General features: G+C 58.2%; 46 protein-coding genes and 1 tRNA gene (1 of these 47 running past the window's edge). 16 read left to right on the top strand and 31 right to left on the bottom strand.

Annotated elements, in window-relative coordinates; all coding sequences use genetic code 11:
• On the bottom strand, positions 1–970 hold the 5' end (the start) of the coding sequence (malQ, locus tag DD236_RS09490) for a 4-alpha-glucanotransferase (protein WP_109094162.1). The gene continues 1,178 nt to the left of window position 1, outside the view; the window shows 970 of its 2,148 coding nt (coding positions 1–970); the start codon lies at positions 968–970; the stop codon falls past the left edge of the window.
• Between the two features lie 252 nt (positions 971–1,222).
• Here malQ and DD236_RS09485 point away from each other — a divergent pair, with 252 nt between their 5' ends.
• Complete coding sequence (locus DD236_RS09485; RefSeq protein ID WP_109094161.1) at positions 1,223–2,131, top strand: acyl-CoA thioesterase; 909 nt, start codon at positions 1,223–1,225, stop codon at positions 2,129–2,131.
• Position 2,132: 1 nt separating this feature from the next.
• On the opposite strand, the gene ettA is transcribed toward DD236_RS09485, so the two are convergent.
• The 4 genes from ettA to DD236_RS09465 all read right to left on the bottom strand — a co-directional run bounded on the left by ettA (position 2,133) and on the right by DD236_RS09465 (position 7,607).
• The gene (gene ettA / locus DD236_RS09480; RefSeq protein ID WP_109094160.1) at positions 2,133–3,815 is read right to left on the bottom strand and encodes an energy-dependent translational throttle protein EttA; all 1,683 of its coding nucleotides are present in this window, start codon (positions 3,813–3,815) and stop codon (positions 2,133–2,135) included.
• A gap of 94 nt (positions 3,816–3,909) precedes the next feature.
• On the bottom strand, positions 3,910–4,416 hold the full coding sequence (locus tag DD236_RS09475) for a single-stranded DNA-binding protein (protein ID WP_109094159.1): 507 nt from the start codon (positions 4,414–4,416) through the stop codon (positions 3,910–3,912).
• 130 nt (positions 4,417–4,546) lie between these two features.
• Positions 4,547–5,992 carry a GTPase gene (locus tag DD236_RS09470; RefSeq protein WP_109094158.1) on the bottom strand — a complete coding sequence of 482 codons (1,446 nt, stop codon included), beginning with the start codon at positions 5,990–5,992 and terminating at the stop codon, positions 4,547–4,549.
• Between the two features lie 61 nt (positions 5,993–6,053).
• Positions 6,054–7,607, bottom strand: coding sequence for a GTPase (locus tag DD236_RS09465; protein ID WP_133246091.1), 1,554 nt, complete (start codon positions 7,605–7,607; stop codon positions 6,054–6,056).
• 126 nt (positions 7,608–7,733) lie between these two features.
• Between DD236_RS09465 and DD236_RS09460 the strand changes: the two genes are divergently transcribed.
• Positions 7,734–7,806 (top strand) — tRNA-Arg (locus DD236_RS09460).
• 65 nt (positions 7,807–7,871) lie between these two features.
• Here the strand turns inward: DD236_RS09460 and DD236_RS12230 are convergent.
• From DD236_RS12230 to DD236_RS09445, 4 genes are all read right to left on the bottom strand, one after another.
• Entirely contained in the window at positions 7,872–9,131 is a 1,260-nt protein-coding gene (locus DD236_RS12230; RefSeq protein ID WP_207785787.1) for a GH32 C-terminal domain-containing protein, read from the bottom strand.
• Between the two features lie 54 nt (positions 9,132–9,185).
• Entirely contained in the window at positions 9,186–10,745 is a 1,560-nt protein-coding gene (locus DD236_RS12225) for a glycoside hydrolase family 32 protein (RefSeq protein WP_207785786.1), read from the bottom strand.
• A 95-nt stretch (positions 10,746–10,840) separates the two neighbouring features.
• Positions 10,841–14,434 carry a PT domain-containing protein gene (locus DD236_RS09450; RefSeq protein WP_133246090.1) on the bottom strand — a complete coding sequence of 1,198 codons (3,594 nt, stop codon included), beginning with the start codon at positions 14,432–14,434 and terminating at the stop codon, positions 10,841–10,843.
• A gap of 364 nt (positions 14,435–14,798) precedes the next feature.
• Positions 14,799–17,603 carry an FAD-binding and (Fe-S)-binding domain-containing protein gene (locus DD236_RS09445; RefSeq protein WP_109094155.1) on the bottom strand — a complete coding sequence of 935 codons (2,805 nt, stop codon included), beginning with the start codon at positions 17,601–17,603 and terminating at the stop codon, positions 14,799–14,801.
• Between the two features lie 132 nt (positions 17,604–17,735).
• Here DD236_RS09445 and orn point away from each other — a divergent pair, with 132 nt between their 5' ends.
• From orn to DD236_RS09425, 4 genes are all read left to right on the top strand, one after another.
• Positions 17,736–18,389: an oligoribonuclease gene (gene orn, locus DD236_RS09440; protein WP_109094343.1), complete on the top strand. Its 654-nt coding sequence runs from the start codon at positions 17,736–17,738 to the stop codon at positions 18,387–18,389.
• A 43-nt stretch (positions 18,390–18,432) separates the two neighbouring features.
• Positions 18,433–19,395, top strand: a complete 963-nt coding sequence (locus tag DD236_RS09435) for a PfkB family carbohydrate kinase (RefSeq protein ID WP_109094154.1) — start codon at positions 18,433–18,435, stop codon at positions 19,393–19,395.
• A gap of 113 nt (positions 19,396–19,508) precedes the next feature.
• Positions 19,509–19,877 carry a hypothetical protein gene (locus tag DD236_RS09430; RefSeq protein ID WP_133246089.1) on the top strand — a complete coding sequence of 123 codons (369 nt, stop codon included), beginning with the start codon at positions 19,509–19,511 and terminating at the stop codon, positions 19,875–19,877.
• A 136-nt stretch (positions 19,878–20,013) separates the two neighbouring features.
• Positions 20,014–20,871: an aldo/keto reductase gene (locus DD236_RS09425; protein ID WP_109094152.1), complete on the top strand. Its 858-nt coding sequence runs from the start codon at positions 20,014–20,016 to the stop codon at positions 20,869–20,871.
• On the opposite strand, the gene DD236_RS09420 is transcribed toward DD236_RS09425, so the two are convergent.
• From DD236_RS09420 to DD236_RS09390, 7 genes are all read right to left on the bottom strand, one after another.
• Positions 20,872–23,667 carry a hypothetical protein gene (locus tag DD236_RS09420; RefSeq protein ID WP_133246088.1) on the bottom strand — a complete coding sequence of 932 codons (2,796 nt, stop codon included), beginning with the start codon at positions 23,665–23,667 and terminating at the stop codon, positions 20,872–20,874.
• Between the two features lie 143 nt (positions 23,668–23,810).
• Complete coding sequence (locus DD236_RS09415) at positions 23,811–24,587, bottom strand: HAD family hydrolase (RefSeq protein WP_243410230.1); 777 nt, start codon at positions 24,585–24,587, stop codon at positions 23,811–23,813.
• A gap of 26 nt (positions 24,588–24,613) precedes the next feature.
• Positions 24,614–25,624 carry a LacI family DNA-binding transcriptional regulator gene (locus tag DD236_RS09410; RefSeq protein WP_109094150.1) on the bottom strand — a complete coding sequence of 337 codons (1,011 nt, stop codon included), beginning with the start codon at positions 25,622–25,624 and terminating at the stop codon, positions 24,614–24,616.
• 66 nt (positions 25,625–25,690) lie between these two features.
• On the bottom strand, positions 25,691–26,530 hold the full coding sequence (locus DD236_RS09405; RefSeq protein ID WP_109094149.1) for a carbohydrate ABC transporter permease: 840 nt from the start codon (positions 26,528–26,530) through the stop codon (positions 25,691–25,693).
• A complete protein-coding gene (locus DD236_RS09400; RefSeq protein WP_109094148.1) occupies positions 26,530–27,450 on the bottom strand; it encodes a carbohydrate ABC transporter permease in 921 nt (306 codons plus the stop codon). The genes DD236_RS09405 and DD236_RS09400 overlap by 1 nt, the downstream gene beginning before the upstream one ends.
• A complete protein-coding gene (locus DD236_RS09395) occupies positions 27,447–29,615 on the bottom strand; it encodes a glycoside hydrolase family 65 protein (RefSeq protein WP_109094147.1) in 2,169 nt (722 codons plus the stop codon). The genes DD236_RS09400 and DD236_RS09395 overlap by 4 nt, the downstream gene beginning before the upstream one ends.
• A gap of 49 nt (positions 29,616–29,664) precedes the next feature.
• Entirely contained in the window at positions 29,665–30,921 is a 1,257-nt protein-coding gene (locus DD236_RS09390) for an ABC transporter substrate-binding protein (protein WP_165819886.1), read from the bottom strand.
• Positions 30,922–31,393: 472 nt separating this feature from the next.
• Between DD236_RS09390 and DD236_RS09385 the strand changes: the two genes are divergently transcribed.
• From DD236_RS09385 to mgtE, 4 genes are all read left to right on the top strand, one after another.
• Positions 31,394–31,603, top strand: coding sequence for a heavy-metal-associated domain-containing protein (locus DD236_RS09385; protein WP_109094145.1), 210 nt, complete (start codon positions 31,394–31,396; stop codon positions 31,601–31,603).
• A gap of 35 nt (positions 31,604–31,638) precedes the next feature.
• On the top strand, positions 31,639–33,894 hold the full coding sequence (locus DD236_RS09380; RefSeq protein WP_207785785.1) for a heavy metal translocating P-type ATPase: 2,256 nt from the start codon (positions 31,639–31,641) through the stop codon (positions 33,892–33,894).
• Positions 33,891–34,190, top strand: coding sequence for a metal-sensitive transcriptional regulator (locus tag DD236_RS09375; RefSeq protein ID WP_109094143.1), 300 nt, complete (start codon positions 33,891–33,893; stop codon positions 34,188–34,190). The genes DD236_RS09380 and DD236_RS09375 overlap by 4 nt, the downstream gene beginning before the upstream one ends.
• A gap of 221 nt (positions 34,191–34,411) precedes the next feature.
• A complete protein-coding gene (gene mgtE / locus DD236_RS09370) occupies positions 34,412–35,767 on the top strand; it encodes a magnesium transporter (RefSeq protein ID WP_109094142.1) in 1,356 nt (451 codons plus the stop codon).
• Positions 35,768–35,770: 3 nt separating this feature from the next.
• On the opposite strand, the gene DD236_RS09365 is transcribed toward mgtE, so the two are convergent.
• The 4 genes from DD236_RS09365 to DD236_RS09350 are packed head-to-tail and all read right to left on the bottom strand — an operon-like array spanning position 35,771 to position 39,379.
• The gene (locus DD236_RS09365; RefSeq protein ID WP_109094141.1) at positions 35,771–36,373 is read right to left on the bottom strand and encodes a CbiQ family ECF transporter T component; all 603 of its coding nucleotides are present in this window, start codon (positions 36,371–36,373) and stop codon (positions 35,771–35,773) included.
• A complete protein-coding gene (locus tag DD236_RS09360) occupies positions 36,370–37,077 on the bottom strand; it encodes an energy-coupling factor ABC transporter ATP-binding protein (RefSeq protein WP_109094140.1) in 708 nt (235 codons plus the stop codon). The genes DD236_RS09365 and DD236_RS09360 overlap by 4 nt, the downstream gene beginning before the upstream one ends.
• Positions 37,074–37,655 carry a biotin transporter BioY gene (locus DD236_RS09355; RefSeq protein ID WP_109094139.1) on the bottom strand — a complete coding sequence of 194 codons (582 nt, stop codon included), beginning with the start codon at positions 37,653–37,655 and terminating at the stop codon, positions 37,074–37,076. Before DD236_RS09355 ends, DD236_RS09360 begins: the two co-directional genes overlap by 4 nt.
• Before the next feature lie 44 nt (positions 37,656–37,699).
• A complete protein-coding gene (locus DD236_RS09350; RefSeq protein WP_207785784.1) occupies positions 37,700–39,379 on the bottom strand; it encodes an MFS transporter in 1,680 nt (559 codons plus the stop codon).
• Positions 39,380–39,574: 195 nt separating this feature from the next.
• Here DD236_RS09350 and DD236_RS09345 point away from each other — a divergent pair, with 195 nt between their 5' ends.
• Positions 39,575–40,705 (top strand): 6-phosphofructokinase, encoded by a 1,131-nt coding sequence (locus tag DD236_RS09345; RefSeq protein ID WP_109094137.1) that lies wholly within the window; start codon positions 39,575–39,577, stop codon positions 40,703–40,705.
• On the opposite strand, the gene DD236_RS09340 is transcribed toward DD236_RS09345, so the two are convergent.
• The 3 genes from DD236_RS09340 to DD236_RS09330 all read right to left on the bottom strand — a co-directional run bounded on the left by DD236_RS09340 (position 40,702) and on the right by DD236_RS09330 (position 43,681).
• Complete coding sequence (locus DD236_RS09340) at positions 40,702–40,932, bottom strand: type II toxin-antitoxin system antitoxin (RefSeq protein WP_109094136.1); 231 nt, start codon at positions 40,930–40,932, stop codon at positions 40,702–40,704. The genes DD236_RS09345 and DD236_RS09340 overlap by 4 nt on opposite strands.
• A 12-nt stretch (positions 40,933–40,944) precedes the next feature.
• Positions 40,945–41,910: an SPFH domain-containing protein gene (locus DD236_RS09335; RefSeq protein ID WP_109094135.1), complete on the bottom strand. Its 966-nt coding sequence runs from the start codon at positions 41,908–41,910 to the stop codon at positions 40,945–40,947.
• A gap of 133 nt (positions 41,911–42,043) precedes the next feature.
• Positions 42,044–43,681: an FAD-binding protein gene (locus DD236_RS09330; protein ID WP_109094134.1), complete on the bottom strand. Its 1,638-nt coding sequence runs from the start codon at positions 43,679–43,681 to the stop codon at positions 42,044–42,046.
• Between the two features lie 69 nt (positions 43,682–43,750).
• Between DD236_RS09330 and DD236_RS09325 the strand changes: the two genes are divergently transcribed.
• Positions 43,751–44,332 carry a TetR/AcrR family transcriptional regulator gene (locus DD236_RS09325; protein WP_109094133.1) on the top strand — a complete coding sequence of 194 codons (582 nt, stop codon included), beginning with the start codon at positions 43,751–43,753 and terminating at the stop codon, positions 44,330–44,332.
• A 159-nt stretch (positions 44,333–44,491) separates the two neighbouring features.
• Here the strand turns inward: DD236_RS09325 and DD236_RS09320 are convergent, their stop codons facing one another.
• Complete coding sequence (locus DD236_RS09320) at positions 44,492–45,436, bottom strand: NADP-dependent oxidoreductase (RefSeq protein ID WP_109094132.1); 945 nt, start codon at positions 45,434–45,436, stop codon at positions 44,492–44,494.
• Between the two features lie 123 nt (positions 45,437–45,559).
• A complete protein-coding gene (locus tag DD236_RS09315) occupies positions 45,560–46,528 on the bottom strand; it encodes an asparaginase (RefSeq protein ID WP_109094131.1) in 969 nt (322 codons plus the stop codon).
• Positions 46,529–46,822: 294 nt separating this feature from the next.
• Between DD236_RS09315 and DD236_RS09310 the strand changes: the two genes are divergently transcribed.
• Together DD236_RS09310 and DD236_RS09305 are read left to right on the top strand one after the other, a co-directional pair.
• Complete coding sequence (locus DD236_RS09310) at positions 46,823–47,419, top strand: short chain dehydrogenase (protein WP_109094130.1); 597 nt, start codon at positions 46,823–46,825, stop codon at positions 47,417–47,419.
• 32 nt (positions 47,420–47,451) lie between these two features.
• A complete protein-coding gene (locus tag DD236_RS09305) occupies positions 47,452–47,874 on the top strand; it encodes a DUF1801 domain-containing protein (protein ID WP_109094129.1) in 423 nt (140 codons plus the stop codon).
• Between the two features lie 38 nt (positions 47,875–47,912).
• On the opposite strand, the gene DD236_RS09300 is transcribed toward DD236_RS09305, so the two are convergent.
• From DD236_RS09300 to DD236_RS09285, 4 genes are all read right to left on the bottom strand, one after another.
• On the bottom strand, positions 47,913–49,175 hold the full coding sequence (locus tag DD236_RS09300) for an AI-2E family transporter (protein ID WP_207785783.1): 1,263 nt from the start codon (positions 49,173–49,175) through the stop codon (positions 47,913–47,915).
• A 323-nt stretch (positions 49,176–49,498) separates the two neighbouring features.
• Positions 49,499–50,011: a lipocalin family protein gene (locus DD236_RS09295; RefSeq protein WP_109094128.1), complete on the bottom strand. Its 513-nt coding sequence runs from the start codon at positions 50,009–50,011 to the stop codon at positions 49,499–49,501.
• Positions 50,012–50,247: 236 nt separating this feature from the next.
• On the bottom strand, positions 50,248–50,946 hold the full coding sequence (locus tag DD236_RS09290) for a YqeB family protein (RefSeq protein ID WP_109094127.1): 699 nt from the start codon (positions 50,944–50,946) through the stop codon (positions 50,248–50,250).
• A gap of 10 nt (positions 50,947–50,956) precedes the next feature.
• Positions 50,957–51,550 (bottom strand): TetR/AcrR family transcriptional regulator, encoded by a 594-nt coding sequence (locus DD236_RS09285; RefSeq protein ID WP_109094126.1) that lies wholly within the window; start codon positions 51,548–51,550, stop codon positions 50,957–50,959.
• 142 nt (positions 51,551–51,692) lie between these two features.
• Between DD236_RS09285 and DD236_RS09280 the strand changes: the two genes are divergently transcribed.
• Both DD236_RS09280 and DD236_RS09275 read left to right on the top strand, forming a co-directional pair.
• Positions 51,693–52,817: an FUSC family protein gene (locus DD236_RS09280; RefSeq protein WP_109094125.1), complete on the top strand. Its 1,125-nt coding sequence runs from the start codon at positions 51,693–51,695 to the stop codon at positions 52,815–52,817.
• Positions 52,818–53,006: 189 nt separating this feature from the next.
• Positions 53,007–55,229 carry an MMPL family transporter gene (locus tag DD236_RS09275; RefSeq protein WP_109094124.1) on the top strand — a complete coding sequence of 741 codons (2,223 nt, stop codon included), beginning with the start codon at positions 53,007–53,009 and terminating at the stop codon, positions 55,227–55,229.
• A gap of 13 nt (positions 55,230–55,242) precedes the next feature.
• Here the strand turns inward: DD236_RS09275 and DD236_RS09270 are convergent, their stop codons facing one another.
• Positions 55,243–55,800, bottom strand: a complete 558-nt coding sequence (locus tag DD236_RS09270; RefSeq protein WP_109094123.1) for a MarR family winged helix-turn-helix transcriptional regulator — start codon at positions 55,798–55,800, stop codon at positions 55,243–55,245.
• Between the two features lie 145 nt (positions 55,801–55,945).
• Complete coding sequence (locus DD236_RS09265; protein ID WP_109094122.1) at positions 55,946–56,812, bottom strand: SDR family NAD(P)-dependent oxidoreductase; 867 nt, start codon at positions 56,810–56,812, stop codon at positions 55,946–55,948.
• Positions 56,813–57,671: the final 859 nt, after the last annotated feature.

Here is a 57,671-nt window from a genome sequence, read left to right as displayed (position 1 = left end):
CGGCGACACGGAATCTCTCAAAATCACGCTGGCGGGCGGCCGAACGGGGCTCGTTGAAGATCAGTTCGAGCGCCTGACGCTTCGCCTCCCACGCAGAATCGCGCTCAATCGTTCCTGGGGTTACCGCGGCCTTCTTTGGTTCCTCCCCTGCCCACTCCACTAGGGCTCGCTGGGAGCTGGGCATGTATGCCACCTCGCGGATATCCTCGGGGCGGATATAGATCGGATTGAAGAAGCGGCGAGTTACTGGCAGGTAGGGCGAGGGCGTCATATGGCCGACGGGCTCGGCGGCATGGAGCGGATTGATGAGGAGGAAATCTCCGCCTTCCGCGCCCACTAGGGAGCACAGTTCCTTGAGGTCCGACGTATCGCCAATGCCCCATGAGTTCTTCGAACAAACTGAGTAGAGCTGCGCCATGACGCCCCAACCGTCTCCACCTTTTTCACCCGGAGACGGCAGGCGATTCGGCACCACGATCAGCGGCGCATCCGTGACCTCAGGAGCAAGATCGATCGGGAGTTCAACACTGCAGGTGAGTCTGTGGTAGCCCAGTGGCAGATCGTTCGGAATTTTGAAAGAGGCTTGACCCGTGAGCTGGCCGTCCACATCCCGCGGAGGCGTGAAGTCCTCCACCTGCGAGAGAGTGGTGGTTCTGCCATCTTCATAAGTCAGTTCAACCCTCACCTTCGCGCCATGCGAAAGATGAACGGGAATGGCTACTTCGCTCCCCTGTGGTACTACGGTGCATTCGGGCAGCACCTCGCGCCACGGCCTCAGTTCGGCATCGCGCAGTGCCTCGCGGGCAGAAAGCTCCGTCTTGGCATCCACCCCCATCCCGCCCAATACCTTGATAATGGTCGAGTCCGCGACCTGAGTAAGATCCCCGTTGAACGCCCAATAGTCAGTAGCTATGCCATAGGATTCGGCAAGTTGCGTTAGAAGGTCTCTGCCTGGCGCCAGCTCTGTCATCACCACTCCTTTAGGGGACGGGAAGTAATCGCCCTCGATCATCACCATTTTGCCAGATCATGCAACAGTTTGCAGAACTGGCACGAAGTGTGACATGAACACCGTTACTGAAGTTCCGTAATAGTTGGTTTCGCGTGTGATGTAGTGGGCAAGGTGACCTGAAACGCCGTTACATCGAACGAGTGAGCGCTTATCACGCATTCAGGATTGATAGCATGATGTGGTCTGATTCGAGTGCAGAAGGACAATTACATGACGGAATATATCGGGCTTCCCGAGTGCACAAACGAGCCTCTGGCGAGCATCCTCAACACTCTGAGGCTGGAGCGGCTAGGAGACAACGCATATCGGGGCTCAAATATGCGCCAATTGGGCGGGCGCGTGTACGGTGGCCAGATCCTCGCTCAGGCCACCGTGGCCGCAGCCGATACCGTGAACCTCGGGACGGATCCAGATGAGCGGCTTGCTCACTCCATCACCGCGGCTTTCTTGCGGCCCGGGGGTACCGATACCCCCACTGAGTTTGAGGTGTTTGAACTCAACGACGCCCGGTCATTTTCTACCCGTAGCGTGCGCGCTCGCCAAAACGGGACGATCATCTTTACTGCCCGGATCTCTTTCCAGCTGCTCCAGCCGGGGCCGTCTTTCGGTACCCCAATGCCCGAGGCTCCGGATCCAGAATCAGTGCCCTCCTCCGTGGACTTCTTTGCTCAGGTGGATAACCACTGGGGCCACCTCATGTCTACAACTAATGCGATCGACATGCGACACGTTGATGGGAACATCTTCGTCCGCCCTGCTGATCCGCCAACAAACCACACGCAGATCTGGTTTCGTACACGCAGCAAGATGCCCGAGGGGTCCTCAAAGCTCCTTCAACGGGCGATGCTGGGCTATTCGTGCGATCAGCTCATGCTAGAGCCAGTGATGCGAAACACCGGCATATTCTGGGGGCATCCGGCGGCGTCAGTGGCTACTCTGGACCACTCGATCTGGTGGCATCGAAACTTCGACGTCTCCGATTGGATCCTCGCGGATCTGGAGAGCCCGTCCGCCCAGAACGGGCGCGGGCTCTCCATCGCGAAGTTCTTCCAAGATGGCAAGCACATCGCCACCATGTCTCAAGAGGGCATGGTGCGATTGCGCTCCATCAAGGAGTAGCTCAGCCTCGAGTGAGCTTCCGGTAGGTGACCGACTTCGGCCGGGCCGCCTCCGGTCCGAGCCGCTCGACCTTGTTCTTCTCGTAGGATTCGAAGTTGCCCTCGAACCAGTACCAGTTCGCAGGGTTCTCTTCAGTTCCTTCATAGGCCAAGATATGCGTGGCCACCCGATCTAGGAACCAGCGATCGTGGGTAATCACCACGGCGCAGCCCGGGAACTGAAGGAGCGCATTCTCTAGCGAGCCGAGTGTCTCCACGTCCAAATCGTTGGTCGGCTCGTCCAGCAGGAGCAGGTTGCCACCCTGTTTGAGAGTGAGCGCCAGATTGAGACGATTACGCTCTCCGCCAGAGAGTACGCCAGCCTTCTTCTGCTGATCTGGGCCCTTGAAGCCAAAGGCAGAGACATAGGCGCGGGACGGCATTTCAACGTTCCCTACCTGAATGTAATCGAGGCCGTCCGAAACCACTTCCCATAGGCTCTGGTTCGGATCAATGCCTGCACGATTCTGATCCACATAGGAGATCTTGACGGTATCACCAATCTTCAAGTCACCGGAGTCTAGGGGTTCGAGGCCCACGATCGTCTTAAACAGGGTTGTTTTTCCAACGCCGTTTGGCCCGATGATTCCCACGATGCCGTTACGCGGAAGCGTGAAGGATAGATCATCGATCAACACGCGATCTCCGAAGCCCTTCGTCAGATCAGATGCTTCAAGCACGATGTTGCCCAGCCTTGGCCCGGGCGGAATCTGAATCTCATCGAAATCAAGCTTGCGTGTGCGCTCGGCTTCGGCCGCCATTTCCTCATAGCGTTCCAAACGGGCCTTGGACTTGGCCTGACGCCCCTTGGCGGAGGACCTCACCCATTCGAGCTCATCCTTCAAACGCTTGGCAAGCTTGGCATCCTTCTTGCCCTGAACCGCCATACGGGTTTCCTTGGTCTCCAGGTATGCGGAGTAGTTGCCTTCGTATGCGTAGAGCCGGCCACGGTCAACCTCTGCGATCCACTGAGCCACATGATCAAGGAAGTAACGATCGTGGGTCACAGCGATAACGGCGCCGGGGTAGTTCTGAAGATGCTGCTCTAGCCACAGGACTGATTCTGCGTCCAAATGGTTGGTGGGCTCGTCGAGGAGCAGGAGGTCCGGAGCCTCCAGAAGCAGGCGGCACAGCGCCACGCGGCGGCGTTCGCCGCCCGACAGTACGGTCACGGGCACATCGCCCGGAGGGCAGCGAAGGGCATCCATCGCCTGCTGGAGCTGGGCGTCCAAATCCCACGCATCAGCGGCGTCAATCTCTCCCTGAAGCTTGCCCATCTCTTCCATCAGTGCGTCAAAATCCGCATCGGGATCGGCCATTTCTTCGCCGATCTCGTTGAAGCGGCGGAGCTTGCCGATAATCTCTGCGCGGCCCTGCTCCACGTTTTCTAGAACTGTCTTGTCCTCATCGAGCGGCGGCTCCTGCATGAGGATGCCGACGCTATAACCCGGGGTAAGCCGAGCCTCCCCGTTGGACGCCTCATCCAAACCGGCCATGATCTTGAGGATCGTGGACTTACCCGCACCATTCGGACCCACCATGCCGATCTTGGCACCCGGGTAGAAGGCCATTGTCACGTTATCAAGAATTGTCTTGTCACCCACGCGCTTATCCGCGCGAATCATCTGGTAGATGTACTCTGCCACGAGGCTCCATCCCAATTGTTGCTTGCTATCGGCCGCAGGAAAACGGCCCCGTACAAGGATACAGGGCCGATTCCATAAAGTCGCCTGAGCCCTCCTAGCTCACACCCGCAAGATTCCCGGCAGGATCGGTGCTGTATTCCAGCGGATCATCGGCCGAATATGGCGGCTCCTCGTCTGCCACAGGCACCTCACTTGCCGAGCCCGCGGGCTCACCGTGAACGGCGTCTAGACGCTGGTTCTTCACAGATGTGAACCGAGCTTGACCCGTGTTCAAATCAATACCCACCGAGTCCGCGACAACGGTGATCTCGTACCTGTTCACACCTTCCTTATCAACCGATTCGCGATGGCTAAGCTTCCCGCGCACGACCACAGGTGTTCCGCGGAAAACTGAATTGATTACATTATCCGCGAGCGGCCCATAGCACCGGATCGAATACCATGTGGTCGCGCCATCCTCGAATTTCTCCGACTTGCGGTTGAAGGACCGAGGAGTCACCCCAACTCGAAAGAGGACGGTTGTACCACCATCCTCATTGCGAAAAAGACGAGGATCCGCTCCAGTGAAACCCCTGACGGTCACATACGTTTCGTTTGCCATAAGAACTCCTTCTGCTAATCAGCCAGTCTGATTAGTTTCCAGAGTGTCTCAACCTCACGTCAGGTACGACGTGAGGCCTCGGGTCTGTGGAGAAAAACCCCACGAACCGTTGTTGTGGGAACCACGAGACTCAGGCTTGCAGGGCCTGCCGTGCAGTCCTGTGACGGTCAAGGACTGTTCGGGAGGGGCTGACAAGCTGCTCCGTCGTCGCCGAAAAAACTGCCGAACGGGCAGCCTTCCCAAACTCTTGGGCACAACGCTCTCCCGATTTGCGCTGGCTATGGCGCCCACCGATGAAGCAAGTAAAACCCACAATCAAGCCAGCACCCGCAACCGCGAGCCGCACGGACGTGGTATCGGAGGGTATGCCGAGCACGGCCAAAGCAACGCACGCCGCAAACACAACCAAGCCGGCGAGAAGTCCCCACATCTTGGCGCGTGAAACCTTGGGGATCGCGACGCCGCGTATCTTGCTGCCAAGGTTGCGCCGAATCACCTCGGATTCGGGCACAGCGGAGTCCAACGCGTTCTTCCATGGCGTGGGAAGGCCTGATTTGACGTGGGCAAGCCACGCGTCGCGAGCCGCAACGATCGTGGCTGCGGAAGGCTGTTCGGGCTTGGTAATCACCGTACTGGAGGTGTTAGTGCCTGCCTGGCGCAGTGATGCCTCGACGGCGGGGATACCACTAGCCACGACAAGCTGATCGTTGAGATCGTTGAAGAACTCTCCCTGAACGTCCGCTTCTTCGCTACCGACGCCGGCGGCCACGCGTTCGCGGATGCTCTCGAGCTCGGCCGAGGCCGTGTATAGGGCAGCCTCCGTATGTTGAACAGCGTGATGGAGGTGATCCTTGAGCGGGGCCAACCCCTCATTGGTTTTCGCGGAAGTTGCGAACACCGGCACGCCCGCCAAGCCATCGCGTTCTAACAGAAGCTCAACATCATTGACGAGATCATCAACCGAATGGGATGGAACAGCGTCTGTTTGGTTCAGCACCACAATCATCTGTTCCTTACGCTGGCGCATTGCCGCGAGGTAACTCTCGTGGATGAGGTGGTCAGCGTACTTTTGCGGGTCCAACACCCAGATGAGGACGTCCACCTTAGGAAGAATGCGGCCAACAGCGGCGGAATGAGCCATATCCACCGAATCATGATCGGGTAGATCAACAAGAACCAAAGAATCCAGATCGTGATCGCCGGCAGTCAAGATCGATTCGTAAGCGATCCGACGGTCGCGGGGAACGCCGATCATATCGAGCAGACTGCCTGCATCGGCATTCCACACACAGGCGCTTGGATCGTGGGTAGTTGGGCGGATATCGCCTGTCTGGGCAAAGTCTAGGCCCGTGAGAGCGTTGAACAGTGTGGACTTTCCCGAACCAGTTCCGCCAGCCAGCGCAGCAACTGTCAGCCCCATTCCAGCATTAAGACGTTCCCGAGCCACATGGAGTTCCTTCTGTGCGCGGGCGGCGACATAAGGATCAAGGTAATCGCCACCAACGCTGATGGCCTCGTCAAGCTCCGAAATTCGCTCAAGGATGCTCGAAACATTGACGTCTTGGTTGTCCGGCACGCCTACCCCTTTCACAGTGAACTCTCACCATTATCCCACCGGTCAGATGCAAATCCACAAGTTAGACGCGATCCAAATATTCGCTTGCTCGAAGCCTCAGCTGCCTGCCGTTACCCACCGGAACCTGATCCAGAACGCCATTGTAAGCGCTGACAACCTCGCCAACCGCCTCATCGAGGTGAGTGGCAAGCGATTCACGTGCCTTCCTGATGCTGGATGCCACCTTCAGGTGACTACACGCCTGTTCCGCACCCGACACGCCGCCGGCAGCTGCTCCCAGCAGCGCTGCCACCCCACCGTGACCGAGCCACGGATTATCGCCAACACCAGCCGACATTGTGAGGACATCGCTCTTCCATCGCGAGAGGGCCGTATCTATGATCTCGCGCTTGTTGAGCACGGTTGCAGCTTCAAACTGGAACTCGGCCGTTTCCACCATTCCCTGATCCCACGCCTGACGGATCGCCTCGTCTGTAGTTGTGACAGCCTGATCAAGGCCGGCTCGGATTGCCGACATCACGCCGTCGAACACTGTAGTCACTGCCGCATCGCGCGACCCTTGATACCTCCGCACCAACAGCCCGGGCTTTTCACCAACCGCGAGGGAAGCTAGCGCACCGCCCGACGAGGCAAAGGAAAGCCACGCGGTGGTTGGGGCGCCCTGCCCGAATCGTCCCATCTTCGCATTGGAGACGAGCTTTTCGCGCGGCTTCTTCGGCGCTTCTTCCGCTTGGGCACGGAGATGCTCTACGGCGCTGGCCTGCATCTCAACGGCATCCGAGAGCTCAAGAAGTTGCCGCCGCAGTTCGGGAAGCATTGCCTGTGTAGTTCGATCCACGAGCGCCGCACCAATACGGGCCGAAGCGATCGCTTCGAGCCACGTACGCACTTCCGCAACTTGTCCCGGTTCTAGCAGGCCCTCATGAGGACCCGCGTCCGGAACCAACATCAGCGGATCATTGCCGATACCCACATCGTTCATCCGCCGCGTCAGGTCCTTTCGGACCGTGTAGCGCGCCCTGTCCGCCACACGGTTAAGGACCACTGCGGTTGTCATCCCCCGCCTGTGCGCGTCGCTCAGCGTTTGCCACGCCTGAGCGTCACCATAGCGGGCGGCGGTGGTGACAAAAACCCACAGGTCTGCCGCATCGAGGAGGCGGCGAGAAAGCTCGCGGTTTGCGGCGTCCACCGAATCGAGGTCCGGTGCGTCCACCAATACAACTCCGGGGATCGCTCCTTCTACTGCCACGAGCTTGCCCATATCAAGCAGGCCGTGACCATCGAGGGCCACAACATCCGAAGGATGTACCGCGATCAGCGGCATCCGTGTGGTGGGGCGAATCACCGAGGCCGGAGAGACCTCCTCGCCCAATAGCGAGTTAAACAGCGTGGACTTTCCCGCTCCGGAGGACCCCCCAAACACCACTACTGCCGGCAGCTCAGCTGTGCGCAGGTGGGGCAGGATTCGGGTACGCAGCTGAGTCATCAACTGGGCGCGGCTCTCAGACAGTTGCTCTGATCCGGGCATCTGTAAGGGCAAGCGGGCATTTTCCAACGCAGAAATGGTCCGCTCGACAAGGCTGGCGAGTTCGCGGGACGTTGTTCTGGGTTTCACCCTTCTATTGTCCTTCACCCACGCCAAAATGTGGCGAATTCAGCACGGCATGTGTGCATTTGCATTGAACAGCGCCGCTAGCTGATTAGATGGGGGCGGGCCACACCGCATATAGTGTGAATGCCCGCCCCCATAGCTCAATGGATAGAGCAACGGCCTTCTAATCCGTAGGTTGCGCGTTCGAGTCGCGCTGGGGGCACTGAAGCAAACAATGTGGCCCCGGCATCCTACTTGCCGGGGCCACTCACTTGGTATTGAGCCTTTCTATCCGCGGTTAGCTGCCGACCGCCTTACTGCCAGCACACCGCCGCCAAGCAATGCGAGCGCGAGGACGGCTAGAGCGCCACCTCCAAATCCGGTATTTGGCAAGAAACCGTTGTGGTCAGCCGAACCGGTTGCGCCATCCGTCGGTTCACCGGTTGCGCCATCGGTTGGCCCATCAGTTGCACCTTCGGTTGGCTGCTGAGTCGGATTACCGGTCGCATCATCCGTGGGCTCACCGGTTGGCTCCTCAGTTGGCTCTTCCGAGGGCTCTTCCGTCGGATCCGTACCGGGATCGGCACCAAGGAACATGGTCTGATTCAACGGTGTGACGGTGAGGTTCACGATTTCAGCGTCACCGCTCTCGGCCCATGCGGAAATGCCATCGGCGCCCTCCTCTGGGAACACCTGATCCGTGATGGTGCGCAGGCCGTCATTCGCGAACAACTCCACTGATGCGCGATCGAGGTAGATCTCCAGCGTCAGATTGCCGTCTTCATCCAGCACAACTGCAGCATCATCGACGGAAGGAAAGAGCGGGCTGAAATCCGAATTACCGGAGTTCGTCCGATCTACGTACACGCGCCCAGCCTCCGAATCGTAGCCGATCTTGGTGCCCGTCCCGTCTTCGGATTGGAATACCGTGATACCCGCACGCTTAGCCGCGCCTGGGTCAAGCGTCAGGTCAAGCTTCACGACGTCGCCGGACACCTCCTGCGTCTGCGATCCCGAACTCAGCGCTAGCTCCGTCACGCTGGCAGCGTTGGCCGTGTCAAGGATTCCATCAGCCTGATCAACGACCTTCTGCTGGAGCTGGGGTCCGGCCGACGTCTGCACCAAAGTGACCTCACGCGGAAGCGACATGGAGCCGGTCCACGCCTCCGTAGGAAGAATTTCTGGGTCAGCATACTGCCAGTTGCTCATCCAGCCTTGCATGATCACGGAGTCTTCCACGGGAGCGTCGGAGTAGGTCACGGCGGCATAGTAGTCACGGCCCCAGTCGAGCCAGTTGTACTGCTCCGCGACCGGCAAGGCCGGCTCATCGGCGAACATGAAGTGGTCCGCCATGATGTGGCCCCAGTCGTCTTCTGTATTGTTGTCCACGATCTTGATTGTTGCTTCTTTACCCTCAAGGTCATCCACGTTCCACGAAATCCAGTCAAGGTTCTGACTGTTGTTACCGGTCGCGGTCCGCACCACTTCCCCATCGACGATCAGGTTCACGGTGGTCTCCTCAGAAGACGTGGCTCCGGAATCACTCATTGTCACCTGATCAACGGCCAAGTACGTGTCAGGAGAGTTGTCGATAATCTGGAACTAAACCCATTCACCTACCAGATCGGAGACGTCCCAGTTCTCCCACGTGAGCTCGGGTGCGCCCGATCCGCGCGCAGTCTTTACAGTCTCACCGCCATGCAGGAGCCTGACTTCAGCGTTTTCGTTAGCGGGATCTCCTCCACCCAAGAGGAAGGAGATGTTCTCTCCGGTGACCTCAAATGTTGGCGAAGCGATCCAACCTTGGTTGCCGTTACCATCAGGTCCGGATACCGCAGTGTTGTACCAACCATCCCCGATCGCACCGAGATCCTCAGGTGCTGTCTCAGGCGTGGCAACCGTTCGGCCCAAGTCCCCGGGCCAGGAATCGTCCAGATCGGACTCGAAGTCATACACCACTTTCGCTTCCGCTGGCTCCGCGTCAACGTGTGGGTTGTTACCGCCGGCAATCTTGAAGTTGATGTACGGATCTTCGATGGTGAAACTTGGTGAGGTCAGCGAACCCGTTCGCTGGTTCCATCCACGCGTCAGGCTTTCAGCTAGATGATCGTCAACATAACCATTGATGAAATCGGACTCGGACCCGAGCTTTGGCTCCGTACCAAACGGATCGGTAATGCCAGCCTCATTTGTGGGATCGTTCGCCACCGTCCAGCCGCCGTAGCCATTCTCGAAGTCCTCGAAGACCACTCCTTCCGGCGCCGTGCTGGGATCCACAATGTCTTCAGCAACGAACTTGGTGCCGTTGAAGTCACCCACAAAGTACTGCATACCACTGCCACCAGCGATTGAGTTCCCGTGGCTAATGACCATGACCCACTTGGTCTCGCCCGGCTCGCCACCCTCGACGGGCAGCTCGAAGAGATCCGGGCACTCCCAACCCGCATGGACCTCAGAGGGGTTCTCAAACTCCGAGAGCTCGCTCCAATCCTTCAGGTCCGTGCTCTTGTAGAGCACAACCTTCTCGTCTTCGGACTCGACTGCCACCATCACCCAGTAGCCGCTGGCCCCGTCGTCGTACCAAAACACCTTAGGATCGCGGAAGTTCGCCGATTTGCGGTTAATGACTGGGTTCTGCTCGAACTTCGTCCAGGTGTAGCCATCGTCCAGGCTGTAGGCCAGAGACTGCGCTTGCAGGTTCGGGTACTGCGGATGATCGTCCGTGTAGGCAGACGTGTAGATCGCCACGAGTGGTGGGTTATCTTCCGTACCGAAACCGGACGAGTTGTTTTTGTCGACGACGACGGAGCCAGAGAAAATCTGCTCAATCATCTTATTGTCCGAGTCATAACCCGGCGAAATTGCCACGGGCTGCTCGGTCCAAGTGAGCAAATCTTCTGAGGTCGCGTGCCCCCAGCTCAGATTTCCCCAAGCGGGGCTTTCCGGATTGTGCTGGAAGAACAGGTGGTACACGCCGTCTACATAGACCATGCCGTTTGGATCGTTCATCCAGTTCATTTCGGGAGTGAAATGAACTAGTGGACGGTACGGTTGATCGGCGGGATCCGGCTCATCGGCGGTGGCCACCGAGGCTGTTCCCATCACGAGTAGCACGCTGGCTACGGCTCCAGCGACACGGCGCCGATGTGAAAGTTTTGACACAGAGATACCCTTCATTGGTGTTAGTGGACGTGCCCGGCTCCAGCACTTCTGGTACCAAAGCCGGGCACGTTCTTATGGGGAAGCCAGCTATCGCGCTAGCTACGGAGGTGTGCAGACCTCCTCACGAAGAGCACTCCACCTGCAAGCAGCAGTGCCGCCAGCAGAGCGAGCAACAAACCGCTGAACCCCGTGAAGGGAAGGGAACCGTTGTTGTTATCCGATCCGTTGGTTGATCCATCTGTTGGGCCGTCGCTGGATCCGCCAGTAGGGCCGTCGGTCGGACCATTAGTTGGTCCATCAGTGGGCTCATCTGTTGGCGGGTCCGTGGGATCGGTTGGGTTCTCACAATCGGCGCCCATGGTGATGACGACCTTCTGGGTCGCGCTCGGAACGGTCACGGTGCCGGCCTCAAAGTCGTACTCGGCGCCCTTGCCCTCAACCGCGCAGATGTTGTTCCGCAACGCCATGAGCTCGATAGAGAACTGATCAACCTTGTCCGTGTCACCAGAGAAGTCAACGGTGACCTTATTGCCATTCGTTGCCATCTTGTAGCCGATTCGGCCGTCGATATTCACGGGGTAATCCGCGATGTCGATGACCTCGCCGTCGGCAATCCAATCCGTCGGAACACCACGGCCAATAATCGCAGTGCCATCAGTCTTCAGGGCGAAGAGCGAGTCCAAAAGCACCTTGGTATTCGTGGACTGGCCCCACATGTGCTGGTTCGAACCACCATCACCGCCACCGGCGGCATGGTTGATGGACCAGGGCGAATCCTCGTCCGGGTAGTCAATGCCTTCCCACCAACCGAATGGCGCACTCTGCGATTCGTTGATCATGAACTCGTAGCCACGAATTCCCGCGTCGCGGTACTGTTCGCCGCGCAGCGCGGTGCTGCCGTATCCGGCGTTGTATGCGCTGGAGAACCAGCCGTGCGGGTAACCACCGAAGTTGTAGATCGTATCGGTAATGTCCTCACGGTTCTCGAAGCCGTGGGTGTACGTCTGATCGATCCAATCGAACATCGGACCGGACTGCTCGGCACCGAAGAGGTAGCCATCCCAGCCCCAGCGGCCGAACAGGAACATGGATGCCCAGTTGGCATCACGCGGGTCATCACGGCCATCGCCCAACTGATCATTGGGAGCAGTCATGGACATCGGGATGTAGTCCAGATCGTATTCGTCGATCAGCTTATCGAGCTGCGTGTTCGAAGCATCGAGGAGCGAATCGTACTGATCCGTTGCCCACTCGACCTCTTCGTCTTCACCGATCTGTTCGGCGATCCAGGCGTACGTTGTCAGGCCCGCGAGCGCGGACCAGTTATCGATTGTCCAGTATCCGGTGGAATCGATCGCCTCGGTCTCTTTCATGATGCCGTCATGATTATCGCCGATACGGTCGGTCTCAACGTTGTGGGTGTTCTTCTTGATTGTCTCGAACTTCTCCTTGATGAACTCAGTATCGCCCGTCCGCTGCAGGTAGAGGGCGTAAGGCCAGGAGTACTTCCACTTGGCGTCGTCATACTGCAGCTGTGCCGGTAGCGTTGCGAGGTACTCCTGCGCGTACTTGAAATCACCGGAGGTGAGGAGAGTGGCCACGATACCGATCGTGTCGTGATCGAACATCAAGTCATAGCTGTTCTCACCCACGTGTAGACGCTTCTCACCGTCGATGTCATCACGGATGATCATCGTGTAGATGAAGCCCGCCTTGTAGGCGTTGATCAGATCCTCGTTTGGCAGCTCGCTGATCTGGACCAGCGGCTCAAGGCGATCGTTCCAGTAGTTCTTCATGTGATCGTATGCATCGTCGTAGCTGCCAAGGTTCTTCACCTCGTCAGCTGCCGGCCAATCGTACGTGCCGTTGAATCGGTCCGCTGCAATCGCATAGTCCATCGTGACGGTCTCACCGGCCGCGACCGTCTGCTGTTTTGCACCCTCATTCAGCGGAACTAACTCATCCGAAACCGACGGGAGCGTCATTTCGGAATCGTTGTTGTTCGTGACCGTCATACGGGAGTAAACGATTTCATAATCGTTCTTGTTGATCGTTGCCTTGTCCGCGAAGTTTGTAATCGAAACATCTGCACCGGCCTTCTCGAACTCCGAAACGAACGCGGGGAGGTAGCCTTCCGCGTTGTACCAATCAATCTTGCCGGGGATATCCGGGATCCCGAACCTCACCATAAGATTGTCACGATCGCGTAGCTTGTAGGAACCATCGATATATGCGAATGGAGCGTGACGGTCACCTTCCCACCCGATTGAGGCCTGAAGCCGTGGATCCGTGGTGTCTGTGTATGCGCCGGCATTAGCGGCCATCTGGTAGGCCACTTCAAGAATCCGAAGCTGAACAGCAATTTCGGCGTCACTCGGGTCACCCGCGAGCAGCTCCTCGGTGGAAGCAATCGCGGACTGGAGCTGATTCAGGTTGAACTCCGAGGTACTAAAGATGTTGGCCTTGTTCGCCGCGGCCAGTAGTTCCTGCAGTTTTGTTAGATCGTCCCGGGAATCGCCCTCGGAAACCGCTGCGCCGGCGAACACGACGTTTGCCTCCTCGTGGCGCGCGGTCACGATCTGGCCCTCAAGCTTCGCTGAGACGTCAGCCGGAACATCAAACGACACCTGGGTGACACCGTAAGGTGCAGGGTTATCGTGCAGGTTCGTGCTGGTCGCTACGGCATCTTCCTCGCCGTTGACGTAGAGGCTCATCTCCACATCCGCGTTCCACGTGTTGGCGTAGAACGTCACGGTTCTGGCCTTGTCCGAGTCTGCGAGATCGATATCGAACCCGCGCGGATCGGTGGTCTCAGCGTACTCGGCATCAGCCTTGAAAACGCTCGCCTTACCGTAGGCATCTTGGGTAGCCGTCGGCTTTCCGTCGGACCAGCTAAATGTGCGGGACCAGTCACCGCCAAGAGTCGGTATCGGCTTTCTCGACCGGTTCGAAACCGTGATGGTCTCATCAACGTCAGCCTTGCGGTTGACCTCGTCTCCGTAAACGTGAATCCAATCCAGATCGCCCTTCTCAGTCAAATTCACGGCAACGGGAGCCTCGCCAGTTTCGATCGAGTAGGCAAAGGATCCCTCCGCCACATCTGAGAGAGTGGCTGCTGCCAGTGATACATTGCCTTCCTCGCCAGCGCTCTCCGTCTCAACGGTGAATGTCACGCCCTCGTTTGGTGCAATGAGAACGGTGTATTCGTTTACCTCTGAGGCTTCACCCGCGGAGACGGCTTCCACATATGACGGCTCGCTCTCCGAGGAAGCCTGAACCGAAAGCTCGGCCTCGGCCTGCCAGGCACCCCCAATGAGGATCAACTCGCGCCACGAATCACCCGCCGGAACGGTTACCTCATAGCCTCCGTTATTACCGGTATGGAAGAACACACCACCGGTGGTCACGCCGGCAGTATTGGACTCCGTTGGGGTGCCGTTGGACCACACATACCGGTAAGGACTATCGCCAAGCTCACCCATAGCCCGATCGGTGTTGAGGTTTTCAACCTCAATAAGGTCACCATCCACCTTGCGGTTGGTCTCAGCACCCGCGAGGTGGACCCAATCAAGGCCACCAGTCGCTTCCAGATCGAGCGTTCCTGCCGAGCCGTTTTGACCGCTCAACTCCTCGGCAGAAAAAACAAATGGCAGCTCTCCTTCGTCTGACGCCGCGGAGGCTGCTGGCACGAGTGCCGTCACCCCCGCCGGTCGCGCTTGCCAATGCCGCGAGCGCGCTCACTCGCGACTTAATTCGATTTTTCAACGTCTCTCCCATCGTTGGGCATGGGACCCAGAACCTTCTTCCCCGCCTTCGGGTATAGATCCCCTCAATTTTGTCCGGTCAAAAATCGACCTCTTTTGATCCAATCAGGTACTGTGATCCACGTCAAGGCCAATTTGGCGGCGCCCGTAAGCGCTATTCGCCGCTCGATTTAGCATGCACGGACGCCACGATGTCCTTTGACAGTCAAGTTCTTACCGCATCAGCGTGACGAAGAATGAAAAGCCCAACGGATGCCTGATACGCGACAACATGTGAGCCTCGACACACTCACCGCCCGGCCACCGAATCAGCCACTACTTCGATGATGCTCTTGTACGGCTTGCCGGTAGCCCGCGTCATGCCCATCTCACATGCGCGGTTGGACGAGGCGTGGATCGTGGAGTTGAGCTTGCGGACGTCTCCTGCTTCTGGCCCCGTGGCCGATGCCGTCAGCTCTGGATGCAGCATGCCGCGATCCCCCGCAAATGCACAGCATCCCCAATTGTCCGGCACGTTCACTTTGTCTGCGACCGCTCCGGCCAGCTCCACGAGCGCGTCCGTGGACCCCAGATGAGTGGTAGCGCATGTGGGATGCAGCGTAATGCTAGGCGCATGGCGTAGAACCCCCAGCCTGGGCAGTACCTGATCCCGGATGAATACGATGCCGTCCATCACCTCGACCGGGTACGCCTTGAGCAGCCCAACGAAACCCTCCGTGCACGAGGAGGCATCGCACACCACGGGAAGATTCCCATCGCGGCTGGCCGTCACTACCCGATCCACAACCTTCTGGCGCATTTCCTCCTTGCCACCGAGGTATCCCTTGGATGACCACGGCGTGCCGCAGCACAGGTTGTCAATCCCCTCGGGGATATGCAGCTTGAGCCCCGCCTGGGCACACAGCTCCTGGAAGCTCCGCTGCAGCCCGGACCCGCCATCAACCGGTCCAAACATCGCGCTCTGGCACGAAGGGATGTACACCGCATCGGCCTGCTCAACCGGATACGAATCGGCCAATCCGCCACGGCGCTTGCCACCACGCGGCAGGTCGCTGGTCCACTCGGGCATCGTGTCCTCGCCAATAACGTTGCGCGCCACCTTCGTCACGCCGTTCACCAGCCCCGGGGCAGGAACCGCCTTGGCAACGGACAGCGCCGCACTAGCCGCAGTGGTCACAACGCCCCACCTCTTCGCCGTCACATTCCAGCCGGTCGAAAGCGGCGGATTTGCCTGCTCCGAGCGCAGCCTACGCACCAAATCGGCGGTGTTGATCTTCATGGGACACGTGGTTTGGCACATCCCGTCCACGGCGCACGTATCGATCCCGGCGTAGCTGTAGGCCTTCTCGAGTGCCTCCGCCAGCTCGCTGTCCCCCGCATCCTTCGCCTTGGCCAGATCCCGCCGCAACACGATCCTTTGGCGCGGAGTCAGGGTGAGATTACGGCTGGGGCACACTGGCTCGCAGTACCCGCACTCCACACACCGATCCACTTCTTCCTCGACCGTCACGGTGGTCTTGATGCCTTGGAGGTGAGCATCACTTTGAGCGGTAAGGAGCACGCCCGGGTTCAGAATCTCGTTGGGATCACAGGCCCGCTTGATTGCCCACATAACCGAATAGAGTTCTTCGCCGTACTGGCGCTCCACGAATGGAGCCATCGCGCGGCCAGTTCCATGCTCCGCCTTGAGCACGCCTCCCTGGCTCAGCACCAGTTCCACCATGTCCTCGGTGAAGTCCGCGAGCCGGGCCTGACCGTCCGGCGTATCAAACCGATCGGTGATCATGAAGTGGATATTGCCGTCCTTGGCGTGCCCGAAGATCACCGATCCCTCATACCCGTGGTTTGCGAAGAGCTCGGTGAGCAGCTCACAGGTATTTGCGAGGCGCTCCACCGGCACCGCGATATCCTCCAACAATGCTGTGGTTCCAGAAGCGCGAGCTCCGGCCACAATCGCGTATAGGCCGTTACGGATGGCCCAGAGGCTGGCACGGACCTCGGGATCGGCGGTGAATACCGCGGGCGAGGCAAGCCGAAGCGAAACCGCGGCCGCTTCCGCCTGCTTGAGGTGCTTCTGGATACCCTCCTTATTGGGCTGTTGATACTCAACAAGGAGAGCTGCGTGATCCACTACCTCGATATCCCTGATTGCAGCCGCCGGGCTACCGGTGCCCTGAGCAACGCGCAGGCTAGCGGCATCCATCAGTTCGATGGCGGCTGGCTCGGTGGCAACAAGCGCTGGCAGTGCGGAAGTGGCATCGTAGAGGTTCTCAAAAACCAGCAGGCCCGTTGCCACTTCGGTGTAGGCGGGAACGGTGACGAACACGGCCTCCGCCACGAATCCGAGCGTCCCCTCGCTGCCGATGAGCAGGTGAGCCAAGATATCGACTGGACGGTCATAATCCACCAGCGAATTGATCCCGTAACCCATGGTGTTCTTCATCTTGTACAGGCGATCGATGGTTCCCATCGAATCGGGATTCTCGCGGACGCGATCCCGAATGCCCTCAAGTCCCGCGTATAGCGTGGGGCACTGAGTTGACAGCTGCTGATCGGCATCATCATCGGCCGTATCAATGATGGTCCCGTCTGCCAGCACAATCGTCATGGATTCGATCGTTTTATACGTATTGTGAACGGTTCCGCAAGACATTCCGCTGGAGTTATTGGCAACAACACCACCTATCGTGCATGCGACCGAGCTCGCCGGATCCGGACCTAGTTTGCGGCCGTAACGCGCAAGGCGGGCATTCACCTGCCTGATCGTAGCACCAGGCTGAACGCGCACTCGCTCGCCATTGTCCTCAATCGTGATGAGCCGGAACGCTGCGCGGGTGTCAATCTGGAGCGCTTCCGTGCTGGCCTGGCCACACAGGCTGGTGCCGCCCGAGCGGAAGGTAACGGACTGGGCCTGAGAATTCGCGATGTTGAGAATATCGGACACCTGTTGGGTGTTTTCCGCTCGTACCACCGCCCGCGGCATCAGGAGGTAGTGGGAGGCATCGTGCGCTGCCGCATGGATATCGATTGGCTGATCACGTACAGCATCTTCGCCGAGTGAATCGCGTAATTCATCAATGAAAAGGTCGCTCATATTAGCCACCATGCCACCACGCGATCAGTTCATCCAGCCATGGCAATTAGACGCAACAACTCTTACGAAAAGAAGGTGAGAATGGGGACGGACGGGAGCATCCGTCGTCGTTATTCAAATCAAACGGGTAGAATGGCGTGCGTGAGTAACGGACTAAAGAACCCCATCGTATGGATTGACTGCGAGATGACAGGGCTGGACTTGACGGTTGATGAACTGGTCGAGGTTTCAGTAGTCATCACTGATTATGACCTCACTCCCGTGGACGCAGGTATTGACTTACTGATCAAGCCCACGCCAGCGGCAGTGGAGAATATGGGCGAATTCGTGCTCGAAATGCATACCCATTCAGGACTCATCAACGAGTGGGATAACGGGCTAGAGCTGGCCGAAGCCGAGGCACAGGTTCTCGGCTATATCAAGAAGTACATCCCTGAAGCTCGCAAGGCGCCACTAGGCGGGAATTCCGTGGGCACCGACAAGACGTTCCTCGACAAGTACATGCCGAGCGTGATCGAGCACTTGCACTATCGCATCGTGGATGTTTCCTCCATCAAGGAACTAGCCAAGCGTTGGTACGCCCGCAGCTATTTCAACGCCCCCGAAAAGACCGGAAATCATCGCGCGCTGGGCGATATCTACGATTCCATTGACGAACTGCGTTATTACCGCCGCGTCCTCATGCCCGAAGGCGAAGGCCCATCCACCGCTGAATGCGAGGCTGCCGCAAAAGCAGTCACTGGAAAGACTGTTCAGCTCGCTAGCAGCGAGGATAGAATCCGGTAGTCTAAGAGAGTTCTATTCTACGTTTGAACCTTTAGGAGATCCCGTGGCAACGACGCCCGATGCCCCAGTCCTTTGCCTCGGTGAAGCACTCATTGATGTTGTTCACCGCGATGGTAAGTCCACCGAGCACGTGGGTGGTAGCCCGCTGAACGTTGCCTGTGGCTTGGCCGCGCTTGGCCATCCCACCCAGCTTGCCGCTTGGTGGGCTAACGATCCGCGTGGCCATGCAATCGAAGAGCTGCTGGCCAATCACTCCGTGAGGCCTGTTGCCGGTTCCGATCAGGCCAACAAGACGGCTGTGGCTAACGCTTTCCTAGATGAGCAGGGGCGCGCCACCTACGAGTTTGATCTGGAATGGAAGGTACCTGAGCTTCCGGCCCCAGCTGAGATTACCCACCTGCACACGGGCAGCTTCGCCGCCACCCTCGCTCCCGGCGGCAACGATGTGCTGCGCGCCGTCAAGGCGCAGTCCATCGTTGGGACCGTCTCCTATGATCCCAATGCCCGCCCCAACCTCATGGGCAGCGCCTCTGACGTGATCGGGCGTATCGAGGAAATCATCAGCGTGTCAGACGTTGTGAAAGCCTCGGACGAGGACATCGAGTGGCTGTACGGCAAGGACACTCCTGTTGAGAACATCATGCGCAAGTGGTTGGCCATGGGGCCGGCCATGGTTGTGGTGACTCGCGGGCCTTGGGGCGCGTATGCGCGTTTGGCCAGTGAGCGCGACATGCTGGTGATCGATCCCCTTAATGTGGAGCTTGCGGACACCGTGGGTGCCGGCGATTCGTTCATGAGCGGAATGCTCTCCGCCTTGCTGGACGCTGGATTGTTGGGCAGCGCGGAGGCCAAGACTCGGTTGCGCGCCGCAAGGTGGGAGCAGGTTGTGCCAGCACTTCACCGGGCTACGATGACCTCGGGCCTGACGGTCAGCCAAAACGGCGCCTACTCCCCCAATCGCGACGAGATAGCGCAAGTTTTGGCTGCTAATCCGCTGCTTGGCTAGGCTTCGATTGGAACTCCTTCTCACTTTCTGGGACGATTGTCCCGATATGCACAGCCTTCTTTAAGGTGAACGTGCCCCCTTGAACTGGGCGGCACCAACGAGAGGATACCTACGTGAAAATGAAGAAGCTTTCCGCCCTATTCATGATTCCGGCACTCGCTGTCTCGCTCGCTGCCTGCGGTGGCGAGGACAAGCCCACCAAGGAAGAAGTGACCTCTGGCCTTTCTCAGGCGATGGATGAATACATTGACGCCGAAGTCGTGGATCAGCTTGGCCAGGAAGCCCTAGACAATTACTACAGCTGCATCGTTGATGAATCATACGATGACCTTTCCGATGACACCCTGAAGTCCCTCGCCGATGGTGAGGAGCCCACAGCATCTGAGGACTCTGATGATTACCAAACCTTCAATTCCGCTACTGAGACCTGCACTCAGTCCCTGATGGAAGAGGCCATGTCTGGCCTCGAAGGCGAAGAATAGATTGTTTTGGAAAAGGGGAGTTGGCCCGCGTGGGCTAACTCCCCTTTTTCATATCTCCCGTCTCCGACAAAGGTCCATGATTTCGCAGCTGTAGGGCTATTAGGCTGGAGCTATCTCCCACAGCGAAGGATGCACCATGCAGGATGTGACTCTGAATAACGGCATCTCAATGCCAATTCTCGGATTTGGCGTTTTCAGGATTCCTGATGACGAAACCGAGGCTGCGGTACTTTCCGCACTCGAAGCCGGCTACCGCTCCATTGACACCGCCGCCATCTATCACAACGAAGAGGGTGTGGGCCGCGCTATTGCTAAGTCCGGCATCCCGCGCGAGGAACTCTTCGTGACCACCAAGCTTTGGGTCCAGCCCAGCGCCGAAAACACAAAGCGCGCCTTCGATGCATCTCTCAAGCGGCTCGGCTTGGACTACGTTGACCTGTACCTGATCCACCAGCCATTCGGCGATGTGTTTGGTGAGTGGCGCGAGATGGAGAAAATCCATCAGGAGGGCCGCGCCCGCGCCATTGGAGTCTCCAACTTCTACTCAGGCCGCCTCGTCGATTTCTTGCTGCACACCGATGTGCCGCCCGCCGTGAACCAGATCGAGGCGCACCCGTTCTTCCAGCGCACCAAGAATCAGCGCGTTATGGAGCGCCGCGGCGTCCAGATGGAATCCTGGGGCACGCTCGGGCAGGGCAAGATGGGCGTACTAGACAACCCCACACTGATCGGAATCGCGGACGCCCACGGCAAGACCGTTGCTCAGGTGGTGCTCCGCTGGATGATTCAGCGCAACATCGTTTCCATCCCCAAGTCCGTCCGTCCCGAGCGGATTGCCGAGAACATCAACGTGTTCGATTTCGAACTCAACGACGATCAGATGGAGTCAATCGCCACACTCGATAAGGGCGAATCTCCGTTCCAAGATCACTACTCCGTAGAGGCTGCAGAGCGGCTGGGCAAGCCGGACGATATTTCCTCCGGTCTCGCATAACTAGCGGCGGCGCGACCTCAATACGATAGCCACGCCTAGTCCCAAGAGAAGTGCCGCTCCAAGGATCAGTGGGAGCGCATTGGCCCCGGTGTTCGGCATACGGTCCGGTGATGGAGCGGCCGCACCTCCAGTCGGCTCCCCCGGTCCGGCCGTGGCAGGGTCAGTGGTGCCAGCCGTCGGATCGCTCGAGCTGTCCGTCGGGTCACTCGGGTTGCCAGTCGGATCCGTTGTTGGATCAGTCGGTTCGGCGGTGGGATCGGTTGGATCCGTCGCGGGGTCAGTGGGGGTTGGCGTCTCGGCTACGATATCGATTTCAAGGCTGCTCGAAACTCCGAAAGGTGTCACTACCTTCATGGTCGCAGGGGTACCCGGGGTCACCTCGTAGCCCTTGGAGGGCTCCGGTACCTTATACACGATCTTGGTATCGCTCCACGATACAACCTCGAAATCGGCCTCATCGCCGGGATCTCCCCAGTTGATGCCGTTGTTGGTGAAGCGTACGTGGCTGGCATCTTGCGTCTCACCAAAGTTGGCACCAGTGAGCGTGACCTCGTCACCCGCAGCCGCAGCTTCCGGACTCACAGTTTCAAGAATCGGTGCCAGTGTGGATGGCTCAGCGGGAGGCGCTTCAATCGCATCGGGACGTGGCCGTTCGGTCGAGGGCGTGTTCTGGAAGGTGATCACCACAGAGGACGTGCCGGACGGCAGCGTGACAGTACCAGCCTCTGAATCGAAGGAACCCGCGGACGTGCTTGCGATGTTGCCGATTGCGGCCGGAAGATGCACCTGAATCGGAGCGTTAACTGCGCCGCTTACGTTCACCGTTACGCTCGTACCGGCCGGCACGATGTCAACATTCATTCGGTTACCGTAAGAGATCGGGTAGTTAGTGACTCCGAATGCTTCATCGCCCACAACCCAAGCGTTAGGCACGCCGCGCCCAACGATGATCGTGCCGTCCACACGTTGGGTCACAACCGAATCGATGAGTGCTTGGTTGCCCAGCTCAATTCCCCAGGAGTGAGGGCTTGAGCCGCCACCGGACTTTGGGTGGTTGCCAATCCAAGGGGTGCTCTGGCTCGGCCAATCGGCGCCCTCCCACCAAGAGTATGGGCCAGCCTGACTGTTTTCGATCATGAACAGGTAGGACTGGATTGCTTGATCGCGATACTTCGTGCCTGCTAGGCCCCAGCTGCCATACGCGGCGTTGTAAGCCGTCGAATAAAAGCCCTGACCTCCATACCCGCCAAAAGTGTCCTGAGGCAGCACGTTCCTGGTGAGTGCGAAGCCCCAGTCAAACGTCTTGTCCGCCCAGTCACCAGCAGCAATTCCGTCCGGGGCGCCCAGATCCGCGCCAAGGAGGTACCCATTCCACGCATAGTTGTAATAAACACCGGGACCGGCCCACCCAGCCATGGCGGGATCCGCGCAGCTATTTGTGGTGTTCGGCTGCAGGATCGAGCACGGAATGTAATCGAGATCGTAGGTCTCAATCGTCTCCGCCAGCGTTGCATCTACCGCTTCGAGAAGCTCGTTGAACTCCGCGTCTGCCCACTCTGCCTCGGCACTGTCCCCAACGGCTTCGGCCAGATACCGGTATGACGCGAGGCCAAGCAGCGCCACATAATTGTCAGTGGTGAAGTAGCCCAAAGCATCGGCGTTGCCGCTAGCGCCCATGATGCCGTTGGGCCCAGTGCGATCGTCCGCGATCCGGTGCGCTGTTGACTTGATGCTCGGGTTCACGTCCTCCCCCTGCGGCCCGGGGGTCGCAAAGCGCGCCTTTAGGAAGTCCAGATCGCCCGTCTTGCGGTAGTAAACCGACCATAGCCACGGATAGGTCCAGTAGCCATCGGAGTATTGCGCCGGGGTGCTGAGGGAGGCGCTTGCCTGATCCAGCAGCGCATGGGCGTCCTTGAAGTATCCGCGGTTGAACAATCCCGCGAGAATCCCTGTGACGTCGTGGTTGAACTCTTGGTGGTATCCGTTCGTCCCGGTGTTCAGCGCGTATCCGCTACGAGAAATCTGGGTGTAGATGAAGCCCGAGAGGTAGGCCTCGACGAGGCGCTCATCCGGAAGATTCGGCATGGCGAGTTCGCTGATCTGAGAGTCCCAGAAGTCTTTCATGTGTGCGTAGTGATCGTCATAACCACCAACTTCAGCAAGCTGCCCGGCGTCTGGCCACGCATACCCGTTAGCAAAGCGATCTGCGGCCACCACATAGTCGTGGCTGACCGTCTCCGAAGGCGCCACCTCGTTGCCGGCAGAAGAAAGCTCCACCATGCCCGCGGCAGGCTGAGGGTCAAGGGCAATCTCCGCGTCCGTTGGATTCGTAATGCTCACGCGGCTGAAGATCAGCACATAATCGTTACCGCCCATGGTCACTTTATCGCCAAAGTTGGTGATCGAAACCTGCGCGCCGTCAGCCTCAAAACCAGTCACTAGAGCTGGGAGGTAGCCTTCAGCGTTCTCCCACGTGGTAGGCGCATTGTTGTAGATGCCGAAGCCATAGGTCGTGTCGATTCCGTTGGGGACATAGAAGCTTCCACCCAAACAGACCGTGGCTCCGTGTCCATTTCCAAGCCACCCGATGGCACTCGCATCATTGTTCGCACCGGCGAAAGAACCACACGGGTATGGATCACCGGCATCGGCTGCTGCGGGAACTGCCATCGAGGTCACCATCGCTAGGCTGCACACAAGTGCGCTTAGCAGGGCCGCCATCCTTTTTGCAAGAGAAGGGACTGCGGCCTCCCCTAGTGCTGCGGTGCGCTTGGCTCGGGTATGGATTGGCTTCATGACACTCCGTTGAGTCAGTGGCGGGTACCGCCTTGGCTTCGCATGACACCCAGAAGCATCTGGGTTGATCAGACCTTAGTATTTTGAACGGTCAAATACAAGAGAAAAGGAAACCTTCGTCCCTAGCCGACCGCAGGCCGCAATTACCAGTTTCCGTCGAGGGCTTCTGCAAGCTCTCCTAGGTCATCAACAACGCAGGTTGCGCCGTTGTCCATCAGCTTTTGTGCGCCGACCCCGCGATTCACCCCAACAACCTGAGCAAAACGGCCCGCATCACCCGATTGAACACCCGAAACGGCATCCTCAAAGATTGCGGCTTTATCGGGAGTCTCCCCCAATTGCTCGCATGCGTAAAGGTAGGTATCCGGCGCGGGCTTTCCCTTGAGAGCATGCGCGCGAGCTACGTTGCCATCAAGCACCAAATCAAAATAGTGCGCCAGATTGCTCTTCTCAAGCACGATCGGCCCATTATTCGAGGAAGTCACCACGCCCATCCGGGTTCTGCCGGCCGCCTTGATGGCCCTCAGTAATGCCTCGCTTCCGGCATAGGGTTCCACACCCTCTTGGATTGCCTCAAGAAAGCACTCATTCTTCCGATTGGCCAACCCATTGACGGTGTGCGGCGACGGTGCATCAGTGGCCTCTCCGAAAGGAAGGCTCACGCCTCGCGATTCTAAGACCGATTGCACACCTTGCGCGCGCGGTTTGCCATCCAAGTAATTGAAGTAGTCACTTTCTTCAAACGGCTCGAGGCCCTGCTTGGCGAAGTACTCATCGAACATGGCCTGCCAAGCTTTCCGATGCATCTTGTCGGTCTGGGTGAGTACCCCGTCTAAATCGAACAACAGCACGTCATAGGACCGGATGTCCGATAGCGCCGTTTCGAGTGAGCCCTTGGTGGTGGTCTGGTTTGTAGTCAAGGAGTTTCCTTCTGTTTTATGTGATCTCAGCGTTTGAGCTCAAAATCTGAGGACTCGCGGATCACTAATTCTGGCGGTATGAGCGTTTGCAGGGGCTTTTCTTGGCCACCGCGGATTTGTGGCAGCAGAGCTTTCCAAACCAAAGTCGCTGCCTGTGTGAGCGGCTGGGCCACGGAAGAGATCGCAGGCTGCGCGCGCCGGGCCACCATCGAATCGTCGAAGCCCACCACAGCAAAGTTCTCACCCGGTGTTAAGCCAACACGGGTGGCTGAGCGCATTGCCTCATGAGCGAATTGATCGTCCTGACACACGACAGCTGTTGGCGATGCACTTTCAAGAAAGGCATCTATATTGGCACCGAGGTCTCGTCGTCGGCTTTCAAACGACAAACACGTAAGGTCTTCTGAAACGGATTCCGGAACAACCTCCTTCATAGCCTCGCACCAGCCGCCGCGCCGGTCTTCGTGGCGGCCCCCATCAACTGGGGAGCCAATGTAGCCGATCCGATAGTGGCCCTTACCGTGTAGGTATTCAACGGCCTGCCGGATACCCAGCCGGGAATCGACATCCACCCACGAGTGTTTCGCGGACTCTTCGCCCCAGGGACGTCCGAATGCCACGAAGGGAACGTTGTTATCAGTCAGCCAACGGGCCCGAAGATCATCTAGATGCGTTTCAACAATGATCACCGCATCCACGGAGCGGCTGGCAGTTAGGTCCTGATAGCTTGCGATTTGCGCGGAGTCGTCACTAGGAACGGCATCCAGCACAAGGCGGTAATCGTAATGAGCCCCAATTCGCGCCACCTCACGCATGAACGGATCCAGAAGCGAAGCTTCATTGCGCATGCCATCGCCAACCCGAAAAGCAACTAGTCCGGTGCGTTGCAGAGCAAGTGAACGCGCCATACTTGAGGGCCGGTAGCCAGTTTCCTTGATCGCTTTGAGAACGGCCTCTTGCAGATCTTTGCTGACGCGCTCAGGAGCGTTCAAAACGTTGGAAACTGTTTGCCGCGAGACCCCGGCGGCCTGCGCCACTGTGCGAACAGTGGCGCGGCCGGGGGCTCTCTTGGTGCTCGAAGAATCGCTAATCTTTCACTCCGTCTACTTAAGGCTGCCTGATGTCAGGCCAGTAATAATACGACGCTGGAAGATCAGAACAACAATGACGAGAGGAATAGTTGCTACTACACCGGCAGCCATCTGGGTTCCGAAAGGCTGCTGGAACGAAGACTCCCCGGTGAACTTGGCGATCGCGACGGTAACGGGGCTGACATCCGCGCCGATCGCCACGTTCGATGCAATGAGGTACTCATTCCACGACGTAATGAACACCATGATCGCCGTGGTGAAAACGCCAGGGGCCGCGAGTGGAATGATGATTTTCCTGAACGCCTGCGCAGGGGTGCAGCCGTCGATCTCTGCGGCTTGCTCCAATTCCCACGGCATTTCCCTGAAGAACGTTGTCAGCGTCCAGATACCAAGTGGCAGCGCGAAGGACATGTCCGGGACAATCATCGCTTGGTAGGTGTTGATCCATCCCCAGTCCGCAAACAACTCATAAAGCGGCGTCAAGATAGCCACGCCCGGGAACATGGATGCGGCCAGAACTAACGCCAAGATAAACGTGCGGCCGCGGAACTTCATACGCGTCAGTGCGTAGGCGGAGAATATGCCAACCATCATTGCGAAAACTGTGGTGGTTCCGGCAACAATAACGGAGTTGATCAGGGCCTGCCCGAAATTGTTCTTCTGGTTGAACACTGCGGACATTGAATCCATCGAAATGGACGAGGGCCAGAGCTCATTGTTGAACAGGGCCGTGGGTGGCTTGAGTGCCGTAACGATCATCCAGTAGAAAGGAGCGAGACAGAAAACCAGCAGGATAACTAGCCCAATAATCTTACCTGTTGTACCAACCACGCGATTAGTAGTCTTCGACATCAGGAATCCTTTCCATCGTGCCCAGCCATGACATTCGCACCGAGAATGCGAATGTAGAGGAAGGCAATCACGAAGATGATAATGAACGTCACCGTTGAGAGAGCTGAACCCTGCCCTGCCTTCAATGCACCGATAGATTGGCGCACAACTAGCATTGATAACGTATTGGTGTTGTTGGACCCGTGCGTCAAAATCTGAGGCAAGTCATACATACGAAGCGCATCTAGCAGGCGGAACAGCACGGCTACCACCAGAGCCGGGCGAACCAGCGGCAGCGTGATGGAGAAGAAGCGCCGGATGGGACCAGCCCCATCCACCTTGGCAGCCTCATAGAGTTCAGAAGAGATAGCTTGAAGGCCCGCTAGGGTAAGTAGCGCAATGAACGGAGCTGTCTTCCACACATCAGCCATGATGATCGCAGCTTTGGCGGGCCATTCGGCGCCGGTCCACAGGATCTCCTTGCCAATGAGATGGTTGGCAATGCCGTCCACGTTGAAAACCCAGCGCCACATAACGGCCACAACCGCAGTGGGGATGGCCCACGGCACCAAAATGGCCGCACGCACAACCGCTCTGCCTTTAAACGCCTGGTTCATAACCATGGCCATGATTAGGCCGATGATGACCTCGAGAATAACAGTGGTGGCACTAAAGAACAGCGTGTTACCCGTGGCCTGCCAGAAGGACTCAGAAAGGTCACCGGTAAAAACGTTCTGATAGTTTTCCAGCCCGATGAACTCCGGATCCGTAGCCACGGGGTCTGAATAGAGAGATCGTATGATGGCCCGAACAACTGGGTAGCCGATCACTGCGAGCAGAACAATCAGGGTGGGGGCAACCAGCGTGTATGCAGTTCTGGCCTCGGCGCGAGCCAATCCAGATTTATTCTTCTTCACCTTCCCCACTAATGGGATACTCATTGGGACACTCCTAGATCTGCCAACTGCCAGATGCAGGCGCAGTTGGCAATGTGCATACCATCGGCAGCGCCTCCCCGGCTCAAATCGAAATCAACGGCAATCATTTTCGCTACGAACTCCTTTACGTCATCGTGCTTACCCAAGCGGTGCGCCACTTGAACATGCGCAGCGGGTGAGAGTGACGAATCATGGACTGTATACGGTTTGTAATACTCATAGGCTGACTCGACTTGTTCGTCATCAAACTCTTCTGGGAACAGAGTCAGCAAGGAAACCACGTCTGCCTGCTTCAGGCAGCGGGAACGATAGAGCTTTTCTTGCGGTGCATAGAAGCCGAACGGCTTCGTGCGGTCCTTCCACATACCATCAATGTCGATGACAGCATAGTCTTCAAAATCCGAGGATTGCAGGACTAGTTTGCGTTCCTCATCGTAGGGAACCGGAAGATTGCTTGCCACGTGTGAAAATGCCTGAAGCTCTTCTTCTTCGAAATCAAGGCGGGAGATAAGCTCCGCCCATGCTTCGGGTGCGTCTCGCTTCATGGCCGTGGCCCATCTGACGGCTTGATTCAGGTTGAACCGAACCATCCAGTTCGTGTAAGCATTATCGCGAGTCATCGGCGAATACTCATCGGGGCCCATAATGTTGATCAGGTGCGCTTGTCCGTCCTCGCCCCAGTCAACCCTATCCACCCAGTACCGCGAGGTCTCAACCAAGATCTCCACTCCGCAGCGCCACATGAATTCGGAATCGCCAGTGCGATCAACGTACTGGGCGAGTGCGAAGGCGATGTCAGCACTGATGTGGAGTTCTGTGTCTGAATACTCCCAGAGCGAGCACTGCTCAGTTCCGTCAGTGCCTGATTGCCATGGGTACTTGGCGCCGCGACAGTTGTACTCCCGCGCATTCTTACGGGCGCCATCCAAAGTGTTGTAGCGGTATTCGAGAAGGCCACGGGCCGCCGCCGGGTTAGTCTCAAGATAGAAGGGCGATAGGAAGATCTCCGTGTCCCAGAAGTAGCGACCATAGTAGGCCTCGCCCGCAAAACCCTTCGGGCACACCTGAGTGATACCTTCAAAAGCCGGCGTGCAGCGCAGTAAGTGATAAGTTGCCCAGCGAAGATGCGGTACGTCGATAAGTGCGGCTCGGTCAGCGCGGTCAGCCGCGTCCCACGCGGAGACAGCTTGCTTTGTTGAGGCTTCGAGCAGTTGCCCCCACTTCTCAACGCTGGCTTCGCGTGCCACACCGTAGGCTCGGGCTGCGGGATCCTCGGTTAGTGCGGGATCCAGCTCGTTATCACGGCTGGTCGTCAAGGCCGTGTATTTGTTGAGCACAGCGGATTGTCCTTGAGCTAGCGGTGTGGAGCATTCGATTTGCGCTCCCGTGTCCGTGACACTGCTAGTACGCTCAATTCCTTCTGGGCCTTCGCAAACTACGCGCGAAGCTACCGCCACCACGTCACCGTGGTCCGTTACCACCTCGCAAGCCAAGGTTTCATTCGAGGCATCCGTGGTGATACCGGAGAAATGCCGGTGCCCGTTCGTCACCACGTCCGCGGTAAGGCCGCTCTGCCAGCAGATTTGCGGGTTGCCGCTGATAACGTCCGCACGCAGCCGCTGCACAAATAGATGGTGGTTGTCTTGGCTGGCGAAACGTTCCCACACTAAGTCAATGACCGAGCCAGCTTCAGTTGCCCACCTTACGCGGCGAGTAAGTACCCCAGAACGCCAATCCAGTCTCCGCGAAAAGCCCCTGACGTCCGAATGCGCCATGTCGAATTCTTCGCCATCCGCACTGATCGTGATATCAGCAAACCACGGAAGGTTAATGACCGTTTGGCGTACCTCTGGATGGTATCCGGTGATGGCAGGGATATAGACGCCTTGCCTAGAAGTTTGATGAGTAGCAACCTCAACGGTCACCGATTGCATCTTTCTCTCGTATTCGAGGTTCTGCGGTTCATCGCGTAGTCCCTCTTCAAAACTACCGCGCACGTGAAAGTAACCGTTGCCCTGCGTCAGCAGGCCTTCCCACGCGCGGTTTGTGTCCGTATCCCACTGGGTTTGAGTAACGGACCATTCATCAAGAAGGTGAGCGGCACCCGGTTGCTGATTTTGTGCTTCGAGATTCTGACCTTCGTCTCGGAGAACCATCTGCGACGTCATCGGGTACCACTCACCTATCTATTGTTTTTTGAATTATTACCGCTGCCGATTACTCGGCATCGATCACCTTTTGCAGGCTGCCCTCTAGGTCAGGAAGCAGAGTGGCGGGATCGGTGCCGGCCTGCAGGCCCTTGTAGAAGTTCTCAGAGAGAACCTGGCTAAACTCCGAGTAAGCTACGGCCTGAGGACGTGCTTCGGCGTGGCCGATGGCCTCACCCAGAGTCTCGAAGTAAGGAATCTCTGCGAGGAGCTCTTCATCCTCGTACAGGGACTCGCGCACGGGCGGCTCACCGGTCTCCTGGATGATGCGCTTCTGGACGTCTTCGCTCAGCATGTAGTTGATGAAGTCCTGTGCGGTCTCAGGGTTATCAGTGGTCTTGGAAACGCCGATGTTGTAACCGCCAAGAGTGGAGGCACCCACATCCTCGGAGCCCGGGATCAAAGCGATATCAAACTTATCCTGAACCTTGGAATCTTCGCCTTCATCCTGAGCAAGGTTGTACACGTATGGCCAGTTACGCAGGAACATGTAATCACCGGACTGGAATGCGCGGCGCGATTCTTCCTCCATGAAGGTCATGTTCTCTTCAGGGATGTAACCATCCTGGATTCCGTTGCTCAGGAAGGTCACTGCCTCTTGAGCCTCTGGGGTATCGATGTTGACGTTGCCATCTGCATCGAGGATGGCACCGCCTGCTGAGTTAACCGTCTCCGAGAAGGTGACGGTCAGGCCCTCATACTGCGCCATCTGCGTGGCGAAGCACTTCATGTCATTCTCAGCCGCAATGTCACAGTCTTCGATGAGCTCATCCCATGTAGTTGGAGCCTCATCAAGCAGGTCAGAACGGTAGAACAACAACGCAGCGTTCGTCTTGTATGGCGCGGCAAAAAGCGTTCCTTCGTACGTACCTGAATCAACCGTTGACTGGAACAGGCCCGTCGTATCAACCTCATCCAGCGGCAACAGCCAGTCACGGGCCGCGAACTCTGCGGTCCACACTACGTCCAGCCCAGCAACGTCGTATGTCCCGGCACCGGCCTGGAAGTCCTGGACCAGCGCGGTGCGCTGATCGTCTGCTGATTCAGGCAGTTCAACGAATGTTACTTCTTCGCCGGGGTGGTCCGCGTTAAAGTCGTCAATAATGGCCTGAAGTGCACCGGACGTGTCTTTACCCTGTGCGTATGTGATGGGACCGCGGCCCTCGCCACCGTCACCATTATCGGATGAATCATCGCCCCCACCAGAGCAAGCTCCGGCACTCAATGCGAGTGCAAAGGCGGTTGCGGCAATCAATGATCTCTTCACTGAAATCTCCTCTTTGTCGATCCGGGCAATGTGCCCTAGTCATGTGGTTCTCGTTCAGCTTCTTTGCACTAACGCCTTCAATACCCAAAAGCCTGTCCGGCCTGCGCACGAAGATGTACGATCAACCAATCTCTTGAACGATTGAACAGAATGGTATTCCTGAAGTCCTACGGGATGGATGACTTGACAAGAACTGTACAACCCTAGTTTAGACCGGTCAAACAGTTTCTGAATTCTGTTACAAATTCGTGACCTACCTAACAACCCTACGTCGCGAGCCCCGGTTTTGCGTCAGATATCCGGACGGTGGTTTTTCGACGACGACGGATCCTCACCTTCGCACGATCCACCGGAGTGATGGAGGGAACCCCTGCCCCAGCTTGCCCCAGCATCCCAAGCGCGATAGATTCGATTTACTGGTACCCCCTAGGGGTATAAGCGTTCAGATGAGATTATCGAAAGGAAGCCACTCATGGCTACTGCAGAATACAAGGTCACCGGCATGACATGCGGACATTGCGAGAACCACGTTCGCGAAGAAGTTGAGAAGATCGATGGCGTCAGCGACATCTCGGTGTCCCACAAGACCGGCCAGCTCTTCGTTACCTCGGACTCCGATCTGCAGGATTCCGATGTTGTGGCAGCCGTAGACGAAGCCGGCTACGAGGCCGTCCGCGCCTGAACGTCACGGAATCATAGCGAGGTAAAGGACTGATTATGGCAGCGGCCCCCGTTGCGGAGACAAACATCGAACTAGACATCACTGGCATGAGCTGCGCCTCCTGCGCCGCCCGCATTGAGAAGAAGCTCAACAAGCTCGATGGCGTCAGTGCAACCGTCAACTACGCGACGGAAAAGGCCGCAGTCAACGTACCGTCTGGATACGATCCCCTCGCGCTCATCACCACGGTTGAGGATGCCGGGTATGGAGCCACGCTCCCCGCTCCACCTAAGGCAGGCGAAGAGGAAGCGCCAGCTACCGAGAAGGATCTGGAGCTGGAAACGCTCCGGCAGCGGTTCATTATCTCCGCAATCCTCGCAGTGCCGGTGATTCTCCTCGCTATGATTCCAGCCCTCCAGTTCACCAACTGGCAGTGGCTCTCCCTCACTCTGGCCTCCCCCGTGATCGTATGGGGAGCATGGCCATTCCATAAGGTGGCGTGGAAGAACCTCCGCCACGGCGCCACCACGATGGACACGCTGATTTCGATCGGAACATCGGCGGCCTTCCTCTGGTCCCTCTACGCCCTCTTCTTTGGAACTGCTGGCGAACCGGGCATGACACACACCTTTGAGCTCACTGCCCACGGGATGGACGGCTCGGCCAACATCTACCTTGAGGTTGCCGCGGGCGTAACCACCTTCGTTTTGGGAGGACGCTACTTCGAGAAGAAGTCCAAGCGCGAGGCAGGCGCTGCCCTGCGCGCCCTCATGGAGTTGGGAGCCAAGGAAGTGACCGTCCTTCGCGGCGATCAAGAAATCCTTATCCCGATCGAAGATCTGCGCGTTGGCGATCAGTTCATCGTCCGTCCGGGCGAGAAGATCGCGACGGACGGCGTGATTACCGCCGGCCAGTCCGCCGTTGACCAATCCATGCTGACCGGCGAATCGGTGCCCGTTGAAGTGGGCGAAGGTGATTCCGTCACCGGAGCAACTATCAACGCAAACGGCCGCCTCACGGTTCGCGCCACCCGCGTGGGCCCCGATACTCAGCTAGCCCAGATGGCCAAGATGGTAGAGGACGCGCAGTCCGGCAAGGCCGATGTGCAGCGTCTAGCGGACAAGATTTCGGGCATTTTCGTTCCGATCGTCATCACGATCGCCGTCATCACGCTGATCGGCTGGATGATCGCCGAAGGCTCGTGGTCCATGGCCTTCACGGCAGCCGTTGCCGTGCTGATCATCGCCTGCCCCTGCGCCCTCGGCCTAGCAACACCAACCGCACTTCTGGTGGGAACCGGCCGCGGCGCCCAGATGGGCGTCCTCATCAAAGGCCCCGAGGTACTCGAATCCACCCGCAAGGTAGACACGATAGTGCTAGATAAAACCGGCACGGTCACCACTGGCACCATGACGGTCACCGATGTAGTTGCACTGAAGGACCGCCAGGAACTTCTCTCTCTGGCCGGCGCGGTAGAAAACGCCTCCGAGCACCCCATCGCCCGCGCGGTGGCCCAGGCCGCGAACGCTGAAATCGGCGCGCTACCCGAGGTCAATGACTTCTCCAATGAAGAGGGACGCGGCGTACGAGGGATGGTTGAGGGAAGCGAGGTCGTCGTCGGTAAAAACGAAGGCGTCACTCTCCCGGCCGAACTCGCGGAAGCGAAAACGAAGCTCGCGGGCAAAACCGTCATGACGGTAGCCGTGAACGGAAACGCAATTGGACTCATCGCCGTGGCCGATACGGTCAAGGACACCTCCGCCGAGGCGATCAGCCAGCTCAAGGGCCTCGGGCTTACACCTATCCTCCTGACGGGCGATAACCAATCCGTGGCCGATCAGATCGCGGGCCAGGTGGCTATCGATCAGGTGATCGCGGAGGTGCTGCCCGCAGATAAGGCCCAAGTGATTACTGACCTGCAACAGCAGGGCAAGGCCGTAGCGATGGTGGGCGACGGCGTGAATGATGCCGCGGCGCTGGCCCAAGCAGATCTGGGCCTGGCCATGGGAACCGGCACCGACGTGGCCATTCAGGCCGCGGACATTACTCTGGTGCGCGGGGATCTACGGGGTGCCACGGACGCGATCCGGCTATCCCGCCGCACGCTGGGCACGATCAAGGGCAATCTTTTCTGGGCCTTCGCCTATAACGTGGCGGCGATCCCGTTGGCCGCGTTCGGAATGCTCAACCCGATGCTCGCGGGCGCGGCGATGGCCTTCTCCAGCGTATTCGTAGTCTCGAACAGTCTGCGCCTACGCGGCTTCACGAGCGTGATTCGTGAGACCGCTTCCAAGGAAGGGGCAAGCAAGTGAACGAAGATCATCATCAGCACGGCTATCTCCATGAGAAGGACCAGTACTTGGCACGCCTCAAGCGTATCGAGGGACAGGCCCGCGGCATCTATCGCATGGTTGAGGACGATAAGTACTGCATCGATATTCTCACCCAAATCAGTGCGATGAAGAGCGCTCTAGAGAACGTGGCGCTCGGGCTGCTGGACGAACACATGAAGACCTGCGTGATCGATGCAGCCCGCGAAAGCCCCGAGGCCGGCGATGAGAAGATCACCGAGGCATCCCGCGCGATCCAGCGGCTCGTGAAGTCGTAAACCGCGCAAATACGCGTTAGAGTTGATGGCGGTGCCTGCACATGGGCACCGCCATATCTATGAGCACACGGAAGGTGAGGTGGTTTCAATTGTCGAGTGACAGTAGTAATTCGATCAAGGGCACCTCGCCAGCCATCTCACTGCGCCCGCTGTAGCGGGTAGAGGGTTGGAGCAGGGGCCCACCACGGCATGCCCGCCCCACCCGAAAGTGAGTTACGCCGATGACGCGCGTAGAAGTTGACCTCAACGATGTCACGGAAGCCCTGCGCTCCGCCCTTGCAGACAATGACCTAAAGACGGCCGCCCACGAGATTGCCCCGATCTCCGTGGCCGAAGCCGTGACCGTTTTGGAGCGGCTCTCCACCAAGCAACGCGCCGTTGCCTACCGGCTCCTGCCCAAGGATGACGCACTTGACGTGTTCGAATCGCTGGACCCGGTGGTTCAGGGCGAACTGATGGGCGGCCTGCGCGATGAAGAGGTCATGACCCTCTTCGAGGGGTTGGACCCGGACGATCGCGTGTGGCTAATGGACGAGCTTCCGGCAACTGTGGCCGGGCGCCTGCTCCACGGCCTGTCCCCTGACGAGCGCCGCCTGACCGCCTCCGTTTTGGGCTACCCCAAGGATTCAGTTGGCCGGCGCATGAGCCCCGAGTTCGTGAGTGCGCACGGCGATTTCACGGTTGCCCAGACCATCGCCCGGGTACGCGAGCGCGCAGCAGACGCCGAAACGGTGTACACAATCCCAGTGGTGAATTCCAGCCGCGTTGTGATCGGGGTGGTTGAGCTCAAGGATCTGTTGGTGGCCGGGAACGAGGAGATCCTTAGCTCCCTCATGGAGGACCCAGAGATGGTTGGGGCCACCGAAAGCGACGAATCGGCGGCTCGCCGCCTCACGGACCTTGGGTTCTTGGCTATGCCGGTGGTTGATTCCGAGGCTCGGCTTGTTGGGATTTTTACGATCGACGACGCCGCACGCATCCTCGAATACGAAGAAAGCCAAGATGCTGCCCGCCAAGGCGGAACAGAAGACCTTCGGCGCCCCTACCTCTCCACTCCCATCTTGCACATTGCCCGATCCCGCGTGGTGTGGCTACTGGTCCTCGCAGTGGGCGCCTCGCTCACCGTCCAGGTCCTCTCCGTTTTCGAGGCGACCCTAGCTCAGGTGACCGCGCTCAGCCTGTTCGTGCCGCTCCTCATCGGAACGGGCGGTAACACGGGCAATCAAGCCGCCACCACGGTCACGCGAGCGTTGGCGCTTGGCGATGTTCACTCCTCAGATGTGTGGCGCGTGGCCGGGCGCGAGGTACGGGTGGGTTTCTTCCTCGGGCTGCTCTTAGGAGTGCTCGGCTTCGTGATTACCGGTGCCATTTTCGGGTGGAACATCGGGACCGTTATCGGCCTCACCCTGTTAGCCGTGTGTACCGTTGCCGCCACGATCGGCGGATGCATGCCGCTGCTAGCCAAGGCCATTCACGCAGATCCCGCAGTGTTTTCCAACCCGTTCATCTCCACGTTCACTGATGCGAGCGGACTCATCATCTACTTCGTGATCGCTAAGGCCGTTCTGGGAATCTAAGCCCTATTCGAGGCCCCGAGCGCGCAGCGCATCCGAGGTGGCAAGCCCGAAGCCAACAGCCTGGACCACGGCGGGGATAAGGAATCGCGGAGAGAGCCCTCTCAAGCCCCTAGCTCGGGCCGAATCCCGCACCGATCCGAACAAATCGAAGATGTATGGGATCGAGCGCCACATGAGTGCGAACGCCAGAGCGATCGCCTCCGGGTTTGCACCGCAAACCCGAAGTGGGCGGGCGGCCCTGGCAATGCTATCCATGAGGGCGTTGCTCGTGGTTGTCCACGTGACGATGCGAGCCAAATACATGATTGTGGTGACGTTGACGGCGTAGAGCACGCCGCGCATCGGAGTGGAGACGAAGCCGTGATACACGATGAGGGCGGCCATCATGACGATGAGCATCCACGGCAAGGAAAGGGCTACTCGCGCCGGTATGTGCGCTCCAAAGAGAAGCAGGGCAATCGCGAGCGTTAGTGCAAGGGCGCTCACCCATATGCTGCCAATGAAAAATGGGACGATCCCGATGAGCGCCATGAGCAGGTACTTGGCCCACACGGGTGCCCGGTGCATGAGGCTGTTACCCGCTCGGTACTGTCCCAAGAGTTTCATACGAGCGCCATTGCTTCCTCGTACTGCGGGATCACTGCAGCGGGGGCTCCGTCAGCCACAACCCGCCCGCCTTCAAGCCAGATCACCCTGTCCATCTCCGCCGCGAGCTCCAGATCGTGCGTGGAAACTATGAGCTGCTGGGGCAGCTGTGCGAACGCCCGGCGCAGGGTAAGACGGTTGCGAAGGTCTAGTAGCGTTGTTGGCTCGTCCGCCACGATGATCTCGGGTTCCACGGCCAGCACGGTGGTCAGTGAAACGAGCTGACGCTCTCCCCCCGATAGATCGTAGATGGACTGATCCGCCAGTTCGGATAGCCCGCGTTCGGCTAGGAGGGCAAGGGCTCGACGTCGTCGTAAATCCTTATCCGAAATCAAGGTGCGCAGGGACAACTGGATATCGTCCAAAGGCGTGGACATCACCAACTGGGCCGAAGGATCCGTGAAGACGTATCCAACCCGGCGGCGCACGTCCTTGCCGTGGGGGCGCGTATCGAGGCCCAGTACGGTGACCTGGCCAGCGCTGGGGAGAATGAGCCCGTTGAGGAGCTTCAGGAGAGTGGATTTGCCCGAGCCGTTGGAGCCTATCAGGGCGATCCGTTGCTCGGTGAAGGCTAGGTTGATGTCCGCGAGGAGCTCTTTTGAAGCCCCACGTACCTGCGAGGCGAAGTCCGGGACCTCAACCTTGACGCCTTCCAGCTGGATCATCGCGCCGCCAGCAAGCGGGGGAAGGCGCGGACGATCGCTAGGGCAAGCACGGCCGCCACGGCCACCTTGATGAGGTCGAATCCCACGAAACCGGCGGTGGTGACAAGGGCCGCGTTCAGGCCCATGCCGGCGTTGATCATGAGGCCGGCAACTCCCACGGCGTGGATTCCTGCTAGGCCACCGAGGCCCGCGACCGCTAGGCCGAGGAGGCCGCCGAGGCCAACGGGCCAGCGCCGCAAAACGAACGTGGCGATGGGCCCGGCCACCAGCGGCGCCACAACGTAACCAACGAGGTAGCCTCCCGTGGGCCCGGCCAGAACGCCGAATCCGCTCGCGCCCCCGGAAAAGATCGGGAGGCCCGCCGCACCAGCAACAACGTACAGGAGGTTGGCAAGCAGTCCGTCCCGGGTGCCGAGGATCATCGGTGCCAGCAGCACGATAACGATCGTCATAACGAACGGAACCGGGCCGATCATGAACCCCGGGATCAGCGCACTCACGGCGATGAGCGCGGCAAACACTGAGATGAGCGCGACGTTAGCACGTGTATGAGTCACAACAGTTCGTGTCTGGGTCATACAGCTAGCATAACTTACTTTCGAGTAAGTTACTGAAGCGTAGCTTAACTCACGGTTGGTGCCGGCTGCTCCCCTGCTTCGTCCTGAGCCGCTTCGTCCTGAGCCGCTTCTTCATGAATCGCAGCAACGGCTTCGGCGAATGCCTCCGCCTCCTCGATGGCTTGTTGTGTCGCTTCAAGCATCTCGTGCTCTTCCATGCCGCGTTGCTCGGGCTGACGGCACTCTTCAAGAGCCCTCTCGGCGGGCGAGCCGTCCGCGACGGCGCTGCCCAAAGTACCAGGCACGGCGGTGCCACGTAGCGATGCCCCAGCAGTTTCCGGCATGTACCACACACAAGCGAGCCCGATCAGGCAGGCCGCCATCATGTAGTAGGCGGGGAACGCTATGTCCCCAGTAACTCCGATGGCCCACTCATTCACCATCGCCGCCGTTCCGCCAAAGATCGAGGTTGCCACATTGTAGGTGATAGCAAAACCGGAGTAGCGGGCCTGCGTTGGGAAAAGCGAGGGGAACGTCGCGGTGATTGTGGATAGCTGCGGGATGTAGAGCAACGCCAGCGCTGCGAAACCAACGATCGCGAACCCGAAGTTGAATCCGATCAACTTAAACATCGGAATCGCCATGAGTGTTAGCGCGGCGAGCGAGAAGTACCAGACCGGCTTGCGGCCCGTATGATCCGAAACCCGTCCCACAATCGGCATCAATGCCATCATTGCTAGCTGCCCGATCAGCACAACCGTGAGCCCCATGGTTGAACTCAGCCCGATCTGGTGGTTCAGATAGGTGGGCATGTAGGTGAGCAGGGTGTAATTGACAACGTTTACGGCGATAACCAGCCCTGACATCATCAGCATGGTGCGCCAGTGATCGCGGATCAGACCGATGATTCCCGGTGCTGAGTCTGTTTCGGGAGAATCGGCTTCTGGATCGCCATCGCCATCTGTTGTTGACGCAGCCGAAGCTCCGTCCAGCTCCGTAAATACCGGAGTGTCATCAAGCCGTGAGCGAAGGTAGAAGCCCACGAGGCCGATCGGCGCGGCGAGCAGGAAGGGGATACGCCATCCAAACGCGCTCATCTGGTCCGGCGTGAGCGCAACCTCCATAAGCAGCATCAGTCCGGTGCCCAGTGCGAACCCGGCAATGGTTCCGAACTCCAAGAAGGAGCCGAAGAAGCCGCGACGGTGATCGGGAGCGTATTCGGCCATATAGGTGGCCGCCCCGCCATATTCGCCGCCTGTGGAGAATCCCTGAACAAGGCGCAGGGTGATGAGCAGGATCGGGGCGAGGATCCCCACCTGATCCACAGTGGGGAGCACGCCGATGAGGAATGTTGCGCCGGACATCATAAGAATGGTGGTGGCTAGCACGGTCTTGCGCCCCAGCCGGTCCCCCAGCGGGCCCCATACAAGGCCGCCAATGGGGCGAACAAGGAACGAGATCGCGAATGTGGCCAGAGTCAGCAGCGTTGCATTCGAAAAGCCCGCGAAGAAGTGCGAGGCGATGTAGCTTGTAGCAACCGCGTAGATACCGTAGTCATACCACTCCGTCGCGTTTCCTAGCGCGGAGGCCGCCGTAGCGCGGCGAACGGCGGAATCAGGAGCCGGGTGATCGTGCGATTTGCGGCTAAAGCGGCGCCTGTGGCGTTTTGGCTTGGTCTTCCGCGCGGATGCACCTTCTAGGGTGAACCCATCAAATTCGGTTGATTCACGTTGCTCAGAACTCACAGCTTCCTTCCGCTGCCTGCCCCGACAGCGCATAGCTCGCATGTACAGCGAAACAACATACGGGATCCCACATCATCGCTCAAGGATTTTCGGCGATAGCCAAATCGATGCAAATTCCTGCGCATACGCGCCCAGAGGTGTATGGGGCAACCCCACCTTACGGTAATCTGGGTCACTGTAACCGAGGAGGAACATATGGCCAAGAAGGCAAAACGCGTAGGTATTCTCACGGCTGGCGGAGACAGCCCCGGGCTCAACGCCGCGATTCGCGGTTTCGGGAAGGCGGCTATTGGCCACCACGGAATGGAGCTGGTTGGCTTCCAGGACGGAATCCGCGGACTGGCTGAGAATCGCTATGTGGAGCTGGATTCGTCATCTATGTCAGGGATCCTCACCGTGGGCGGCACCATCTTGGGAACCTCCCGAGACAAGGTGCACAAGATGCGCGTGGGCGATGAAACGAAGGACATGATTCCTACGATCATCGAAAACTGCGAGAAGGACGGGCTAGATGGCTTGGTGTGCATCGGCGGAGGCGGCACGGCGAAGAACGCGAATCGCCTAGCTCAGGCCGGGCTCAACGTTATTCACCTGCCGAAGACCATTGATAATGACATCGCACATACAGAGACGAGCTTCGGATTCTCTACCGCGCTCGGCATTGCCACGGAGGCCATTGATCGCCTTCATTCCACCGCCCACAGCCACCACCGCGTGATCGTTGTGGAGATCATGGGACACAAGGCAGGCTGGCTCGCGCTGGGCGCCGGGATCGCGGGCGGAGCGGACATCATCCTGCTGCCCGAAATCCCCTACTCCGTTGACGCCATCGCAGATTCCGTGCGAAAGCGTGCCGCCTCGGGACACAGCTTCTCCGTTGTGGCCGTTGCCGAAGGAGCGCGCGATCATCAGGATTCGGCGGATCTGGCCGCAGCTGAAGCACTGGTCAAGGGCGCGGGCAGCCCCGAGGCTAAGAATGCCGCGAAATCCCACCGCAACTCTGTGATTGCCTCTCACCGCGGCAACGCCTTCAAGCTAGCCGAAGCGCTAGAAGCAGCCACCGGCCTAGAATCGCGCGTGACCGTTCTGGGCTACGTCCAGCGCGGCGGCACACCCGACGCCGAGGATCGCCTGCTCGGAACCATTCTTGGTGGCGCCGGTGCCGATCTGGTGGCCGATGGCCACTACGGCGTCACCGTCGCCTCCCAAAGTCAGGCCGCCGTGCCAGTCCCACTCGACGACGTTGCGGGAAACCTGAAAACGGTCCCACTGGATCACCCGTGGCTATCGGCCGCGCGGCATGTAGGCACGTGTATGGGCGATTAATCGTCCTTCTTGCGTGGCCGGCCCTGCCCTCTCAGGGGCGGGGCCTTCGGGTCCCGCCCCGCATCCTTCAATGCGTCGCGCAGCACCACTTCGATCTGAGCATTGACCGATCGCAGATTGTCCGCTGCCCATTTGGCCATCGCTGCGTGTACGGCCGGATCTAGCCGGAGCAGCACCTGCTTGCGTTCGCGCTTGGCGGCCCCAGATTCTCCCGATTTCTCTGTCATGGAACGGCGTAACTAGGCGTACAGAGAGCTTGCGTTGATCACCGGGGTTGCCGCGTGATCCGAGGTCAGCACAACCAAGAGGTTTGAGACCATTTGTGCACGGCGCTCATCGTCAAGTACCACAACATCTTCGCTCTCGAGGCGGTCAAGCGCCTGCTCCACCATCGAGACGGCACCCTCAACTATCTGCTCGCGCGCCGCAATAATAGCTCCGGCCTGCTGGCGCTGCAGCATGGCTTGAGCAATCTCTGGGGCATACGCCAGCGAAGAGATGCGAACCTCGATAATTTCGAGACCAGCGAGGGCAACGCGTTCGGCCACCTCGTGGGCAAGCTCGCCCGAAACCTTGTCCGTACCTCCGCGCAGCGACGTCTCCCCCGCAGCTGGTTCATCATAGGGATGGATCGTGGCAACGTGACGAAGCGCCGCCTCCGACTGGGTTTTGATGAACTCCTCATAGTCTTCGATTGAAAAGACCGCGCGGGCAGTATCCGATACCTGCCATACCACAATGGCCGAGATGTTGATGGGGTTTCCGTCTGCATCGTTCACCTTGAGTTCGTTCGTCTCAAAGTTATGAACCTTAACGGAAACCTTCTTTCCATTCGTGAATGGCGGAACCAACACGAGTCCGGTGCGGCGCACCGTCCCGATGTACCGGCCAAAGAACTGACGCACAGACGTCATACCCGGGGACACAACAATCACCGATGCCATGGGAACCAGAGACACAAGTAGTAGAACAATTCCCACCACCAATTGGATGGGGCTTCCCCCACCGTCGAGCGCGATGGCGCCGAATATAACGAGAAGTGTTCCGCCAATCAGCAGAACGAGGGCCAGCAGAACTACCAAAAATGCTGCCGGGGAACTCCCGGACTTTGCCTTCTGTTCTGAGATCGTTGTGCGCACTCCACTGTGACCCACCGGCTCCGCGGCGGGTTCACTGTCAGGAGTGGTAAATGATTGTTCGCTCATGCTTCCCCCTTGAGTGTGGGGCAATCCAGCAGAACGAACTGCCCCGTATAAAACTGATATTAATATGATATCAGTTTTATACGGGGTCGCGGAAGTCTACTTCGTCGTCGTCAAAAACAACCCACCAACGTCTCTATGACTTTGCCATATGGCGCGCGCCGCGCAGCCCGAACACGGAAGCCGGCCCAATCGTGGAGCCGGGCCCCGGGTACGTGTGGCCCATAACCGTGGCGGTAGTGTTGCCTGCGGCATAAAGGCCCTCGATTACAGTGCCGTCCTCGCGGAGCACACGGGAATCCACATCCGTGACTAAACCGCCCTTAGTTCCGAGATCTCCGGCAACGATCTTGTAGGCGTTGTACGGGCCTTTATCCATCGGGCCAAGGCATGGATTCGGGCGAACGGTTGGGTCGCCATAGTAGCGATCGTAGGCAGAATCTCCCTTATGGAAGTCCTGATCAATTCCAGTGCGGGCGAAACCGCTGATGCGATCGGCCGTCTCCCGTAGGTTCGCTGCCGGAACGCCAATCTTGCCGGCTAGCTCATCGATGCTCTTTGCAGAATGCTTGAGGCCCTTTTCCTCCATCCCCTTCATCAGCCCGGGCTGGATGGAGAAGGTGCGGAAGTAGCGCTTGTTGTAGGGGCCGGACGTGATCATCCAGAAGTCTCCACCACGATCGTGATCGTTCATGTGGTGGCCGAGATCAATGTAGGATTCGGCCTCGTTCGCAAAGCGCTTGCCCTGCCCGTCTACGATCATCATGTACGGCAGCGCGCGCTCCCCCACAAGGAACCCGCCGGCCGGGCCATCGTCGAACGGAGCCAGCGAACCGCCCCACCACGCATCGTCCATGTAATCGACGGCGGCACCAAGCTCTTGTGCGAACTCGATTGGGCGGCCGAGGTTCCCGGGGTTACCCGAGGTGTAGCCGGTGACGTTCTGATACTTCTTACGCCATTCTTGATTCGATTCGAATCCGCCAGCACCCAACATGACGCCCTTGTTCGCGTAGATAACGCGCTCCCTGCCATTCTCCTTGACGCGCACGCCCACCACGCGGTCACCCTCGGTCTCTAGGCCAATAGCGGGTGTGTTAAGAAGGAGCGGCACATTCTTCTTAACCAGCGTGGCGTTGGCGAAGTGGGCAGCAAGTGCGCCACCAAGCCCCACGAGGGTCTTGCCGCGTACGAGGCCGCCGATCGTCCGGAATACGAACTGCGCTCCCCGGATGAATCCGGCTGGAGTGGACCAAGCGCGGCCCAAGAGCCACACGTCATTGGTGCGTACCGGGATCGGAACAACGCCACGCTGGGTGTCCTTCCATTCGCCGAGCTTCTTTACATCGAAGTTCATTCCTTCGATGGCGCGGCCGATCTTTCCGCCCGGAAGCTCGGGGTAGTAGTCCGGATAGTCCGGGTCTCGCATGAACTCCATGCCGTGGCGCTCGGCGGTGATAACGAAATCCTCGATACTGTCGATATATGCCTCGATGCGCTCTTGCGAGGAGGCCGGACCGGGCTCCCCGATTGTCTTAAGCATGTACTGAAGGGCTTCCTCACGTGAATCGGCCGCGCCCTCACGTTTCATCAGCGGGTTGTTTGGCAGCCACAGCCCACCGCCGGACATCGAGGTGTTTCCGCCCCATTGCTCGGTGCTTTCCACCATGATGACGCTGAGTCCTTCATCCACCGCTCCAAGCACGGTAGAGAACGCGGCGGCGCCACTTCCTACTACGACTACGTCGTACCTATCATTCTGTGTTGCTGGCATCCTAAATCTCCTTGAGGTTACTGCGGCAACTAACCGGACAGCCTTGTCCGGTTCAGTATACTCAGTCACATGAAAGCTACGCATCCGAAAGTTACGGCACAGAATCGGGGGCCTGCCGCGGCCGCCGCCAACCGGGATGCGATTCTGCAGTCCGCACGCCAACTCTTTGCCGAACGCGGCCTAGACGTCCCCTTCAGCGCCATCGCTCAGGAGGCCGAAGTGAGTCAGGGCGTGTTGTATCGACACTTCCGCTCGCGCGTTGATCTAGCGGTGGCCGTCTTTGAAGAAAACGTTGCGACGATCATCCGGGCTTCAAATATGCACGTCCACCCCGAGGATCGTTTTCATGCGGCATGGAAGCAGATGGTGGACCTGACCGTCAGCCACGTGGCGTTCATCGAAACCGTTGCAGAGTCCGCTCTGGATCCGCGGATTGAAGACCTCTCAGAGGAAATTCGGGTATTCCTCCGCCCAGTCCTCGCCGAGGCACAGGCCTCCGGAGCGGCGCCAGCCGACATTACGCTTGAGACCTTGTTTGTAGCCCTCCGCGCATCCTACGGCTTGGTCAAGACCCACCCAATCTCCGAAGGCTCGGCACGTGACGAGGTGGAGGGGCTGCTCGAGGCGTTGGGCCTGCCGACGGCTCCCTAGACGGGCGGGTCAGACAACCAAAGGTGCCGAGGACTCGATGCGGGCAACCACGTACCCCACCGTAATTGCAGCTGAAAGCTTCAGCGCAGACTTTTCCTTTGCAGTCGCACCAGAGATAACTTCGGCCATGAGCCGATCTTACTCTGGAGGGTAAGCGAGCTAGGCTATGTCCACCACGAGCTTTCCGCGGACGTGCCCATTTTGGAGCTCTGCATAGGCCTCTCGCACCGAGTCCGTGGTGAACGGGTACACGTCAGCAACCGTAACTTTCAGGGTCCCGTCGGCCACCAGCTTCGCAACCCGGCCCAAGTCTCCGAGCTGGGCATCGCGAGAGCCCGTTAAGCTTGCACCCTTCTGGACGGCCCCCTCCGTGCCAACGAGCGTGCCATACGTGCCCGAGCTCAAACCAAGTTCGAGAGCCAAATCAATATACTCTTCCCCGAAGCAGTCCAGAAGCTTCGTCACTGGACGCTGTGCGGCAGCCCGAACGCGCGAAGCAAGATCTGGTCCGTAGGCCACCGGCACCGCTCCAAGCGAGCGCAGATACTCAGCACTGGATTCACTGGCAATGCCAATCACAGTAGCCCCCACAGACGCAGCGAGCTGAACCACGATGGACCCCACTCCCCCAGACGCCGCGCTGATCACGATCACGTCGTCCGCCGTGAATTCCAGCGCACGCAGGCTGCCGCACGCGGTCAGGGCAGGGATACCTAGCGAGGCCGCGTCAACAAAGCTCAACCCCTCAGGTTTCTTAGCAACATCTCGGACGGATGCCACCAGATGATTGGCGAGCGCCCCATTGGGCTGATCGGTCTGGACTGCCTTCTTGATGGAGCCAAGCACTTCATCGCCCACGGCAAACTCGGCAACACCGCGGCCAACAGCATCGATCACGCCTGCGAAATCCTTTGCTACACCTTTGGGAAGTTTGGATTCATCTCCCCCAAACGATCCACTGAAGATCTTCCAATCCACAGGGTTAAGCCCCGCCGCCTCAACCGAAACTCTTACTTCGCCCTCGCCGGGCTCTACTGCCTGGGCCTCAACGATGTCTAGGACACTTGGCGTGCCAAAACCTTGATACTCAATTGCTCGATTCATGACATCCTCCGATGGTTCGTGTAATCACCTATTAACACGCTACGACCTCACAGCCGGGATGGGTAGTGCACTATTCAATCAGCAAAATTCCTGCGCAGCATCCAGAATCGCACTGTCTCACAGCTACCGCAGAGCGAACTCGCGCTCAATTTCTTCGCGGCTGGCCCCCGCCGAAATCAGCACCGTGAGCAACAGCCGTGCCTTCAAGCCATCCAAAGAACCCGCGGAAATCAGGCCAGCATCAAGCAGCTCCATCTCGGAGCCGGAATACTGATAGGTGCTGCGGAGCATCTCCCCCGATCCAGTGCGCGAAGCCAGCACAACCGGCATTTCCGTGACCAGATCGCGCAGGAACGGCACAGTAACCGCGCTCACGTGCCCGCCGCCAGCACCTTCAATGACGGCTCCCTCATACCCTAGGGTTTGGAGCTTGGAGAGGGCACGGCCGTCGTCGCCCAAAACCATTCTCCACAACGCAACGGGAGGAATATCCGGACCCAGCGAAAGCGCCGGGTTCCGGCTGACAAGGAGCCGGAGGCGAGGCGTACTCTCAACCACGTAACCCAGCGGACCGAATCCGGGCGAACCGAAAGTGTCCGGGGCGGCGATATTGCTCTTATGGACGAAACGGGCCGCGTGGATTTCATCGTTGAGAACTACGAGGACGCCCAGATCGCGAGCGCTCAAGCTGGAAGCTACTTGGAACGAGGCGGATAGATTCGCCGGACCGTCGGCCCCGGGTAGCCCGGGGTGACGCATCGCGCCCGTGACCACAATTGGCTCTGGCCGATCCCACAGCAGATCGAGGAGGTAGGCCACCTCCTCAATCGTGTCCGTTCCTTGAGAGACAACCACGCCAGAAGCACCTGCATCGACTACCTCCTGTGCGGTTCTTTGGACTGTTCGGACGTCCGCGAGAGTGAACGACGCCGATGGCCTCTGCATCATCTGATGAACCTCAACGGCGCCAACATCACCGATGCCTGGCACAGATGCGAGTAGATCGGCGCCCGTCAATGTGGGAACGGCGCCCGAACCTTCGGCTGCAGGAATGGAGGCAATGGTTCCTCCGGTGGCGAGGTACGCGATCACGGCCTTTTCGGTCTCCTCTCAGGGATTTGATCCCCAAATTACTGGTAACCAGCACAGTTGGAGCGCTTTCTTCCGCAGAACGCGCCGATACCCCACCTAGATTACTCAGATCCATCGCGGTCACGGTAACGGTGGGCTGCTTGGCCATCCTGATGGTCTCTGCGTTTGGGAGTGTTACTGACCGTCGCTCATGAGAGATAAGGGCCAATAATCTCCTTAGGAGATTCTGTACCACGCTCTGCTCATTCGCAGTGGATTGCTAGGGTGATAAACGAACACTGAAAGGAATAGATCATGAAGGTAATTGTTATCGGGGCAACCGGCAACATCGGTCACGTTGTCGCTACCACCTTGCAAGCACGCGGCCACGACGTGATTAGTGCATCCCGATCGGGCTATCCGGCGGTGGATATATCAGATCCGGATTCTATTGCGGCGTTTTTCGAGCAGGTTGGCAAAAATGCTGACGCGGTTGTGGTCACCGCCGGAGCTGTCCCGTTTAAGCCCTTCACCGAGCTCACGCGCGATGATTATCTGACAGCGCTCACGTCCAAGACACTGAGTCAAGTAGACGTCGCTTCTCAGGCCTTGAAATATCTGAACGATGGCGGATCGATTACTCTAACGAGCGGCGTGATCGCGCGGGCTCCGATTGCAACAGCCGCTGCTGCCGCACTTGCCAACGGCGCGATCGAGTCTTTCGTGATCACAGCTGCCGCCGAATCGCCACGCGGGATCCGCATTAACGCTGTCTCTCCCGACGTACTCGAGAACTCCCCACAGTTCCATGCAACTTTCGCCGGGCACCGCCCCGTGTCAGACGAGGAAATTGGCCGTGCCTACACGCTCGCAGTGGAGGGTGTAGGCACAGGCCAAACCATCACCGTGTAGCAGCAACCGCAACCCATAGGTAACATCAGGGCATGCCAGCCAAATCCCCAGCTATGGTGCCATCGGACCTCCCCGTAGAGACGGTGCTTGATCGCGCCATTGGGCCGCGCCGCGCCGAGGCCAATGAACTGGTCGCTTTGCTCGAAGATATCAGCGGATTCACACCCGTGGTGTGGGCGGGGCGCATCATTGGATTCGGCGAATATAAGTACAAGTACGCGTCCGGACACTCGGGCCGCGCTCCCGTTCTGGCGTACGCTCCCGGTCCAGCCAAACACACGCTCTACCTCAGCGAGAACTTCACCCAGCGTTGGCCGGAGCTGTGCGAGCAGCTAGGAAGCTACAAGGCGAGCAAAGTCTGTCTGTACATCACGCGGCTAGCCAAAACTGACCGCAACGCTCTGCGCCAGCTTCTTGAACTAACTCTCGCGGATACCCTCGATACTTGGGGATAGGCCGGACGTGCGCAGTACGGCATCGGCTTGACGGTTCTTCACTTTTTCTTAGCCCCGCGCTTCTTTGAGAGCCAGTTCTTGAAACGCCGCCATGGATTCTTCGTCTTGGGCTCGTCTGAATCCGAATCGTCGTCATTCTGGATATCGTCCCAATCGGCGCCTTTGATGACCACTCGGTAAAGATCGATCGTTGTCACTATAACGATCATGATGACCGGACCAAAGACGATACCAAGGAAGCCGAACATCCCGAGTCCGGCGAACACTGCCACCAGCATGAGTGCGGGCGACAGATAGGCACTGCGGGGGACGAGAATTGGCCGGAGGACGTTATCAATATTCGTGGTGATAAGAAGATGGAAGGCCACCACTAGAATGCCGCCAGGTACGTTTCCGGTCAGCGCCATAATAATTCCAAGAGGAATTGTTACTATGCCGCTACCCAGCGGAATAATCGAGAGCACAGTGAGGAAAATCAGGAACATGAAGAATCCTGCATGGATTCCCGCAATGTAGATGGAGAGCGCTCCCGCTGCGCCTTGAGCAAGGGCAATAACGAACTGCCCACCAACAGTTGCCTTAGCCATCGCACCGATCTTGGATAGGTAAATATCTGTGACCTCTGGGTCAAGCGGGCTGAGATCCTTGAAAACGCCGACAACCTTATCGCCCCTGCCCAAGAACGAGAGGAACACATAGAGGAAGATGATCGCCATCGTTACTGCCGCTGCGATACCACCCACGGAATCTCTGGCAAAGTTAAGAGCGAAGTCTCCCAAGCCAGAGGCAACGCTCGAGAATCCGGATTGTAGTTTCTCTGTCGTCAGTTCGAAATCAACGAACGGTACCTTGTCAAGAAAATCGTTGGCCATGTTCATGAGACGATCGCCAAGCTCGTTTATGTCCGTTTCGGATGCCCACTCGCTGACGTTATCGATCATCTGCTTGATCTGCGTTACCGCCATCGCGAGGATTCCCGCCAACGGAACGATCACGATGAGTAGCGCGCACAGCAGCGTCAATGCAGACGCCAGCCCAGCCTTCATCCGGTTCTTGAAGCGCAGATACAGCGGCCGGAAGAGGTAGGCAAGCACGCCCGCGATCGCGATGAGCTGCAGGTAGTCCCTCAAGAAGTAGCCACCGAACGCAAGCGCAATTACTACCATCACGGACAGTGCACGCTTCTGGTTCTGCGTGAACTTGCCATCCGGGGACTCCGCCTGCCCTATCGTCTGGCTGGCGGCGCCTGATTCTTTGTCGATTGGCGATTGTTTCCGAGATATCGCGTCTTGGTTCTCCACGAAGCCATCCTAGCGGTAGGCAGGTGAAGCCAGAACTAAAATCCTTGCCTTTTTCGCGGTGATCGCCGTGCGCCATGCCAAACTTTCGCGAGCGCATTCCAGATGGGGCTCTCCGACATGAGACCCACCTAGGAAGTGGACTCATCTAGGAGGAGAATCAGTGCATCCCACAGGAAAACGCGCACGATTGCCATGTGACTTTGGTGCACATGCACAGCCCCAACATGCCGTGATGCTGATCTTGTTTGTGCGCGCTTTCATATCGATGATAAGCAGCGCGAAGCCAGCCACGATCAGGATCAGATGCGTGAAGTAGGTGGCTCTTAGTCAGCTAGGGCTTCGTCGCTCACCTTGGTGCCGGACTGGACGGGGCGGATCCATTCGCCCAGGTTGAAGCCCTGTCGCCTAGCCTCCGCGAGATATTCCTCCTCGACCTCCTGAGAAACCCCGGGATCGCGCGCCAGCAGCCACAAGTATTTGTGATCCGGGGTCCCGACGAGGGCGTAGCGGTACTCGCCGTCGATCCTTAAGACCCAGTAATCCGCGGTGGTGAACGGGATCCAACGCAAGCCCTCGGGCAGGAAGCTGACCTTCAGCCGGGAGGTGGAATCGCCATCGGGCACAGCCCGGCCTATCGCCTGCGTGGGGCTACCTTCTTCGTTGATGCAGCGGTTGTCCACCCGCACCGAGCCGTCGTCGTCAATCGAGTAGCTTGCCGTGATATCGCGAGCACCTCTGTCCTCGAACTTCAAAGGGAGCCGGCCAACCTCGAACCAGTCCCCCAAGTAGCGCTCGAGATCGAGGTGTGGGATGGCTGTGACATCGTTCTCTGACATAGGGTTTCCTTCTTGGAGTCCGGCGGGCGGGCCGTCCGATGTTTCACTCACGCTAACAGGAGAACGGCCGATGAGCGAGAGCTGTTCACGCAGATGGTCGTCTTTTTCGCTGGCACCGGGCGATGGCCAACCGAAGATCCTCGAGCACAAGAGGACCGAACAAGACGTTTGTACCCTGTAACGCACCAAAGCCATTTACCTCGGATCGGAGAGTTCCGACATACTCGACATTTCAATCACCGCACTTCGTACTCGCGCGGTATGACACGTACCTGCTGTGTGCCGTTGCGGTCTCTCACGATAACCCCATGTGAGAGGAGCTCTTCCCGGAAATCCTTTGCGGCGCCGAAGTGTTTGTCTTCTAGTGCGTCCCGGCGTTGTCGTAACACTGCGTGCATCTGACTATCGAGCGCATCGTCGCCGTCGATCCACGTCTCGAATGACGATTCGTTGGGGTCTTTAGTGCCCTTCCAAGGGTAGCCCTGCAGTTCGAAAGCGCGGCGCATTTGGTCCTCGAGCGCATTATCTGAGCTGATCCGCAGGAGTTCGTTGGTGCGACGATCAGCTATGACGAGATCTTTTCCATCGGTGTAAACGCTGGCGATCCGCTCGCGTGCGACGCGTTGGTTGCCACTTTCACGGAACACAGTCACGTTCTGCCGGCTGATAACTACACTCCCATTTTCCTTCTGCCACTCATAAGCAAACCATCCGCCCACCGCTAGCCCAATCAGCGAGAAGACGGGAACAGCCCATGCCGAAGGTAAGTTGGCCGCAGCATTGAGCCAGGAAGGAGCACTCCCAAGGATTTCAACAATCCAGTTTACGACGGGCTTGACGATGTGCGCCGCCAAAAAACCGATCACAGCACCGGAGAGGCACATCGCTGACAGCCACGATCGCGGAACCGCAACTGTTGTAGATTGCTCAATCATGACGACCCTCCTAGTGGTGTGATTTTGGCGAAAGGTAGCCCAGTACGGTACGCCGGAGTTCGAGCCGGGGCGAGTAGCCCGGGCGAGCGTTGAGGTAGGCGGCATCGACAATGGCTTGCAGCCAGCTCGCCGTTTCTTCCGCATCGAGGCTCGCGTCAATGGATCCATCGGCAATACCTCGGGAAATGAGTGAGGCAATTCCACTCCGCAAGACGGAAGCAGTATGGTCAACTATTTCGAGCAGTTCAGGATCCTCACCAACGTGACGCAGAAGTTCCACGAGCATGCCCGAAGCCGAAGGATCGGAGGCATCCTTCCCCAGAGCCTCAACCAAATCGAGAACCGCTTCTAAAGGATCGCTTGAATCCACATACTTAGCGATCAGATTCTCGGCTGCCGGAATGTCTTTCTCGAACACCGCTCGGAACAGTGCCGCCTTGTCTTTGAAGTAGTAGAAGATGCTTCCGCTACTGGTACCGAGCGCGCCCGCAATCTCAGACACGCTCGTGCGCTCATACCCATGAGCCGCAAACAGCCTCCCTGCTTCGGAAGCTATTCGTGCACGCATCTGCGAGGTGTGTGCGGGGTCTACCTTTCGAGCCATCTCGTTCCATTCTTAATCTGACTAATCAGTTAAAGAATATATCGCAAACAAACCCACTTACCAAACATTCAGATTCACCCACGAAGAAACCTGGCTGCACGCGACTAGGCAATCTCTAATTCCGGAACACTACGATATATTCATGCACCACTTACGAGAACTTGCGAGACGCCCTGAATTAACCACCGGTTCAATACAAATTCTCAAGAGTGTACTGGCAGCGACCCTTGCTTGGTGGACCTCAATCACGCTGCTGGACTCCGAGTTGCCATTTCTAGCTCCGTGGACCGCTCTCTTAACGTTACACACCACCGTGTACCGCTCAGTATCACGTGGCACGCAGACCATTTTCAGCTCCGCCCTTGGTGTTCTCGTCTCATTTCTCATCGGCAACTACCTTGGTGTCAGCCTCTGGACCTTCGCGCTAGCCCTATTCGTCGGTCTCGTCATCTCGCTGATCCCTTGGATACGCGACGAAGGAGTTGCGGTTGCTACCACTGCGATCTTCGTGTTGAGCAGCGGATTCGGTGCACAACAGCCTTTATTACTTGACCGTATCGTCGAGGTGGGGCTAGGGGTAGCTATCGGGGTAACGGTAAACGTAATCTTCGTGCCGCCGCTGCGTGACCTGCAAGCTCACCAGTACGTCGATAGTATCAATCGGCGCATCGGAGACACCCTGACAGGCATGGCTGACGAGTTCACCTCATCGTGGGAGAAGGACCGTGCAGACGCTTGGTTCCGCGAGATCGAATCTATGAAAGACGAGCTTGCAACGGCCTGGCAGGCCGTCAATATCGCTCATGAGAGCCGAAGGCTTAATCCCCGCACTCGAATACCGGCACTCCGGCGGCATAGGAACAGCGTGGATTCGAAGGCCAATCAAACTAGCTATATAGATGTGCTGGCACGCGTAGATGAAACCATCTCCCACCTGCGGCACCTGGCCCGAACTCTCGATGATGTCTCCCAATTCGACTTTGACTGGGACTCACGATTTAGCGCGCACTGGAGTGCGATCATGCGTGATGTGGGAAGAGCTATTGCGGACCCTGACGCTCAGGTGGAGCCGATCGCTTCCCGCATCACCTCGCTGTCGCAGGAAATGGTCGATGACCAACTCCCTCGAGAGGATTGGACAATCTACGGATCGCTTATCACAAGCACACGCCAGATCGCCGTTATCATTGACGATGTTGCCTCCGCCCGAGAAGCACGAAGTCCAAGCGGCGATCCACATACCGGCCCTCGACCCATGGATGCGTAACGAACAACGGCTTGATCTCTCCACCCCGCACGCGCGCCGTGAGCCAATTGGTTAGCTCAGCCCTAAGAGTCCGCCAGCTATATCAACTTAGCTTATAGGGTGCTACGCTATCAGCTAGCTAAGCTAGCTAATTCATTTGTAGAGAGGTATCGCCATGAGTATTGCTTCAAATACAAGCGAAAGCGCGAAATGACGATGGCTCGCGGGCGGACCGAATCCTCCGGTATCACGCGTGGGCGGTCCCGCTGGGTCCGAACTCTGTGGCCCTCTTTCCTGATTCTTGCATGGCTAATTGGTGCGGCGATCGGAGGCCCCTACTTCGGCCGCGTTGACGAAGTTTCCTCGAATGATCAGGCAAACTATCTACCCGCCACCGCTGATGCCACGAAGGTTCAGGAACTCGTGGGAGAGTTCAGTGATTCGGACGCGATCCCCGCAATTGTGGTGTTCACAGCGGATGCCGCGCTGAGCGAGGAGCAACTTGAGACAATCTCTGCTCAGACAGCCGATCTGACAGCTGTGGAAGGCGTCGCTGAGCAGATCTCACCAGCGATCCCCTCTGATGATGGGCTGGCTGCACAAGCCTTCGTTCCGATCGATTCTGATGCGGAGGTCAGCAACGTCCTTGACCAATTGAGCCAAACGCTCAGGGAGGGCGCACCAAAGGGAGTGCAGGTCCACATCACGGGCCCGGCCGGCTTTACGGCGGACCTTCTTCAGGCGTTCGCCGGCGTAGACGGGTTACTGCTTGGCGTGGCGCTCATTGCGGTGTTCGTCATCCTCCTCGCGGTCTACCGGTCCGCACTGCTCCCACTAGTGGTCTTGGCAACCAGCATGTTCGCGCTCTGTGTGGCACTACTGAGTGTGTGGTGGCTAGCCCATTCTGGTGTGCTGCTGCTCAGTGGTCAGACGCAGGGGATCCTGTTCATCCTTGTAATCGGGGCGGCCACCGACTACTCGCTATTGTATGTATCTCGATATCGCGAGGCGCTTCGGAGCGAGCAGGACAAGTGGACAGCTACAAACAAAGCACTGCGCGGTTCCTTCGAACCAATCCTTGCTTCCGGCGGCACCGTTATTGCAGGCCTTCTTTGCCTCCTTTTCAGCGATCTCAAGTCCAACAGCACGCTGGGACCCGTAGCCGCCATTGGAATCGTCTTTGCGATGCTCGCCGCGCTCACGCTCTTACCCTCGTTATTACTTATTCTCGGCCGCTCCGCATTCTGGCCCCGCCGGCCCCGGTATGAGCCCGAAGTTGTCGATGCTGAGCACGGCGTCCACACAACCGGACTCTGGGCAAAGCTTGGCCGCCAGATCAAGGTAAAGGCCCGGCCAATCTGGACCGCAACAGCGGCGGCCCTCATCATCGGCGTCGTTGCCGCAACAGGGTTTAACGCCACGGGCGTTTCCCAGTCTGATTTGGTTATCGGGGACTCACAGGCCCGAGACGGACAAGACCTGCTGGGTAAGCATTTCCCTGGCGGTTCCGGGAGCCCCGCGCTCGTATTGGTCCAAGAGGACCAGTTACAGGCTGCGTCCGATCTGACGCTCGGGCACGCCGGGGTCAGCAGTGTCAGCGTTGTGACTGCCGATTCTCCCAGCGGCACGGCCCCAGTCACTTCTGACGGCATTCAGGCAGTCGGTAGCCCAGGTTCTGCTGCCCCGGATCCAACCGTCGTTGACGGCCAGGTGATGCTTCAAGCTACCCTTTCAGACGCCGCAGATTCGAGCGCCGCGCAACATACAGTTCGCGGCCTTCGCACGGAGTTAACGGATTTGACCCCCGACGCGCTCGTTGGAGGAGTGACCGCAACGGCGATCGATACCAATGACGCCTCAATCCACGATCGCAATCTGATTATCCCGTTGATACTGATCGTGATACTACTAATTCTCGCGGCACTACTGAGGTCGCTCTTGACGCCACTCTTACTGATCGCGAGCACGGTGCTGTCCTTCGGCACAGCGCTAGGGGTCTCCGCCCTAGTGTTCAACCATGTCCTTGATTTCCCCGGCGCCGACCCTGCCGTCCCGCTCTACGCCTTTGTATTCCTCGTGGCCCTCGGCATTGACTACAACATCTTCCTGATGACTCGCGTGCGTGAAGAGACTCTGGAGCATGGCACCCGTTCGGGCGTCCTACGTGGTCTAACGATAACGGGCGGCGTAATCACCTCTGCGGGACTCGTCCTTGCAGCAACATTCGCCGCGCTTGCTGTTATTCCCATCCTGTTCTTGGCGCAGCTAGCGTTCATCGTGTCATTTGGCGTGCTGCTCGACACTTTCGTCGTTCGCTCACTCTTGGTGCCCGCTCTGTGCTATGACATCGGGCCGGCGATCTGGTGGCCATCACGGCTCTCACATCCTCGCGACAAGGATGGACAGGATTTTCCAACCAAAGATCCGTCCTAAGAGGTCAGCTCTCTCACCAATCTATCCCTTCGAGAGAGAGCGCACGCGACGTGTCTTCTAGGAAGGCGATAATCACCTCACGCTCTTCGGGCGTCCGGTCCGCAGCAACCTTAAAGCGCTTGGCATGGTGCCTGCCTATGGTATTCATCGCAGACCTTCGAGTTTGAGCCGTGACACGAATAACTAGAGCACGGCGATCCTTCGGGTGAGGTTCTCGCACTATATGCTTGCCACGCTCAAGCCTGTCAAGCAGCTTTGTTGTTGATGCCGTGGTGATTCCCAGCTCAGCAGCGATCTCACCCGGCGTAGCGAGCTTTCCGCTGTTCTCACAGACGATCAGAAAACGAAGTGCCCGCATGTCCGTTCTGTTGAGTTTCATGTACTCTGTTGCGGCCTCGGCAACCTGATCTTCAGTCTCACGCAGCCTTCCCATCGCAGCCATCAGGAGATCAATCTGCTGCACGTCAGCTTCAGGAATGGATCTACGGTCCACCAACTCGCTTTCAGGGTCAGCAGAATCGAGTTGGTACACAGATACCGATTTGGCGCGACCCGGAGAGTGCTCGGACATGTTTTGAGGATATCAACAGCGCTAGTATCTAGCTCGGCTAATGACATGTTCCGCTAGCCATGCTTCGCCCGATGCCCCGTCTCTCAGTTCAGGCACGGGGCGAATTGGGAACGACGACGACGGACGCCCACCTCCGCAACACGCGTTAGTTCAGGTATGGGTCCAGAACCTTTAGGCAGTAATCCCAGACTGCCTTCTCATTCTCGGGTGTGTAGTAGCGTTCGCTAACCTTCTCCTCACCCTTCGGCCCGTAGTATCGGTCTGACACACCCTCGATCTCGGGCGAGGTCGCGGCGTAGATTGTCGGCTGGGCACCCTTCTCTGTTGAGCTAGCGAACAGGAAGGCTAAAGCGAAGATTGGCCGCAAATACCACGGTCGCTGGTTGGCCTCCCCCAAACTGCTCTTGGCCATCCCTGGATGCGTCATGTTCACGTCGATCGTATCGACGCCCTGTTCGCGGAGGTTCTTGCGCAAGGCGCGCATAGCCCAGATCACGTAGAGCTTGGATAGCCCGTAGGCGCGGGTGTAAGAGTAGTGATCCTTCAGCTCGATGTCATCCAGATATGGTTGACCGCCCTGAGCATGGGAGGCTGAAGAGACAGTGACGATGCGGCCGTGGCGGCTCTTTTTCAGGCTGTCAATGAGAAGAAAGGAGAGCAGCACAGGTGCGAATAGGTTAACCGTCATGGTCTTTTCGTGGCCCTCGGCCGTACCGGCCCAAGTGCTGCCGTATTGGTTTCCGGCGTTGTTGACTAGGACATCGAGACGGTCATACTTTGCCTGAAACTCCTCTGCCATGCGTTTGACCGAGGCGAGGGATTCCAGATCGGCAACGAGCACGTCCACGTCGGAATTGCCGGTTTCAGCACTCAGCTCTCGCTGGACTCTCAGAGCCTTGTCCCGGTTGCGGCCGTGGATAATTACGGTGTGGCCCTGCGTCAGGAACGCCTTGGCCTCTTCACGGCCTAGCCCGTTGGTTGCGCCGGTGACTAGTATGATCTTCTTTTCCATTACGTGTTTCTCCTGTTCCTGAGATCAATGCAGTAGCTGCGATGATTTCAGCTGCCATGACGGTATATACGGCGATCCGTTCGGGAATACCGTCGTATGCACTGCCTGCGGTGACGAGCAAGTAGCCGAACGCCGCGATTCCCAATATGCCTAAAGCAACGAACGTCCCACCAAGCACGCGGCTACGAACCAGGGCCCCGACGTTCACACGGCCGCTTTTGATTCAGGTGCGAGCGAGTACGGGGTCGGTCATGGTTGGTCTTCCACGGCGTGGCCATGGTTAGCTTCGAGGTAAGCGACCGAAATGATCGCGAGCTTGCGACTTAGGTTTGGACCCAGATGGGACACCAAATCGCCTCCTTATAGACCGCCGGTATGTTTACTTCACTGACGGTAACACACCACCGGTCTTAGGGCAAGAGACAGGTGGTCCAACATTGGCTCAAAATCTATGATGGAGGAGATAATTGGCTGATAGCCGAAAGGCTATGCCAATGTGCGCCGGATGAGATTCGAGAGCCTTTCGCGACGATTTCGATGATGTTAGTCTGTTTTCTGGCACTTTATGTGCCCTCGCGCAGTCGATGATGAAGTGCTCGTCTGAGACATTCGCGGAGAGGACTGGCTCTTGCTAGGACATGTCCGCGGTGGAGATTGCGCAACCGACCCCAACTTGGGAGCTGGTTGTACTGACCATGCCGCGAATGCGGCGCGAGAGAAAGGCGGGCATCATGAAGCGGCCTGGGGTTGGTGGAGGTTGTTGTTAGGCGGCCACGAGGGTGTGGCCTTTGTGTGTTTGATGGTACAAGGTTTCGTATTCGATGGGTGGAATGTCACCACATCCGGAGTGAAGCCGGCC

The organism is Ancrocorticia populi, assembly GCF_003123745.1.
Taxonomy (GTDB): domain Bacteria; phylum Actinomycetota; class Actinomycetes; order Actinomycetales; family Actinomycetaceae; genus Ancrocorticia; species Ancrocorticia populi.
This window is presented reverse-complemented; position numbering and strand designations above follow the sequence as displayed.

Coding starts and splice junctions, on each gene's coding strand:
- DD236_RS09485 (WP_109094161.1), top strand. CDS start 1,223: ATGACGGAATATATCGGGCTTCCCGAGTGCACAAACGAGCCTCTGGCG.
- DD236_RS09475 (WP_109094159.1), bottom strand. CDS start 4,416: ATGGCAAACGAAACGTATGTGACCGTCAGGGGTTTCACTGGAGCGGAT.
- DD236_RS12230 (WP_207785787.1), bottom strand. CDS start 9,131: ATGAGTGATTCCGGAGCCACGTCTTCTGAGGAGACCACCGTGAACCTG.
- DD236_RS09445 (WP_109094155.1), bottom strand. CDS start 17,603: ATGAGCGACCTTTTCATTGATGAATTACGCGATTCACTCGGCGAAGAT.
- orn (WP_109094343.1), top strand. CDS start 17,736: ATGGCGTGCGTGAGTAACGGACTAAAGAACCCCATCGTATGGATTGAC.
- DD236_RS09425 (WP_109094152.1), top strand. CDS start 20,014: ATGCAGGATGTGACTCTGAATAACGGCATCTCAATGCCAATTCTCGGA.
- DD236_RS09420 (WP_133246088.1), bottom strand. CDS start 23,667: ATGAAGCCAATCCATACCCGAGCCAAGCGCACCGCAGCACTAGGGGAG.
- DD236_RS09405 (WP_109094149.1), bottom strand. CDS start 26,530: ATGTCGAAGACTACTAATCGCGTGGTTGGTACAACAGGTAAGATTATT.
- DD236_RS09400 (WP_109094148.1), bottom strand. CDS start 27,450: ATGAGTATCCCATTAGTGGGGAAGGTGAAGAAGAATAAATCTGGATTG.
- DD236_RS09395 (WP_109094147.1), bottom strand. CDS start 29,615: ATGACGTCGCAGATGGTTCTCCGAGACGAAGGTCAGAATCTCGAAGCA.
- DD236_RS09385 (WP_109094145.1), top strand. CDS start 31,394: ATGGCTACTGCAGAATACAAGGTCACCGGCATGACATGCGGACATTGC.
- DD236_RS09380 (WP_207785785.1), top strand. CDS start 31,639: ATGGCAGCGGCCCCCGTTGCGGAGACAAACATCGAACTAGACATCACT.
- mgtE (WP_109094142.1), top strand. CDS start 34,412: ATGACGCGCGTAGAAGTTGACCTCAACGATGTCACGGAAGCCCTGCGC.
- DD236_RS09365 (WP_109094141.1), bottom strand. CDS start 36,373: ATGAAACTCTTGGGACAGTACCGAGCGGGTAACAGCCTCATGCACCGG.
- DD236_RS09360 (WP_109094140.1), bottom strand. CDS start 37,077: ATGATCCAGCTGGAAGGCGTCAAGGTTGAGGTCCCGGACTTCGCCTCG.
- DD236_RS09355 (WP_109094139.1), bottom strand. CDS start 37,655: ATGACCCAGACACGAACTGTTGTGACTCATACACGTGCTAACGTCGCG.
- DD236_RS09345 (WP_109094137.1), top strand. CDS start 39,575: ATGGCCAAGAAGGCAAAACGCGTAGGTATTCTCACGGCTGGCGGAGAC.
- DD236_RS09340 (WP_109094136.1), bottom strand. CDS start 40,932: ATGACAGAGAAATCGGGAGAATCTGGGGCCGCCAAGCGCGAACGCAAG.
- DD236_RS09335 (WP_109094135.1), bottom strand. CDS start 41,910: ATGAGCGAACAATCATTTACCACTCCTGACAGTGAACCCGCCGCGGAG.
- DD236_RS09330 (WP_109094134.1), bottom strand. CDS start 43,681: ATGCCAGCAACACAGAATGATAGGTACGACGTAGTCGTAGTAGGAAGT.
- DD236_RS09325 (WP_109094133.1), top strand. CDS start 43,751: ATGAAAGCTACGCATCCGAAAGTTACGGCACAGAATCGGGGGCCTGCC.
- DD236_RS09320 (WP_109094132.1), bottom strand. CDS start 45,436: ATGAATCGAGCAATTGAGTATCAAGGTTTTGGCACGCCAAGTGTCCTA.
- DD236_RS09310 (WP_109094130.1), top strand. CDS start 46,823: ATGAAGGTAATTGTTATCGGGGCAACCGGCAACATCGGTCACGTTGTC.
- DD236_RS09305 (WP_109094129.1), top strand. CDS start 47,452: ATGCCAGCCAAATCCCCAGCTATGGTGCCATCGGACCTCCCCGTAGAG.
- DD236_RS09295 (WP_109094128.1), bottom strand. CDS start 50,011: ATGTCAGAGAACGATGTCACAGCCATCCCACACCTCGATCTCGAGCGC.
- DD236_RS09290 (WP_109094127.1), bottom strand. CDS start 50,946: ATGATTGAGCAATCTACAACAGTTGCGGTTCCGCGATCGTGGCTGTCA.
- DD236_RS09285 (WP_109094126.1), bottom strand. CDS start 51,550: ATGGCTCGAAAGGTAGACCCCGCACACACCTCGCAGATGCGTGCACGA.
- DD236_RS09280 (WP_109094125.1), top strand. CDS start 51,693: ATGCACCACTTACGAGAACTTGCGAGACGCCCTGAATTAACCACCGGT.
- DD236_RS09275 (WP_109094124.1), top strand. CDS start 53,007: ATGACGATGGCTCGCGGGCGGACCGAATCCTCCGGTATCACGCGTGGG.
- DD236_RS09270 (WP_109094123.1), bottom strand. CDS start 55,800: ATGTCCGAGCACTCTCCGGGTCGCGCCAAATCGGTATCTGTGTACCAA.
- DD236_RS09265 (WP_109094122.1), bottom strand. CDS start 56,812: ATGGAAAAGAAGATCATACTAGTCACCGGCGCAACCAACGGGCTAGGC.